71 protein-coding genes and 5 tRNA genes (1 of these 76 cut by a window edge) are annotated in these 48,742 nt (G+C 65.8%); 60 read left to right on the top strand and 16 right to left on the bottom strand.

Features of this window, described 5'->3' with window-relative positions; genetic code table 11:
* The 24 genes from ACRWK7_RS32100 to ACRWK7_RS31985 form a co-directional block, all read left to right on the top strand.
* Positions 1 to 329, top strand: partial view of an MmcB family DNA repair protein gene (locus ACRWK7_RS32100; protein ID WP_431861419.1) — the 3' portion only. The gene continues 109 nt to the left of window position 1, outside the view; only the last 329 of its 438 coding nucleotides appear in the window; its start codon lies beyond the left edge, outside the window; it ends in the stop codon at positions 327 to 329.
* Between the two features lie 196 nt (positions 330 to 525).
* The gene (locus ACRWK7_RS32095) at positions 526 to 816 is read left to right on the top strand and encodes a hypothetical protein (RefSeq protein WP_431861417.1); all 291 of its coding nucleotides are present in this window, start codon (positions 526 to 528) and stop codon (positions 814 to 816) included.
* 3 nt (positions 817 to 819) lie between these two features.
* On the top strand, positions 820 to 1,026 hold the full coding sequence (locus ACRWK7_RS32090; RefSeq protein WP_431861415.1) for a hypothetical protein: 207 nt from the start codon (positions 820 to 822) through the stop codon (positions 1,024 to 1,026).
* Positions 1,027 to 1,267: 241 nt separating this feature from the next.
* Positions 1,268 to 1,837: a hypothetical protein gene (locus ACRWK7_RS32085; protein WP_431861413.1), complete on the top strand. Its 570-nt coding sequence runs from the start codon at positions 1,268 to 1,270 to the stop codon at positions 1,835 to 1,837.
* A gap of 275 nt (positions 1,838 to 2,112) precedes the next feature.
* Positions 2,113 to 3,162 carry a metallophosphoesterase gene (locus ACRWK7_RS32080; protein ID WP_431861412.1) on the top strand — a complete coding sequence of 350 codons (1,050 nt, stop codon included), beginning with the start codon at positions 2,113 to 2,115 and terminating at the stop codon, positions 3,160 to 3,162.
* Entirely contained in the window at positions 3,159 to 3,494 is a 336-nt protein-coding gene (locus ACRWK7_RS32075) for a hypothetical protein (RefSeq protein WP_431861410.1), read from the top strand. The genes ACRWK7_RS32080 and ACRWK7_RS32075 overlap by 4 nt, the downstream gene beginning before the upstream one ends.
* Positions 3,494 to 3,715 (top strand): hypothetical protein, encoded by a 222-nt coding sequence (locus ACRWK7_RS32070; RefSeq protein ID WP_431861408.1) that lies wholly within the window; start codon positions 3,494 to 3,496, stop codon positions 3,713 to 3,715. Before ACRWK7_RS32075 ends, ACRWK7_RS32070 begins: the two co-directional genes overlap by 1 nt.
* Before the next feature lie 815 nt (positions 3,716 to 4,530).
* Positions 4,531 to 4,728, top strand: coding sequence for a hypothetical protein (locus ACRWK7_RS32065; RefSeq protein ID WP_431861406.1), 198 nt, complete (start codon positions 4,531 to 4,533; stop codon positions 4,726 to 4,728).
* Positions 4,725 to 4,904: a hypothetical protein gene (locus ACRWK7_RS32060; RefSeq protein WP_431861404.1), complete on the top strand. Its 180-nt coding sequence runs from the start codon at positions 4,725 to 4,727 to the stop codon at positions 4,902 to 4,904. The genes ACRWK7_RS32065 and ACRWK7_RS32060 overlap by 4 nt, the downstream gene beginning before the upstream one ends.
* 123 nt (positions 4,905 to 5,027) lie before the next feature.
* Positions 5,028 to 5,360, top strand: coding sequence for a DUF7681 family protein (locus ACRWK7_RS32055; protein ID WP_431861402.1), 333 nt, complete (start codon positions 5,028 to 5,030; stop codon positions 5,358 to 5,360).
* A 10-nt stretch (positions 5,361 to 5,370) separates the two neighbouring features.
* Entirely contained in the window at positions 5,371 to 5,670 is a 300-nt protein-coding gene (locus tag ACRWK7_RS32050) for a hypothetical protein (RefSeq protein WP_431861401.1), read from the top strand.
* On the top strand, positions 5,667 to 5,888 hold the full coding sequence (locus ACRWK7_RS32045; RefSeq protein ID WP_431861399.1) for a hypothetical protein: 222 nt from the start codon (positions 5,667 to 5,669) through the stop codon (positions 5,886 to 5,888). Before ACRWK7_RS32050 ends, ACRWK7_RS32045 begins: the two co-directional genes overlap by 4 nt.
* A gap of 687 nt (positions 5,889 to 6,575) precedes the next feature.
* Entirely contained in the window at positions 6,576 to 6,962 is a 387-nt protein-coding gene (locus tag ACRWK7_RS32040; protein WP_431861398.1) for a hypothetical protein, read from the top strand.
* A complete protein-coding gene (locus ACRWK7_RS32035; protein WP_431861397.1) occupies positions 6,913 to 8,781 on the top strand; it encodes a terminase large subunit in 1,869 nt (622 codons plus the stop codon). The genes ACRWK7_RS32040 and ACRWK7_RS32035 overlap by 50 nt, the downstream gene beginning before the upstream one ends.
* 14 nt (positions 8,782 to 8,795) lie before the next feature.
* Complete coding sequence (locus ACRWK7_RS32030; RefSeq protein WP_431861395.1) at positions 8,796 to 8,984, top strand: hypothetical protein; 189 nt, start codon at positions 8,796 to 8,798, stop codon at positions 8,982 to 8,984.
* The gene (locus tag ACRWK7_RS32025) at positions 8,984 to 10,348 is read left to right on the top strand and encodes a phage portal protein (protein WP_431861393.1); all 1,365 of its coding nucleotides are present in this window, start codon (positions 8,984 to 8,986) and stop codon (positions 10,346 to 10,348) included. The genes ACRWK7_RS32030 and ACRWK7_RS32025 overlap by 1 nt, the downstream gene beginning before the upstream one ends.
* Positions 10,345 to 11,037 (top strand): HK97 family phage prohead protease, encoded by a 693-nt coding sequence (locus ACRWK7_RS32020; RefSeq protein WP_431861391.1) that lies wholly within the window; start codon positions 10,345 to 10,347, stop codon positions 11,035 to 11,037. Before ACRWK7_RS32025 ends, ACRWK7_RS32020 begins: the two co-directional genes overlap by 4 nt.
* A gap of 16 nt (positions 11,038 to 11,053) precedes the next feature.
* The gene (locus ACRWK7_RS32015) at positions 11,054 to 12,430 is read left to right on the top strand and encodes a phage major capsid protein (protein ID WP_431861389.1); all 1,377 of its coding nucleotides are present in this window, start codon (positions 11,054 to 11,056) and stop codon (positions 12,428 to 12,430) included.
* A gap of 75 nt (positions 12,431 to 12,505) precedes the next feature.
* Positions 12,506 to 12,931 carry a hypothetical protein gene (locus ACRWK7_RS32010; protein WP_431861387.1) on the top strand — a complete coding sequence of 142 codons (426 nt, stop codon included), beginning with the start codon at positions 12,506 to 12,508 and terminating at the stop codon, positions 12,929 to 12,931.
* Positions 12,932 to 12,997: 66 nt separating this feature from the next.
* Complete coding sequence (locus ACRWK7_RS32005) at positions 12,998 to 13,303, top strand: hypothetical protein (RefSeq protein WP_431861385.1); 306 nt, start codon at positions 12,998 to 13,000, stop codon at positions 13,301 to 13,303.
* Between the two features lie 2 nt (positions 13,304 to 13,305).
* Positions 13,306 to 13,548 (top strand): hypothetical protein, encoded by a 243-nt coding sequence (locus ACRWK7_RS32000; protein WP_431861383.1) that lies wholly within the window; start codon positions 13,306 to 13,308, stop codon positions 13,546 to 13,548.
* Positions 13,549 to 13,551: 3 nt separating this feature from the next.
* The gene (locus ACRWK7_RS31995) at positions 13,552 to 14,214 is read left to right on the top strand and encodes a hypothetical protein (RefSeq protein WP_431861381.1); all 663 of its coding nucleotides are present in this window, start codon (positions 13,552 to 13,554) and stop codon (positions 14,212 to 14,214) included.
* 42 nt (positions 14,215 to 14,256) lie between these two features.
* The gene (locus ACRWK7_RS31990; protein WP_431861379.1) at positions 14,257 to 14,556 is read left to right on the top strand and encodes a hypothetical protein; all 300 of its coding nucleotides are present in this window, start codon (positions 14,257 to 14,259) and stop codon (positions 14,554 to 14,556) included.
* A gap of 4 nt (positions 14,557 to 14,560) precedes the next feature.
* Positions 14,561 to 15,283 carry a hypothetical protein gene (locus ACRWK7_RS31985; protein WP_431861377.1) on the top strand — a complete coding sequence of 241 codons (723 nt, stop codon included), beginning with the start codon at positions 14,561 to 14,563 and terminating at the stop codon, positions 15,281 to 15,283.
* A 35-nt stretch (positions 15,284 to 15,318) separates the two neighbouring features.
* Here ACRWK7_RS31985 and ACRWK7_RS31980 read toward each other — a convergent pair whose 3' ends face one another.
* A complete protein-coding gene (locus ACRWK7_RS31980) occupies positions 15,319 to 15,636 on the bottom strand; it encodes a helix-turn-helix domain-containing protein (RefSeq protein ID WP_431861376.1) in 318 nt (105 codons plus the stop codon).
* 121 nt (positions 15,637 to 15,757) lie between these two features.
* Between ACRWK7_RS31980 and ACRWK7_RS31975 the strand changes: the two genes are divergently transcribed.
* From ACRWK7_RS31975 to ACRWK7_RS31940, 8 genes are all read left to right on the top strand, one after another.
* The gene (locus tag ACRWK7_RS31975; RefSeq protein ID WP_431861374.1) at positions 15,758 to 16,363 is read left to right on the top strand and encodes a hypothetical protein; all 606 of its coding nucleotides are present in this window, start codon (positions 15,758 to 15,760) and stop codon (positions 16,361 to 16,363) included.
* A 180-nt stretch (positions 16,364 to 16,543) separates the two neighbouring features.
* Positions 16,544 to 16,975: a hypothetical protein gene (locus ACRWK7_RS31970; RefSeq protein WP_431861373.1), complete on the top strand. Its 432-nt coding sequence runs from the start codon at positions 16,544 to 16,546 to the stop codon at positions 16,973 to 16,975.
* Between the two features lie 91 nt (positions 16,976 to 17,066).
* Positions 17,067 to 17,570 carry a hypothetical protein gene (locus ACRWK7_RS31965; RefSeq protein ID WP_431861371.1) on the top strand — a complete coding sequence of 168 codons (504 nt, stop codon included), beginning with the start codon at positions 17,067 to 17,069 and terminating at the stop codon, positions 17,568 to 17,570.
* A 108-nt stretch (positions 17,571 to 17,678) separates the two neighbouring features.
* The gene (locus tag ACRWK7_RS31960) at positions 17,679 to 18,458 is read left to right on the top strand and encodes an NUMOD3 domain-containing DNA-binding protein (RefSeq protein ID WP_431861369.1); all 780 of its coding nucleotides are present in this window, start codon (positions 17,679 to 17,681) and stop codon (positions 18,456 to 18,458) included.
* Between the two features lie 93 nt (positions 18,459 to 18,551).
* On the top strand, positions 18,552 to 19,001 hold the full coding sequence (locus ACRWK7_RS31955) for a hypothetical protein (RefSeq protein ID WP_431861367.1): 450 nt from the start codon (positions 18,552 to 18,554) through the stop codon (positions 18,999 to 19,001).
* A 108-nt stretch (positions 19,002 to 19,109) separates the two neighbouring features.
* Positions 19,110 to 19,610 (top strand): hypothetical protein, encoded by a 501-nt coding sequence (locus ACRWK7_RS31950; RefSeq protein ID WP_431861365.1) that lies wholly within the window; start codon positions 19,110 to 19,112, stop codon positions 19,608 to 19,610.
* Positions 19,538 to 20,050 carry a phage tail assembly chaperone gene (locus tag ACRWK7_RS31945; protein WP_431861799.1) on the top strand — a complete coding sequence of 171 codons (513 nt, stop codon included), beginning with the start codon at positions 19,538 to 19,540 and terminating at the stop codon, positions 20,048 to 20,050. The genes ACRWK7_RS31950 and ACRWK7_RS31945 overlap by 73 nt, the downstream gene beginning before the upstream one ends.
* Positions 20,051 to 20,476: 426 nt before the next feature.
* Positions 20,477 to 20,677 (top strand): hypothetical protein, encoded by a 201-nt coding sequence (locus ACRWK7_RS31940; RefSeq protein ID WP_431861363.1) that lies wholly within the window; start codon positions 20,477 to 20,479, stop codon positions 20,675 to 20,677.
* Here the strand turns inward: ACRWK7_RS31940 and ACRWK7_RS31935 are convergent.
* Both ACRWK7_RS31935 and ACRWK7_RS31930 read right to left on the bottom strand, forming a co-directional pair.
* Entirely contained in the window at positions 20,643 to 20,990 is a 348-nt protein-coding gene (locus ACRWK7_RS31935) for a hypothetical protein (protein WP_431861361.1), read from the bottom strand. The genes ACRWK7_RS31940 and ACRWK7_RS31935 overlap by 35 nt on opposite strands.
* Positions 20,991 to 21,093: 103 nt before the next feature.
* Complete coding sequence (locus ACRWK7_RS31930; protein WP_431861359.1) at positions 21,094 to 21,618, bottom strand: hypothetical protein; 525 nt, start codon at positions 21,616 to 21,618, stop codon at positions 21,094 to 21,096.
* A gap of 121 nt (positions 21,619 to 21,739) precedes the next feature.
* On the opposite strand from ACRWK7_RS31930, the gene ACRWK7_RS31925 reads away from it, so the two are divergent.
* The 5 genes from ACRWK7_RS31925 (at position 21,740) to ACRWK7_RS31905 (ending at position 24,610) form a co-directional block, all read left to right on the top strand.
* On the top strand, positions 21,740 to 21,940 hold the full coding sequence (locus ACRWK7_RS31925) for a hypothetical protein (protein ID WP_431861357.1): 201 nt from the start codon (positions 21,740 to 21,742) through the stop codon (positions 21,938 to 21,940).
* A 121-nt stretch (positions 21,941 to 22,061) separates the two neighbouring features.
* The gene (locus ACRWK7_RS31920) at positions 22,062 to 23,024 is read left to right on the top strand and encodes a hypothetical protein (RefSeq protein WP_431861355.1); all 963 of its coding nucleotides are present in this window, start codon (positions 22,062 to 22,064) and stop codon (positions 23,022 to 23,024) included.
* Positions 23,024 to 23,779: a ParB/RepB/Spo0J family partition protein gene (locus tag ACRWK7_RS31915; protein ID WP_431861353.1), complete on the top strand. Its 756-nt coding sequence runs from the start codon at positions 23,024 to 23,026 to the stop codon at positions 23,777 to 23,779. The genes ACRWK7_RS31920 and ACRWK7_RS31915 overlap by 1 nt, the downstream gene beginning before the upstream one ends.
* 145 nt (positions 23,780 to 23,924) lie before the next feature.
* Entirely contained in the window at positions 23,925 to 24,191 is a 267-nt protein-coding gene (locus ACRWK7_RS31910) for a hypothetical protein (RefSeq protein WP_431861351.1), read from the top strand.
* A gap of 5 nt (positions 24,192 to 24,196) precedes the next feature.
* Positions 24,197 to 24,610, top strand: coding sequence for a hypothetical protein (locus ACRWK7_RS31905; protein ID WP_431861349.1), 414 nt, complete (start codon positions 24,197 to 24,199; stop codon positions 24,608 to 24,610).
* Between the two features lie 29 nt (positions 24,611 to 24,639).
* Here the strand turns inward: ACRWK7_RS31905 and ACRWK7_RS31900 are convergent, their stop codons facing one another.
* Positions 24,640 to 25,026 carry a hypothetical protein gene (locus ACRWK7_RS31900; protein WP_431861348.1) on the bottom strand — a complete coding sequence of 129 codons (387 nt, stop codon included), beginning with the start codon at positions 25,024 to 25,026 and terminating at the stop codon, positions 24,640 to 24,642.
* 118 nt (positions 25,027 to 25,144) lie between these two features.
* On the opposite strand from ACRWK7_RS31900, the gene ACRWK7_RS31895 reads away from it, so the two are divergent.
* The 11 genes from ACRWK7_RS31895 (at position 25,145) to ACRWK7_RS31845 (ending at position 37,652) form a co-directional block, all read left to right on the top strand.
* Positions 25,145 to 30,976 carry a phage tail length tape measure family protein gene (locus ACRWK7_RS31895; RefSeq protein ID WP_431861346.1) on the top strand — a complete coding sequence of 1,944 codons (5,832 nt, stop codon included), beginning with the start codon at positions 25,145 to 25,147 and terminating at the stop codon, positions 30,974 to 30,976.
* Entirely contained in the window at positions 30,973 to 32,610 is a 1,638-nt protein-coding gene (locus tag ACRWK7_RS31890; protein ID WP_431861344.1) for a hypothetical protein, read from the top strand. Before ACRWK7_RS31895 ends, ACRWK7_RS31890 begins: the two co-directional genes overlap by 4 nt.
* A gap of 3 nt (positions 32,611 to 32,613) precedes the next feature.
* The gene (locus tag ACRWK7_RS31885; RefSeq protein WP_431861342.1) at positions 32,614 to 33,510 is read left to right on the top strand and encodes a hypothetical protein; all 897 of its coding nucleotides are present in this window, start codon (positions 32,614 to 32,616) and stop codon (positions 33,508 to 33,510) included.
* On the top strand, positions 33,507 to 34,529 hold the full coding sequence (locus ACRWK7_RS31880; RefSeq protein ID WP_431861340.1) for a hypothetical protein: 1,023 nt from the start codon (positions 33,507 to 33,509) through the stop codon (positions 34,527 to 34,529). The genes ACRWK7_RS31885 and ACRWK7_RS31880 overlap by 4 nt, the downstream gene beginning before the upstream one ends.
* Position 34,530: 1 nt before the next feature.
* Positions 34,531 to 35,175, top strand: coding sequence for a hypothetical protein (locus ACRWK7_RS31875; RefSeq protein ID WP_431861339.1), 645 nt, complete (start codon positions 34,531 to 34,533; stop codon positions 35,173 to 35,175).
* Positions 35,176 to 35,180: 5 nt separating this feature from the next.
* On the top strand, positions 35,181 to 35,843 hold the full coding sequence (locus ACRWK7_RS31870) for an SPRY domain-containing protein (protein WP_431861337.1): 663 nt from the start codon (positions 35,181 to 35,183) through the stop codon (positions 35,841 to 35,843).
* A 65-nt stretch (positions 35,844 to 35,908) separates the two neighbouring features.
* Positions 35,909 to 36,397 (top strand): hypothetical protein, encoded by a 489-nt coding sequence (locus ACRWK7_RS31865; protein WP_431861335.1) that lies wholly within the window; start codon positions 35,909 to 35,911, stop codon positions 36,395 to 36,397.
* A gap of 25 nt (positions 36,398 to 36,422) precedes the next feature.
* Entirely contained in the window at positions 36,423 to 36,872 is a 450-nt protein-coding gene (locus tag ACRWK7_RS31860; RefSeq protein WP_431861333.1) for a lysozyme, read from the top strand.
* 12 nt (positions 36,873 to 36,884) lie between these two features.
* The gene (locus ACRWK7_RS31855; protein WP_431861332.1) at positions 36,885 to 37,118 is read left to right on the top strand and encodes a hypothetical protein; all 234 of its coding nucleotides are present in this window, start codon (positions 36,885 to 36,887) and stop codon (positions 37,116 to 37,118) included.
* Entirely contained in the window at positions 37,102 to 37,407 is a 306-nt protein-coding gene (locus tag ACRWK7_RS31850) for a hypothetical protein (RefSeq protein ID WP_431861330.1), read from the top strand. The genes ACRWK7_RS31855 and ACRWK7_RS31850 overlap by 17 nt, the downstream gene beginning before the upstream one ends.
* 62 nt (positions 37,408 to 37,469) lie before the next feature.
* On the top strand, positions 37,470 to 37,652 hold the full coding sequence (locus ACRWK7_RS31845; RefSeq protein ID WP_431861328.1) for a hypothetical protein: 183 nt from the start codon (positions 37,470 to 37,472) through the stop codon (positions 37,650 to 37,652).
* Positions 37,653 to 37,772: 120 nt separating this feature from the next.
* Here the strand turns inward: ACRWK7_RS31845 and ACRWK7_RS31840 are convergent, their stop codons facing one another.
* The 5 genes from ACRWK7_RS31840 to ACRWK7_RS31820 are packed head-to-tail and all read right to left on the bottom strand — an operon-like array spanning position 37,773 to position 39,216.
* Entirely contained in the window at positions 37,773 to 38,024 is a 252-nt protein-coding gene (locus tag ACRWK7_RS31840; RefSeq protein WP_431861326.1) for a hypothetical protein, read from the bottom strand.
* Between the two features lie 55 nt (positions 38,025 to 38,079).
* Positions 38,080 to 38,259 (bottom strand): hypothetical protein, encoded by a 180-nt coding sequence (locus ACRWK7_RS31835; RefSeq protein ID WP_431861325.1) that lies wholly within the window; start codon positions 38,257 to 38,259, stop codon positions 38,080 to 38,082.
* Between the two features lie 41 nt (positions 38,260 to 38,300).
* Complete coding sequence (locus ACRWK7_RS31830) at positions 38,301 to 38,558, bottom strand: hypothetical protein (protein ID WP_431861323.1); 258 nt, start codon at positions 38,556 to 38,558, stop codon at positions 38,301 to 38,303.
* Between the two features lie 30 nt (positions 38,559 to 38,588).
* A complete protein-coding gene (locus ACRWK7_RS31825; protein ID WP_431861321.1) occupies positions 38,589 to 38,930 on the bottom strand; it encodes a hypothetical protein in 342 nt (113 codons plus the stop codon).
* Between the two features lie 34 nt (positions 38,931 to 38,964).
* Complete coding sequence (locus tag ACRWK7_RS31820; protein WP_431861319.1) at positions 38,965 to 39,216, bottom strand: hypothetical protein; 252 nt, start codon at positions 39,214 to 39,216, stop codon at positions 38,965 to 38,967.
* A 115-nt stretch (positions 39,217 to 39,331) separates the two neighbouring features.
* Here ACRWK7_RS31820 and ACRWK7_RS31815 point away from each other — a divergent pair, with 115 nt between their 5' ends.
* Positions 39,332 to 39,541, top strand: coding sequence for a hypothetical protein (locus tag ACRWK7_RS31815; RefSeq protein WP_431861317.1), 210 nt, complete (start codon positions 39,332 to 39,334; stop codon positions 39,539 to 39,541).
* A gap of 11 nt (positions 39,542 to 39,552) precedes the next feature.
* On the opposite strand, the gene ACRWK7_RS31810 is transcribed toward ACRWK7_RS31815, so the two are convergent.
* The 4 genes from ACRWK7_RS31810 to ACRWK7_RS31795 all read right to left on the bottom strand — a co-directional run bounded on the left by ACRWK7_RS31810 (position 39,553) and on the right by ACRWK7_RS31795 (position 41,117).
* Positions 39,553 to 39,879: a hypothetical protein gene (locus ACRWK7_RS31810; RefSeq protein WP_431861315.1), complete on the bottom strand. Its 327-nt coding sequence runs from the start codon at positions 39,877 to 39,879 to the stop codon at positions 39,553 to 39,555.
* A 41-nt stretch (positions 39,880 to 39,920) separates the two neighbouring features.
* On the bottom strand, positions 39,921 to 40,139 hold the full coding sequence (locus tag ACRWK7_RS31805) for a hypothetical protein (RefSeq protein ID WP_431861314.1): 219 nt from the start codon (positions 40,137 to 40,139) through the stop codon (positions 39,921 to 39,923).
* A gap of 32 nt (positions 40,140 to 40,171) precedes the next feature.
* Positions 40,172 to 40,555, bottom strand: coding sequence for a hypothetical protein (locus ACRWK7_RS31800; protein ID WP_431861312.1), 384 nt, complete (start codon positions 40,553 to 40,555; stop codon positions 40,172 to 40,174).
* A gap of 82 nt (positions 40,556 to 40,637) precedes the next feature.
* Positions 40,638 to 41,117, bottom strand: coding sequence for an HAD domain-containing protein (locus ACRWK7_RS31795; RefSeq protein WP_431861310.1), 480 nt, complete (start codon positions 41,115 to 41,117; stop codon positions 40,638 to 40,640).
* A gap of 96 nt (positions 41,118 to 41,213) precedes the next feature.
* On the opposite strand from ACRWK7_RS31795, the gene ACRWK7_RS31790 reads away from it, so the two are divergent.
* From ACRWK7_RS31790 to ACRWK7_RS31775, 4 genes are all read left to right on the top strand, one after another.
* Positions 41,214 to 41,435 carry a ribbon-helix-helix protein, CopG family gene (locus tag ACRWK7_RS31790; protein ID WP_431861309.1) on the top strand — a complete coding sequence of 74 codons (222 nt, stop codon included), beginning with the start codon at positions 41,214 to 41,216 and terminating at the stop codon, positions 41,433 to 41,435.
* On the top strand, positions 41,428 to 41,670 hold the full coding sequence (locus tag ACRWK7_RS31785) for a hypothetical protein (protein ID WP_431861308.1): 243 nt from the start codon (positions 41,428 to 41,430) through the stop codon (positions 41,668 to 41,670). Before ACRWK7_RS31790 ends, ACRWK7_RS31785 begins: the two co-directional genes overlap by 8 nt.
* 258 nt (positions 41,671 to 41,928) lie before the next feature.
* A complete protein-coding gene (locus ACRWK7_RS31780; RefSeq protein ID WP_431861306.1) occupies positions 41,929 to 42,132 on the top strand; it encodes a hypothetical protein in 204 nt (67 codons plus the stop codon).
* A gap of 202 nt (positions 42,133 to 42,334) precedes the next feature.
* A complete protein-coding gene (locus tag ACRWK7_RS31775) occupies positions 42,335 to 42,574 on the top strand; it encodes a hypothetical protein (RefSeq protein WP_431861304.1) in 240 nt (79 codons plus the stop codon).
* Positions 42,575 to 43,160: 586 nt separating this feature from the next.
* Here ACRWK7_RS31775 and ACRWK7_RS31770 read toward each other — a convergent pair.
* Complete coding sequence (locus tag ACRWK7_RS31770) at positions 43,161 to 43,523, bottom strand: hypothetical protein (protein WP_431861303.1); 363 nt, start codon at positions 43,521 to 43,523, stop codon at positions 43,161 to 43,163.
* Between the two features lie 138 nt (positions 43,524 to 43,661).
* On the opposite strand from ACRWK7_RS31770, the gene ACRWK7_RS31765 reads away from it, so the two are divergent.
* Both ACRWK7_RS31765 and ACRWK7_RS31760 read left to right on the top strand, forming a co-directional pair.
* Positions 43,662 to 44,273 carry a DUF4337 domain-containing protein gene (locus tag ACRWK7_RS31765; RefSeq protein ID WP_431861301.1) on the top strand — a complete coding sequence of 204 codons (612 nt, stop codon included), beginning with the start codon at positions 43,662 to 43,664 and terminating at the stop codon, positions 44,271 to 44,273.
* A 49-nt stretch (positions 44,274 to 44,322) separates the two neighbouring features.
* A complete protein-coding gene (locus ACRWK7_RS31760; RefSeq protein WP_431861299.1) occupies positions 44,323 to 44,661 on the top strand; it encodes a heavy metal-binding domain-containing protein in 339 nt (112 codons plus the stop codon).
* Positions 44,662 to 44,665: 4 nt separating this feature from the next.
* Here the strand turns inward: ACRWK7_RS31760 and ACRWK7_RS31755 are convergent, their stop codons facing one another.
* Positions 44,666 to 46,879 carry a family 1 glycosylhydrolase gene (locus tag ACRWK7_RS31755; protein ID WP_431861297.1) on the bottom strand — a complete coding sequence of 738 codons (2,214 nt, stop codon included), beginning with the start codon at positions 46,877 to 46,879 and terminating at the stop codon, positions 44,666 to 44,668.
* A 180-nt stretch (positions 46,880 to 47,059) separates the two neighbouring features.
* Between ACRWK7_RS31755 and ACRWK7_RS31750 the strand changes: the two genes are divergently transcribed.
* Positions 47,060 to 47,998, top strand: coding sequence for a lipid kinase (locus tag ACRWK7_RS31750; protein WP_431861295.1), 939 nt, complete (start codon positions 47,060 to 47,062; stop codon positions 47,996 to 47,998).
* Positions 47,999 to 48,000: 2 nt separating this feature from the next.
* On the opposite strand, the gene ACRWK7_RS31745 is transcribed toward ACRWK7_RS31750, so the two are convergent.
* A tRNA-Gly gene (locus ACRWK7_RS31745) sits at positions 48,001 to 48,074 on the bottom strand.
* A gap of 166 nt (positions 48,075 to 48,240) precedes the next feature.
* On the opposite strand from ACRWK7_RS31745, the gene ACRWK7_RS31740 reads away from it, so the two are divergent.
* The 4 genes from ACRWK7_RS31740 (at position 48,241) to ACRWK7_RS31725 (ending at position 48,685) form a co-directional block, all read left to right on the top strand.
* Positions 48,241 to 48,327: transfer RNA gene (locus tag ACRWK7_RS31740), tRNA-Leu, on the top strand.
* A gap of 19 nt (positions 48,328 to 48,346) precedes the next feature.
* Positions 48,347 to 48,422: transfer RNA gene (locus ACRWK7_RS31735), tRNA-Ala, on the top strand.
* 110 nt (positions 48,423 to 48,532) lie between these two features.
* A tRNA-Gly gene (locus ACRWK7_RS31730) sits at positions 48,533 to 48,607 on the top strand.
* Positions 48,608 to 48,611: 4 nt separating this feature from the next.
* Positions 48,612 to 48,685: transfer RNA gene (locus ACRWK7_RS31725), tRNA-Gln, on the top strand.
* The last annotated feature ends 57 nt before the right edge of the window (positions 48,686 to 48,742 follow it).

Here is a 48,742-nt window from a genome sequence, read left to right as displayed (position 1 = left end):
ACGTGTTCTCGCTGGTCAAGACGCTGAACCCGCTCCGGTTCGACCCGATCACCGACGAGGTGAAGGTGAGCCGGGGAGACTTCCTAGCGGACCTTCGAGCGTCGAAGTGGCTGGTCTACGCCCCGTTCTCGGCCCGGATCTTTTTTGCCTGCCCAGCGGGCCTGATTAAGCCGCACGAGGTGCCATCCAGCTGCGGACTGATCGTGCGCGGCGCCGTTGCTTGGGAGGTGGTGAAGCGCCCCATGGTCAACAAGGACGCCCGGCTGACAGAGCGCGAGTGGATGAAGCTCGTTCTCGGTCGGTGGGCAGACCGGGCGGTTGCGGCATGACGCCCATCCCCACCTCACTCCAACACCGGGTAGGCCGCTCTCCCGCTGGAGAGGATCAGCTAAAGGCCATGGGCGCCGCCGCCTGGAGACAAGGCCGCGGTCTCTGGATACCGGAGGAGGCGCTACAGCGCATGGACGAGATAAGCAGAACCTTTGCCGAAAGGATCGGCGACAAGCTTTACGGAAGGAGGGGAGCATGAGAGTCAGCAGCACCGATGAACCAAGCCCAGACACCCCGGAGCGCAACCGCCTAATTGCCTATCTGCGCGAGACGAACAAGCCGGGGCGCAGCTTCATCTCGACATCATCGCGCGCCCCAGGGGCGACGGATGAGCAGGTCAGCGCCGAAATCATGCGCGTCCTGAAGGGAATGGAAGATGGGTCAATCGCCTACACGGTCCATGATCGCTTTGAAGACGAGCCGGCGCGACAGAGCAATATGCTGATCGACGCCGCCCTATCAGAAACCAAGACGACGGAGACCTAAAGCATGCCGAGCCTAGCCGAGATCGCCGCCGACCCGGCGAAGAAGGAAGCCTCCATCCGTCGCATGCTGGCGATGGGTGATGGGTGGTACGCCGCCTATCGCCGCGAGGTGGAGGAGGCATGGGTGGCGGGGCGCGCTGACCGGGAAGTAGCCGAGTGGATGGAGATGTTCGGCATCATCAGTCCGCTGGAGGCGCGGGAGTTCATCTGACCGCGCAAAAAATGCATCTTGACGCATTCGGATAGTTGGATACCCTTTCGCGCGCGCGCGAGCCGGTGTATGGTGTATTCGGATAGGCTGTTACACCAAATACGGAGGCAGGCGTGGACCAGACGCCGACTCGGCACCTTCGCAAGATGTCCGCCCACTTAGCGATGGAGGCGTGACGATGTCGCGACGTGGGCGTAAGCGCAAAGACGGTCCGCGGGAGCCGAACGGCCGCCGCAGCCGCGTGGAGATCAAGAAGCACGAGCCGGTGGTCAGTCCGGAACTCCTCCAGCGCCGGGCTGATGCCGCAGGGCGTGGGAACGAGCAAGACCAGCTTGCCGGCTCGGTCCTCGGGTGCCTCCTGCTTCGCGGGCACATCACGCCTGAGCAGCACGAGGGCGGATCCCTGCTGACCGAGCTATGGTCCGTGTGGTCGCGCATGGCCGCCGCCCCGGCCCGCCACGCTCGCGCCGCTGGCGGGACGATGGTCCCAAGCGGCGTTTCTGAGGAGGCGATGCCGGTGGACGAGATCGAGCGCCGCGCTCGCTGCGACGCCGACCCTGAGAACCCATCTCCGGGCGCCATCGCTGCGTGGGAGCGGGTGTGCGAGAACATGCAGGCGTTCCGCGTCGCTATCCGGGACTGCCGCAACCACGCCCTCGTGCTGGCGATCCTCGAAAGCGTCTGCATGGACGAGATCATGCCGCCCCGCCTGCAGGACCGGGCATGGTCCATCGGCTGGGATGCTCTCAAGGATGGACTGGACGTGGCGGCTGAGTTCTTCGGCGTGCATGGAAAGCGACAGGCGGCGTAAAAAAGCTGTTGACACAAGGTATGCCCAAGCGTCATTAATAGAACATCAGATTTTGCGCCCGCCCGGTTGATGCCGCGGCGGGCGTTTCGCTTTGCAGGCCGCGCCAGCGCTCAGCCTATCCGCTAAGTGCCGACCGCGCTCCATCGCGCCGGCCTGCAATCCCCTGAGGTATCCGCCCATGTCCGACGCAGCTTTTGGCGCCGCGCTTTGCGTTGTGGTTGCGCTTACCGCTTCTGGTCTGGTGGCTGCCATGTACGTGCTGGGGCGCTGACCGCATGCCGACGCCGCCTCTTTCGGATGCCGAGTGCATAGCCGCTCACGAGGCGATGCAGCGGCACCGGACGCAGGGTGAAGCTGCGGCGGAACTGGGTATCGCGCGGGAGTCGTTGCAGCGCCGATTGCGTCAGCACGAGGCGCGCGGGCTCGGCCGGTCTCCCAGCCCAGCTGAACTGGCGGAAGCCTACAAGCCCGCCGCTCCCGACATCTCCCCGCGCGAGATGCCGAAGTACCGGGTGATCGCGCCGGCCAGTGACAAGCTTCTCCGTGTGCTGGTGATCGGTGATGCGCACGACCACCCCGGCATACCGGACAAGTCGCGCTTCCGGTTGATTGGCAAGCTGGCGGCGGCCGAGCGGCATGACGTGATCCTGTCCATCGGTGACTTCCTCGACCTGCACTCCCTGTGCACGCACACCCGAGAGGACACCTACAAGGGCAAGGCGAAGCCATCGTTCGCCCAGGACATCGACAGCGCGGCGCTGGCCATGGCGGCGCTGGAGGCCGAGTTGCCGGCCGACTACAAGCCGCGCAAGCACATCACGTTCGGCAACCACGAGGGCCGCGCCTGGCGCTATGAGGACGCCAACCCGGCGACCATCGGCCAGATGACCGGGCAGGTTGAGAACGTGTTCGAGTCCCACGGCTGGAGCCATCAGGCGTTCGGCCACTGGACCATGATCGGCGGCGTCGGCTTCACCCATGTGCCGCGGAACATCATGGGCCGCCCGGTCGGTGGGAAGAACGTTGAGAACACGGTGGCGAATGAAGCCACATGGGATATCGTCTTCGGGCACTCCCACCGCCACAACGTCGTGCACCGCGCCAAGCACGGGTACAACAACTCGGTCACGGTGGTGAACGCCGGAACTGCCATGCCGCCCGGCTACGTGGCTGATTACGCGGAAGGGCTCCCGACAGGATATCACTACGGCGTGGTTGAGTTGGTCATCTTCGACGGGCGCATTCAGTCCGCAGTGTTCCGCTCGTTCCGCGAGTTGGGCATTCGGTTCCTTGCCCAGGCGCTAGGCCGGACGCTCGTGGCATGAGGCGCGACTTCAGCTATTTCAGCGGCCCCGTGGCGGAGATCGTCCACCACGGGCACGGCAAGCCGCTTCCCGAAGGGTATGAGTACCTTCCGCAGCGCGCCTCGCACCACACGCAGCACAGCGCGATGATCGGCCCCAAGGCCCGCCGCCTGCACACCTACGTGACCAGCGGAGACGACGGCGCCCCGGTTCTGGTGGTGTGGCGGGACGGCTCCCGCCGCTGCATTGAGATCCCGCTGGCTGACCCTCTCGGCCTCGCCCAAGAGTTGGTCGCCCGCTACCGCGAACACCGACAGGGCCAGCCCCGGCCCGATAAGCTGGGAGACCCCTGATGGCCGAAGACACGATGAACCGCTTACACCACGACCTTGGTGTGATCTCAGGAAAGCTGGACAGCGTGTTAGCGGCCATAAACTCCCATGGGGATCGTTTAGCCTCTTTAGAGGACCGTGTCGGCAAGCTGGAGCAGGCCAAGGCCTGGGTGCTTGGTGCGGCTGCCGCCTTGGGTGGCGCGGCCGGCAAGCTGGCGTCGCTGCTGAGCGCAGGTGGATGACCGACCTCCGCCCCGTCCGTCTCATCCACCGCCCATCGGAGCATCCGATACCGTGGCAGGTAGAGGCGATGGACGGATTGTACCTCGCCGGCTTCCGCACCGCCGAACTGGCGCGAGAGTACATGCGACGGCAAGGGATGCGCGAGGAAGCTTGAGCGGGGCCGCGAGTTGCGGTAGACTCAGCTTCGCTGCGGCGGCGTGGGAGTACACGCTAAGCCGACGCTAGGAACCGATTGACTTAGACGGGGATGTCTCTTCGGAGGTCCGGGCAAAGCCGAGGCGATGCCGAACATCCCGGCCGGTGGTTCAAATCCGGCCCGCCTTCGGGCGATCTATCGGGGGTCACAGTCGGACGGACACCGCTATGCGGTGCGAGGTAAACGGGTTCCTTGCCGGTATCCAATCCGGCCCGCAGCGCATCATTCCGGCAGATGGCGCCCCACCGAAGCCGGGCATCTAGCGGGGCCGCCTCACGCGAGGCGTTTACGGTTTCGCCGTCCCTGTGGCGGCAACGAGTTGCGGTGGTGAGGCTGAGTACCGCCAAGCTGGGAGGTGGAGCCCGCGAGGGCCGATCCGTAAGGCAAGGGCGCGAACAGGCCCCGCCGCAAATCACGCCTACCGTCTGCGAAGCCCCACGTCTCACGCGGGGTGAACGCCGGCACCAAGGTATGTGTGTCATGCCCATTCCTTCAGCCGGTGGCTAGCAGCGGCGGGCAACAGCGCAGCAAAGGCTAGGCCAGAGCCGACAGTGTTGCTGCTTCGCGAGGGCGCCACTCCACACGGGGCGGCGCCCTTTCTCATGTCTGGAGGCCGGCATGTTCTTCGTGCTTCTCCTGGCCTGCTCCACCCAACAGCCTGTGTGCATTCCCGTCCGAGCGGAGCGCATGCAGACCTACCCCACGGAAGCATCCTGCATGTCACGCATGGACGCTGTGGTGAGTGGTTGGCAGATGTCGAACCCGACGTTCACCGTTGAGTTGGCCGGCTGCATGCTGGTGGAGCGGCCGGCATGAAGGACGAACCTCCCATCATGGGCTTCTGTGACCCGTACGAAGACACGCCGACGCAGGCCTTCATCACGGTGGAGGACTGCGCTCGTGAGTGCCGCTGCCGGGCGTGGTTCCTGATCGGCGTTGGCCTGATCGCTGGCGTCATCGTCACTGCCATCGTTCACCGCATCATCACCTAACCCCATCCGCCCACAGCCACGGGCGTAACCATCGCAGCACACGGCATCTCCTCAGGCTGGTAGCCGGTAACCCCGGCTGCCCAGCGATGGGGGCGTGGCTGCGCCAGCTTGAGGAGATGCAGCATGGCACACGTCTACGAAGGCGCCCCGGACGACCGTCAGGCCGGCGACATCAAGCCGAGCCGCTTCCGGCCGAAGTACCGCGCGCTGACCGACGCCGAGAAGGCGCTGCACGACGCGATCAAGGGCAAGGCCGCGGAACTGGAAGCGCTGTTCGAGCGCGCCCGCGATCTGCGCATCCCCGCCGTGGAGATCCAGCCGGTGAACGTCGGCGACGGCGCTGAGTCCATCATGGTTGAAGGCGTCTCGGTCGGCCCAGAGTGGGAGTATTTCCACGACGGCATGAAGTCGCTGGAACTGGCCGTCATGTGGACGGTCAAGGGCCTGACGGCGTGAGGGCCGCACGATGGCTGGCCGCGACCAAGTGATCGTGATCGAGCGCCCGGTGCACGAGTGGTTCGCCCTGACCCGCTCGGCCTATCTGGTTCTGCCCCGCCTCGCGCTGGAGGCTATGCCCGTCGAGTGGCAACACCGCTTTGTCGCCCTGATGGACGAGGCTGAGGCGATGGGCCTCACCACGCCGAGCGACTACGAGGTGCGCCGCCGTGACGATACCGGCCGCTACATCGAAGACCCGTGGGCGAACTACCGTCGTGGTGACTTCGGGGCTGTGCACGGCAAGCCGCTGAGCGAGGTGTCACCATGAGCCTCCGCGACTGCCAATCCGGCCCTGATCGCCTGGACAAGATCGAGGTGCAGGCCAAGGAACTCTCCCGCATCCACGGCACCTATGACGAGCTGGTGAAGGACGAGCAAGGCCGCATCACCCTGAAGCGGGCCACGGCATCGCTGCGTGAGGTATCGGCCATGGCACGATGGCCGGGTGGGGTGGGTGAGGAGCCGGTCTTTGGGGAGCAGGGCTAGGCGCCGGCTTTAGCTGCTGCCCGTCGCTTCCTCATGTACTCCCGCTGATAGGCGGTGCGGTCGAAGGTTCCGCGAGGCGCGCGCTCCTTCGGTGGATCTGCCGACTGGACGGCAGGCGCTGGCGCTTCTACAGGCTTTGGAACTGGGGCTGGCTTCGGTAACGGCCGGGCATTGGCGCAGATGCCGTAATGCCGCTGGCCGCAGATCTTGCACTTCGGGGCGTCCATCCCGTTAGTCTAACATTGGCCAAGCGTGAGCGCCACCGATGCCGTCCAATCCCTTCTACCAATCGGCAGCGTGGAAGGCCCTTCGCTCCGCCGCTCTGAAGCGCGACCGCTACCGCTGTACCGTCCCTGGCTGCTCCAGCACGCACCGCCTCACCGTTGACCACATCGTCAGCCGGCCGAAGGGCGCGACGGGGCTGACCGCTCAGGACGTACTCTCGAACCTCCGGGTGCTATGTGCCGACCACGACAACCAAGCCAAGGAAGGCGCGGACGGACAGCGCCGGGGCGACGGTCGGATGGTGGTGCGAGGGTGCGACGCGGACGGATGGCCTTTGGATCCCCGGCACCGGGCGTGACCGGCGTGGGGAGGGGGGGGGATCAGATCTTCGGGCCGAATGGGGGCCACAACCGGTCAGGGCCTCTTTGCGCGCGTCCACAGTTCAAATGTTGAGGTAGAGCTATGGCGATGCCCCGCACGCCAAAGGCGAAGGCGGCGGTTTCCGGGCAGGCTGGGAAGAACCCTCAGCGCTTCAAAGGCCGCAAGGACCCAACCGCTGCTTCGCTCGGCAACCCGCCGGCATGGATGACCAAGGAGCAGTGCGCCGTCTGGTCTCAGTTCGCGCACGAACTGCCATGGCTGAACGGCTCCCACCGGGCGCTGCTGGAAATCGCCGTCAACGTCCGCACGCGGCTGATAGCCGGACAGGACGTTGGCGTCCAGGCGCTCAACCTGCTTCGCCAGTGCCTTGGGCAGATGGGCGCCACGCCGGCCGATGCGACCAAGATCACGGTGCCTGATGGCGACGAAGAAGACCCAGACGAAGCGTTCTTCCGCCGCCCCAACTGACCGCGCCACGGCCTACGCGCAAGCAGTCGTTGCTGGGGAGATCGTAGCCGGTCCGCATGTTCGGAACGCCTGCCGGCGGCACTTGGACGACTTAGTGTGTGGGCATGAGCGCGGGCTGACCTACGACGTAGCAGCGGCCGAGCACGTGTGGAACTTCTTCGAGGGGGTGTTCCGGCTGTCGGAAGGCCAGTTCGAAGACAAGCCGTTCAAGCTTCACCCGTCACAGGCGTTCGTGCTGGGCTCGCTGTTCGGGTGGAAGCGGGTGGATGGCACCAGGCGGTTCCGCCGGGCCTACATCGAGCAAGGGAAGGGCAACGGAAAAAGCCCGCTGGCCGGCGGCATCGGCCTGTACGGGATGACGGCCGACGACGAAGCGGGCGCGCAGATCTACGCCGCCGCGGCGAAGAAGGAACAGGCCGCCATCCTGTTTCAGGACGCCTGCAAGATGGTGCGGAAGTCGCCGCCCTTGCTGAAGAAACTGGCGTTCAGCGGTGGCATCGGGCGCGAGTTCAACATCGCGCACCACCCGTCGCAGAGCTTCTTCCGGCCCATCTCCAAGGACGCAGGCAAGACGGGCTCCGGTCCGCGACCGCACTTTGCGCTGTGCGATGAGGTGCACGAGCACCCTGACCGCAGCATCATGGAGATGCTGGAGCGCGGCTTTAAGTTCCGCCGGCAACCGCTCCTGCTGATGATTACCAACTCCGGCTCCGACCGGAACTCGGTCTGCTGGGAGGAGCACGAACACGCTGTTCGAGTGGCCGCCGGGACGCGGACCCCGGACGAGACGTTCACCTACGTCGGCGAGCCGCTGGACGATACGACGTTCTCGTTCGTGTGCGCTCTCGACAAGGACGACGATCCGCTGAACGACCCGTCGTGCTGGGAAAAAGCCAACCCTCTTCTCGGGGTGACGATCACCCGCGAGTATCTGGCGGACGTGGTAAAGCAGGCGAAGGCACTGCCGGGAAAACTGAACGGCATCCTCCGGCTTCACTTCTGTCGCTGGACGGATGCCGACATGGCTTGGATGAGCCGAGAGGCGCTGGAAGCGGTTCTGGACGACTTCGACCCCATTGAGCACAGCGGGGCGGAGGTGGCGGCCGGCGCAGACCTCTCGGCGACGCAGGATCTTACCGCGCTCGGGTTCGTGGTTGAGACCGGAACGGTGGAGATGCCGGGGCCGGACGGTACGACGGTGGTCAAGCCTACCTACGACGCCTGGGTTGAGGCATGGACGCCGGGCGATACGGTTGATGAGCGGGCGCTACGCGACAAGGTTCCGTACGACGTGTGGGTGCGCGAGGGGTGGTTGAACGCCCCGCCGGGAAAGGTGGTCCGCATGGACTTCCTGGCCGCACGCGTCGCGGAAGTCAGTCTGGAGTACCTGCTGAAGGTGCTGGCCTACGACGCCTACGCGTTCCGCAAGAACTTCGAGCCGGAGCTTGATGCTGCGGGCGTCACGGTGCCGCTGGTCGAGCACCCACAAGGCGGAAAGCGCAGGGCGCAGCCGGCCGACGAACAGAAACGGGCGGCCGAGGCGGAAGGCAAAGAGGCTGATGGGCTGTGGATGCCAGGCTCGTTGACCGAGCTGGAAACGCTGATCCTGGAGAAGCGCATCCGCATCCGCCGAAGCCCGGTCATCATCTCGGCAATCATGGGCGCATCCATCGAACGCGACCCGTTCGATAACCGATGGTTCAGCAAGCGCAAGGCTACCACCAGGATTGACCCGCTGGTGGCGTTGGCGATGGCGGTTGGAGCGGCGACATCCGCATCGTCCGTCGCGTCCTCCGGTCCCGAAATCATCGTCCTCTAACCCAAGGCTTCAGCATGGCACAGAACGACGCGCCGAAGGCTACCGGCGGCCGGTTGGCCGTGCTCTCCGACCTGTGCGGCCTGATCGGCGCCGGGCTCGTGTCCTATGGGGCGTGGCTCGTCTACGAGCCGGCTGGGTACATCGTCGGCGGGGCCATGCTGCTGACGGTCGGTGTCGTGTCCGCGCTGCGTCGGGGTGCCTGATGGCGGGATTTCTGCAAGCGCTGTTGGGCGGTCCCTCTGAGCGGCGCTCATCGTCGCTGGAGATGGACCTGTGGTCGTTGCTGCTGGGTGGCGGCGGTTCGTCGAAATCCGGCATCAACGTGACCTATGACGAGGCGTTGAGGTGCAGCACGGCGCTCGCCGCGGTGCGTGCCCTGTCGCAGGGCATCGCACAGTCGTCTTTCGGGCTGTTCCTGCCGACCAAGGACGGGCGCGGGATGGAGCCGGCCGTCAAGCACTCGCTGAACCGGCTGCTCTATCGCCAACCGAACGAGTGGCAGACTTCCTACGAGTTCCGCGAAACCCTGATGATCCATGCCGTGCTGACCGGCAACGGCTTCGCCTTCATCAACCGGGTTGGTGGCCGAGTGGTCGAACTGATCCCGCTCCTTCCGGGGCAGGTGGCGATTGAGCAGAAGGCCGACTACTCGCTGGTCTACCGGGTCACGTTCGCTGACGGGAAGTATGCTGAACTGAAGCGCTCCGACGTGCTGCACCTCCGCGGCATGAGCTGGAACACCTACGCGGGAATGGATGCGCTGCGGCTGGCGCGCGAGGCCATCGGGCTCGCCTCCGCCACCGAAGAGACCCACGCCCGCCTGCACTCCAACGGTGCGCGGCCCGGCGGCATCCTGACCAGCGATGGCACGCTGAACAAGGAGCAGGTGGAGCAGATCCGCGCCGCGTGGCAGCAGGTTCAGGGCGGCGTGCACAACGCCATGAAGACGGCGATCTTGTCCGGCGGGCTGAAGTGGACGCAGCTTTCCATGACGGGCGTGGACAGCCAGCACCTCGAAACCCGGCGCTTCCAGATTGAGGAAATCTGCCGAGGCATCGGCGTGTTTCCGCAAATCGTCGGGCACTCGGACAAGACGGCCACCTACGCCAGCGCGGAAGCCTTCTTCCAGGCGCATGTGACGCACTCGCTGGCGCCATGGGCGGAGCGGCTGGAGCAGGTCTGCGACCGCGACCTTCTGACCGAGCAGGAAAAGGCGGCCGGCTACGCGACCAAGCTGGACCTGCGCAATCTGGAGCGCGGCGACACCAAGGCCCGCACTGAATACTACGCATCCGGCATCAACGCTGGCTGGCTGGTGCGGAACGAGGCGCGTGTGAAGGAGGGATTGAACCCGCTTCCCGGACTGGATGAGCCGCTGCAACCGCTGAACATGGGGAACGGCAACCCATCCCCAAACCCCGCCGCTGAGCCAACCAAGGGCGGAGCGCCGGACGAGACGAAGGCCGGGCGCGTCCTGTCGGCTGCGAACGAGTCCCGCATCATCAACGCACGCGACGAACTGAACACGGTGCTGGCGCAGGTCCAGAGCCAGACGGAGGCCCCATGAACCGATTTCTTGAGTTGAAGTCGGCCGGCGCTGGAAAGCACCTGGCCGCGGTTGGCCGCGAACTGAAGGCGGTCGATGACAAGCCCGGCATGGTGACCGGCTACGGCTCCGTGTTCGGCGTGAAGGACAGCTACGGCGACATCGTGGCGCCGGGCGCGTTCACGGCGAGCCTCGCCGACTGGACCGCGAAGGGGCGTATGCCGGCGATGCTCTGGCAGCACGATCCGTCCGAGCCCGTGGGCGTGTGGACGGAGATGGTCGAAGACAGCATCGGCCTGCGCTGTACGGGCCAGCTTCTTCTCACCGTCGAGAAGGGACAGGAAGCTTATGAGCACCTGAAGGCCGGCACTGTCGGCGGCTTGTCCATCGGGTTCCAGACCGTTGAGCGGACGTGGAACTACGAGGAAGAGACCCGCACGCTCAACAAGGTCAACCTGTGGGAAGTGTCGCTCGTCACCTTCCCGGCCAACGACATGGCCCGCGTGAACGGCGTCAAAGGCGCCGAGCGCTTCAAGAGCATTCGTGAATTCGAGGACTTCCTTCGGGATGAAGCGGGGTTCTCCAATGCCCAGGCGAAGGCCATCGCCTCGCGTGGGTTCAAAGCCGCCTCGGACGCTCGGGACGAGCCTGAGGGACTGGCTTCCGTGTTGGCCGCGCTTCGCTCGGTCAACGCTCGCACCACTCCCTGAACAGAGGATCAATCCGATGCCCGATGGCATGTTCATTCCGGCCGACCTGGAAAAGAAGGACGGCAACAACGTCACCGCTGAAATCGAGCGCGAGATCCGCTCCATCGGCGGCAACATCAAGACCCTGCAGGAGAGCGTGAACCGCGATCTGGAGGCCGTCCGCAAGGTCGCCGAGGAAGCAAAGGGCGCCATCGGCCCCGAGGTGAAGTCGCAGATCGACGCGCTGACCGAGTCCGTGCTGGCGAAGATGGACGCGGCCACCAAGCCCGTCTCCGAGCGCCTGGACGGCATCGAGGCCCGCATGAACCGTCCGGGGGCCGGAGGCTTCGGCGGCAACGGCGACGATGGGCTGGAGAAGCGCGCGGCCGAGTTCGCCCGCACCGCCCTGGCCGTGCGTGGCAACCTCAAGGCCGGTACGGTTCTGGACGCCAAGACCATCGACGTGGAGGGCTACAAGGCCTGGGAGCAGTCCTTCGGCCTGTACCTGCGCTCGAAGGACGACCGCGCCATTGAGGAGAAGGCCCTGTCGGTCGGTTCCGATCCGGACGGCGGCCAGCTCGTCCCGACGGCGGTCAGCAACCGCATCGTCATGCAGGTCTACGAGACCTCGCCGCTGCGCCAGCTCGCCACCGTCGAGACCATCGGCACCGACAGCCTGGAGATCCCGAACGATCTGGGCGAGTTCGATGCCGGCTGGGTCGGCGAGACCGAGGGCCGTACGGAGACCAATACCTCCACGCTGGGCGTGCTGCGCATCCCGGTCCACGAGATCTATGCGAAGCCGAAGGCGACGCAGAAGATGCTGGAGGACGCCTCGGTCAACATCGAGACGTGGATCGCCACCAAGATTGCCGACAAGTTCTCGCGCACGGAAGCGTCGGCGTTCATCTCGGGCAACGGCGTGAAGAAGCCCCGCGGCATCCTGACCTACCCGTCGGGGACCAGCGGCGCGAAGATCGAACAGATCGCCAGCGGCGGCGCCACCACCGTCACCGCTGACGGCCTGATCAACGTGATGATCGCGCTGAAGGACTGGTATGCGTCCGGCGCCTCGTGGCTGATGCGCCGCGCGTCGGTCGGCGCCGTCATGCTCCTGAAGGACGGCGACGGCCAGTATATCTGGCGGCCTGGTCTGGAGGCGGGCAAGCCGTCCACGCTGTTGGGCTCCCCGGTCTATCAGGCGGCGGACATGCCGGCCATCGGCGCGGGCACCCTGCCCATCGCTTTCGGCAACTTCCGCGCCGGCTACACCGTCGTGGATCGCCTGGGGATCACCGTCCTGCGCGACCCGTACTCGGCGAAGCCCTTCGTGGAGTTCTACAGCCGCAAGCGCGTCGGCGGCGATGTGGTGAACTTCGAAGCCTTTAAGCTCATGGTCGTCTCGGCCTCCTAAGGCCAGTCGCCATCGTCATCCATCGGGAAGGGCGGCTTCGGGCCGCCTTTCCCGTTTCAATAGGAGTTCCGCGCGATGCGCGACATGATGAACTGCTGCACGCCCAAGCGTGCCATCTCCCCGGCGGCAGCCACGACCGACAACACCGCCTTCGTCTCCCAGATCATTGACGTGCAGGGCTACGACAGCCTGACGTTCCTGATCCAGACCGGTTCGCTGGCCGATGCCGACGCCACCTTCACGACCCTCGTGGAGCACGGAGACGACTCCAGCCTGACCGACGCCGCCGCGGTGGCGGATGCCGAACTGCTGGGCACCGAGGCGCTGGCGAGCTTCACGTTCGCCGACGACAACAAGTGCTTCAAGATCGGCTACGTGGGCAGCAAGCGCTACGTGCGCCTGACCGTGACCCCGGCCAACAACAGCGGCAACGCTTTCGTGTCGGCCATCGCTCTGCTGGGCCACCCGGCGCAGCGTCCGACGGCCAACCCGCCGGCCTGATCGGCTGTGACCTGACCAGGGAGGCGGAGACCCCGCCTCCCGTTCTTCCCAGAGGAGGTTTCGGCCATGGCCGATGGCACCTATCAGACCAAGGTCTACGACAAGCTTGGTGGCGATCAGATGGTGGTCGCGTCCGGCGGTTCGATCAACATCGAGACCGGCGGGAAGATCCTTGCCAACGGCACGCAGGCATCTGCCATCGTCAGCCTGACGGACAGCACGGGCGGCACAGCGAACGACACCCTCGCGGCGGTCGGCGCGACCAACGGCGGCGATGTGAGCGGCGTGATCAACAGCAACTTCGCCGACCTGGGGGCGAAGGTGAACGCCATCCTCGCCGCACTGCGCGGCGCTGGCATCGTCGCGAGCTGACCATGCGCGCGCTAGTCCTGAAGGATCTCCCGTACTCGGCTGATGGCGTCCGCATCGTGACGCTGCCGGCCGGGCAGGAAGCCGACATTCGCGATGATCTGGCGCCGGGCCTGATCGCCGCCGGATACATCGCAGACGCCTCTCAGCCGCTCCAGGATAAGCCCGACAGCGCGTCGGCTACGGACGTGGCCGACGACCACCCGGAGCCCGCCAAGCGCGGCCCTGGCCGTCCGCGCAAGGGGTAAGAAATGCCCGTCCTCATCGTCGCCTCCGCCGTCGCTGATCGGTCCTTGGTGTCGCTCGCCACGCTCAAGACCGAACTCGGCATCTCCGGGACCGACTACGACGCCAAGCTTACGGCTTGGGGGAAAGCGGCGTCGGACATCGTGTGCTCGGTCTGCGGCATCGCGGCGGACCAGCAGGGCCGGCGGACGCTCATCACGGAGGCGTTCACCGTCTCCTACCGGGCGTCGGAGGTGCCGCAGCGGTGCGGTGATCCTGCGCCCCTCCTGCTGCCGTGGCGCTTGCCCCTGACCATCTCTGCGGTCACGGCGGACGGGACCGCCCTGACCGTCGTTGATGATGTCGAATGCGAGCCCATGGCGGGCCTGCTGTGGCGCCTGGACGAGGACGGCGAGCGCACCCACTGGACGCGCGGGCGGATCACCATCACCGCCTCAGCCGGATGGGCGCAGGACGACGTTCCCGAAGCCGCCCGGCAAGCCGTCATCCGCTACGTGCGGGAACGGTACGATGGGGACGGAAGGAACTCTCTGCTGAAGGCGGAGGAGTCCGACGGCGTGGGGCGTGACGAATACTGGATTGGCCCAACCAGCAAGGGCGATGCGTTGCCGGCCGATATGGTCGATGCGCTGCGCGCGTCCGGGCTGGTCAACGTGGCTATCGGGTGACGCATGCCGAGTGCTGCGCAGGATATCGCCAAGCTGGACCGCATGCTCAGCAGACGGGGCGCCGACGTAGCGGTGTTCCGCAGCACGTCCCGTGTGGACTGCAAGGCCAAGGTGCGCGGCCTGTCGGCGAATGAGATCCGCTCCGGCTCCATCTCCACGCAGGGGCAGTACCGCGCCATCCTGTCGCCTACGGCCTTCACGGCATCGGGGGCGGCGGTGACACTTCCGCTCCGCACCACGGACAAGATCCTGTTCAACGGCGCTCAGCGCACCATCACGTTCGCATGGCCCGTCCTGATGGGAGGAACGGTCGTGCGGATCGAAGTGGACTTCCAGGGGTAGCGCCGTGGGATCGAACATCACCCAGGTCCGTCAGCAGTTCATCCAACTGAAGCGCGATCTGACCGACCCGGCCGCCTTCGTGAAGATGCACGCCGAGACGGCGAAGAAGGCAATCGCCGACCTGGAGGCCAAGCAGGGGGCCTATCCGAAGCAGACCATCGTTGACGGCCGGCGCGGCGCCGCAGAGGAACAGGTCAAGCCGGGTGGTGTGATCGAGTACCACATCAACCCAGTGGCCGAGGCCATCGACGCAATTTACGAGGAGCTGGTGAAGCGCTCTCCCGTCGGACCTGCCAAGGGCGGCCACTACCGAGACGATCACCAGATGTTCGTGAACGGCATCCCCTTCAACGCTGAGGAGGCCGGGCGCAAGATCGAGGTGTTCCCATCCGGGACGGAGGTGGTGTTCATCAACACCCGGCCGTACGCTCGCAAAATCGAAGGTGGCTTCCGGCTGATCGGCAGCTTTGGGCGGACGGCAGACGACCGTACGCCGGGCCTGTCAGTGCAGGCCCCGAACGGCGTTTACGAAGTCACGGCGCGTGAGATGAAGCGGCGCTTTGCGAACTATCCGATGGAAATCACTTTCGAGTACCGCGCTGTGATGAATGAGTCATTCAACGTCGCGAAGGGCGAGCGTGTGCGCGGCGCGAAAGGGCGCTTCGTTGGCTGGAACGGCGGTGCGACCCGCTACCGCTTCCCCTGCATCGCGATCAAGGTGCTGTGATGATCGGACCCGTCGAAACCGCGCTGAAGGCCGCCCTATTGGTTGAGAAGGCGAACGCCATGCCCCCCGCTCATGCTGTGCTGACCGGGGTCGAGAAACTGAACGCCGGCCGCCTCAAAAGCGGATTGGAGTTTGGCAAGGGTGCTGCCGCGCGGGTCTGAAGCTCCGCGTTCGATGTTCTTCACGCTCATCTCTGACACGCCAGAGCGTTCGGCTAGATCGGTCTGCTTCCAGCCAAGAATGGCGCGGGCGGCGCGGATTTGAGCGGCGGTAATCATGGCCGCAAGGTAACGGTGAGCATCCTTCTGGGCAACCATTCTGACCGCCTCGGTTATTTTCACATTGACGGTCATAAGGATAACCGTTAGGTTTAGTTTTGTAAACGCAGCGCGTACCTGCCATACGGAAGATCTCTGTTCGGATTGGCGGGGTTAAGCAGCGCGGGGCGTGGACAGGCAAACCAAGGCGAGGCACATGAAGATCATCGTCCAGATTACGGGCATCGCGCCCTTGCTGATGAACCGCTTCACCGAAGCGAATGAGGTGCAGGTTTCCGGCGGCACTACGGTGTCGTTCAAGGGTGACAAGGGGACGCCGCGGCAGCAGGCGGAGCCGAAGCGCTATGCCGACGATCAAGGTCGGCTCTACATCCCCGGTCCGAACATTTTCGCCGCGATCATCGCGGCCGGCACCTTCCACAAGGCAGGGAAGTCGAAGCTGACCACCATGAAAACGTCGCTGATCCCCGCCGGGGTGATGGTGGACGATGTGGTGTGCCTTCTGACGGATGCGGCGGAGAACCCGCTGACGGAATGGGAGGTGGACAGCCGTTCCGTGGTCATCCCATCCACCGGAGGCCGCATCATGGCGCACCGTCCGCGTGTCGATGCGTGGTGCGCGACGTTTTCGCTTGACGTGGACACTACGATGTTTTCGCCGAACCTCATCCGCGCCGTTGTGGATGATGCCGGCAAGAAGATTGGGCTGGGCGATTACCGCCCGGCCCGCAAGGGTCCATTTGGACGCTTCGTCGTGACCAAATGGGAAGTTGCCGAGAGCGACGTGCTCAAGGCAGCGTAGCAGGCTGGGTTCTGCTTGGTGGCGTCAGGCCGGGTATAGCGGCGTCAGGCTCACCGTGGCACAGCGCAGCAATGCAGCGAAATGCAAGGGTAACAGGGCGGCTTTCGGGCCGCCTTGTTCGTGTCGGAGGCGAGCATGATTGGCCCTGTTGAGGATGCGTTCCGGAGCGCGCTTGCTAACGTGGCTGCGCCCTGGCCCGTCCGCTGGCCGAACTCCGAATGGGACCAGATGCCGGCCGGCTATACCCTGTCGGACGGCAACATGCCGCTGACCGCCGACGGATTGCCCGCCCCGACTATCGAGGTGGAGGTGATCGGCGGGCGGGATGATCTTCTCGCCGTCGGAGCCTCCGAGGACGGCAAGCGCACCTCCGATCTGTCCGGCCTGCTGCGCGTCTACCTGAGCGTCGCGCAGGGGGTCGGTCTAGACGACATCACCGCCAAGGCCGACGCCATCAAGCTGGCGCTGAAGCGGAAGACGCTGATCAGCGAGGATGGCAACCGGCTGGTCACGGAAGACCCGCGCGCCGATGACGGCGTGGCCGCCTACGAAGACGGTTCGCGCTTCTGTCGCATGCTCTCGGTCCCGTTCACCTACCTCTACCGCACCTGATCCCACACCCCACAGCAACCCTGACCGGGCCGTCCTTCTGGGCGGCCTTTTTTCGTGGCCGGTGTCCCCGGCCGTTTGCAGGAGGCACCACATGACCGTCTCGAACACGGCCACCGTCAAGGTCGCCGTCAAGTCCACGATGGTGAACAGCGGCACGCTGTCCACCGCGACGGCGCCGCTGGACTTCTCCGCGAGCTACACCCTCGCCAACGGCACCGCCGCCGATCAGGCAAACCACTTCTTCGCCGCGACCTACACCGGGGTAGACAGCACCGGCAATTCGCATGACCTGGCTGGCGGCTTGACCGATGCGTTCGGCTCGACCACCACGTTCACCGCCATCAAGACGCTGGTGGTCAAGGCCGCGTCCACGAACAGCGGCAACGTCATCGTCGGCGGCGCCGCTTCCAACGCCTTCGCCAGCATGTTCGGTGACGCCACCGACAAGGTCGCCCTGAAGCCGGGCGGCATCCTCGTTCTGCACGACCCGAGCGCGGCCGGCTACGCCGTCACCGCTGGCACGGGCGACCTGCTGAAGATCGCCGCCTCCAGCGGCACGGTCGATTACGACCTCGTGCTGATCGGCGAGGCGTAAGCTTGGCTGGCGGCTAACGCCGGGCTGTGGTACAAAAGCAGAACGGCCGAGGTGCTTGCGACACCGCCGGCCGTTCCTAACCACAACCCGCGCTGGAGGCGCGAGTCCATGGCTGAGAACACCCTACCGCTCTTCGAGGGGGCGGGCAAATTCTACGTCTACATCTACCGCGACCCGAGGCCGGGCAAGCGAGGTGTCCCGATCTACGTCGGGAAGGGTTCGCAAGCTTATGGCCGTGCGGACGACCACTGGGGCGGTAAAGCAACAAACCGAATGCTCAGAGGCATTCTCGCTAAGGTGAGATCTGCCGGCTTGGAGCCAATCATTGAGATCGTCGCTTGGTTTGATGACGAGGCCGCCGCGTTCTGTTTAGAGCGCTCTTTGATTGCAAAGTTCGGCCGTCGGGACCTGGGTTCCGGGACGCTTTGCAACATGACGTCCGGCGGTGAGGGTGCCGCTGGCGCCGTTCGTTCGAAAGAGACAAAGGCGAAAATCGGCGCGGGAAATCGAGGAAAGACCATCCCGCGCGATGTCGTTGAACGGATCGCCGCGCAATTGCGCGGCAGGAAACTTTCCGAAGAGCACCGCAGAAAGCTAAGCATAGCTCATACCGGGCGCAAGATACCGCCTGATGTGGCGGAGAAGGCCGCGGCCACCCATCGGGGTAAGAAGCGCCCCCCTGAGACTGGGCGCAAGATCAGCGAGATAAAGCGCGGAAAGCCTTGGTCAGAGGCTCGGCGCGCGGCTCACGAAGCATCCAAGGCGAAGCCGCCTAGCGCAGCGCAACGAGCTGCTTGGGAAGCGCGCAAGGGTATGATCGTCTCCGGTGAGACGCGCGCCAAGCAGAGTATTGCGCAAAGGAAAAGGTTCGCAGATGCAGCGCAATAACGGCGCTGCGTAATCATACTGATCGGCAATCGCCGGTCATCACCCGAGGCGCCGCTATGCGGCGCCTTTTTTCATGCAAAGCAGGAGTGAAAGATGACCGCACAAACGTCTGCCGGTTACGTCTTGTCTATCGGCACCACGGCGTCCAATGCGACGACTGACGTGTACGTCAACATCGGCGAGATCACCAACATCCCGGCCTTTGGCAAGCAGTTCCAGGAGGTCACGCATAACCCGGTCAGCAACCGCGAGACCCAGAAGTTCAAGGGCGCGTACAACTCGGGTTCCGTGACCATCGACCTCGCGATGGACGTGAACGACGCCGGCCAGGACGACGTGCTGACCGCGCTGGACAGCGACGACCTGTACAACTTCCGTCTGGAGTACAACGACGCCGCGACCGGCGGCGGCCATGGATCCTACCGGTACTTCAAGGCTCGCGTCATGAGCTACACCGAGAACCCCGGCAACGTGAACTCGGTGGTCACGGCGCAGATCAGCCTCGGCATCCAGGGCGCCATCACTCGCGTGGCGGCGACCTAACCGGCTCTCCCGGCCGGGAGCGGGCCGGCGGCGTGCGTGGGGTGCGTCGCCGGCCCTTCACCTTTCAAGCCCCACGCATCCCCACAACCCCACTGAGGATTTCACCCCATGAGCACCAAGAAGACTGCCGTCGTCACGGCCCCCGCGACCGAATTCGAAGAGATCGACGACCTCGCCAACCTGTCGTACGCCGACACGCTGGAATACCGCATCATCAATCCCGCGTCGGGCAAGCCGACGACCTGGGTGTGGACGCTCGCCGGCCCGGCGCACGCTGTCACGCTGGCGCTGGAAGAGAAGATCATGCGCCAGGAGCAGGAAGAAGAGTCCAAGCACGTCCAGGCGCGCATTGCCGCAGCCAAGGCGAACAAGCCGGAGCCGAAGCGGCCGAACTCGTCGCCGGCCGAGAACCGCGCCAGGAACGCCGAAAACCTCGCGGGCCGAGTGCTCGGCTTCACCCCCGTGAAGCTCGACGGCGTGACTTACGAGTACAGCCACGAGAACGCAGTCAAGCTGCTGGCTGACCCGTCGAAGGACTGGATCTGGACGCAGATCTTCAACGCTGCTACGTCGAAGCTGGGTTTTATGCGGAGCTTCGCGGAGACCTAATCAGGCACGCGGAGCACCAGTTCCGACTGTCGCATACCAGCGACAAGAAGAAGACCAGCGAACGGGAGCTCCTCCGCCGAAGGTGGAATAGGGCGGGGCCGGACGAGCGGCTGAACATCGAGCGCCGGCTTGAAGGTCCGCCCCTCCCGTCCCCGCTGCGCCATATCTGGCAGTGGTTCTTTGAGCTTTCTGACGCTCGGCCTTCTGGCGGCATGGGGCCTGCTTGCATCGGCTACCAAGACATAGCCGCATGGTCCCGGCTCACGGGACACCGCCCGTCGCCGTGGGAGGTCGCAGTCATCCGCGACCTTGATCGCTTGTGGCTGTCTATCATCCCAGATCCGAAGGCCGCCCCAGCCCCGGCGTTTGAAGATGATGGCGAGGTGGGAGGCGACGCGCTGCGGAAGCGTCTGGACCGCTTCGTGGATGCATTCAGTTGACCATCCGAGCCGAGGCGAGAGGGAAGGACTGAGGCGGTCAGGCCGCTAACCTGACAGACACCTGTCATTCGCCGACTGATTGCCCGCGCCCTCGAAACGCACTATCTTCGAGCCTAGGAGGGGCAAGATGGCCCTCTCGCCCCTCCAGGCCCGATCTTAGCCGTTCAGGAGGTCAAGCAGCCGCTTGACCACTTCCAGTGCTAGGATCAGGAGGTTGAGGATCTTTTCCATCCTCGGCCCTCCGATCAGCGGCGCGGGTGGTGGCCAGTCCGCCACCCGGTCCGCGCTTCCGATTTAGACTCACCTAAGACCGTACGGGCAACACTGAAGGTGCCGGTTAGACCATAACCGCACCCTCTCGGCGAGCCTTCCCCTACCTGACGTTCAGGCGGCATCGGGATGATGATCCGCCACATGGAGACAGCCATGATGACCAGAAGCGCCGATGAGCGCGTCCTGTGGGACAATGACGATATGCACGCGGCCATCTTCAGCGCCGTCTGCGGTCTGGCGGAGCGCCTGACCGGGCAGCGGATGGAAGTCACTGTCCAGCGTGAAGACGGCCGCGTGCTCCGCCTGTGCGGCGACGGCGTTACTTGGCTTCCGGCCGATCCGGCGGCGTCTTAAGGTAGCCCCGCTCGGACTCCGGAATGTTCGTCCATGCCGTACGCATTTCGGTGAAGGTGTCCACCAGCGCTTGGAAGGTCGTGTTCACCATACTCGCGTCCGGCCACCCATTCATGTTGTAGGCGTGCTCCCTGGCTTCATGAATGCTGATGTTCCTGGCTTGGAAGCCGTAGTTAGCGGCGAGAAACTCTCCAAGGCTGTAACTGGCGGAACTGGTTACCTTGGAGATCTCGCTGACCATGGCCCCGGCCGCGCTCCGGGCGCGCTCGTAGGCAGCAACGGCATCTCGGTAGCGGGTAACGTTTTCGTCCACTCTAACCTCCCTGAGCTATATGAGCGTTGGAGGATGACTCCGAAGCGAACCTGAGTCGAGTCAGTGCAACCGCACAGCTTCACTCGTGAAGGCAGTCAGTCAGTCATTTCAGCTTCTTGGGTGGCCGCTTCGGGTAGGTGGGGGCGGGCTTCTCGTCCCTGACGCTGCGCACGAAGGGGCCTTCGTCCTTCGGTTCGGCCTCAAAGGGGCGCTCTAGGGCTTCCCTGGAAATGCCGGCGATCCGCTCCCCAGCCTTGCGGAGTTCTTCGGCCGTCACCTTGCGCTCTAGGGTCGCTGGGTTGATGGATGCCTCGTCCGTGTCGCCTCCGCTCACATCGGCTGCAACGCGGAGCGCCTGGGCCATGCAGCTATCGCTGATCGACTGGGCCGCACCCCATTCCTCATCGGTCAGCCGCCCATCCCGGTGCAGCTTCTCCAGCATGGCGAGGAGGTGGTCGCCGCGGTGGCGCAGGTAGTGAGAGGCGACGCCTTCCCCGACAAGGCGGCGGATAGCTTCAGATCGCGGCGGGATATCCGGCGCCATCCGTCGCCATTCATCAACGGCGGAAATCATCCGGCCGGTGACTGAGAGGGCGATGCGGAGATCCATGATTTTCGGTCTGCTCATGCCTAGGCATCGTGCATGGGGCGTCACGTGAGTCAATGCGCATTCGGATGTCACAAACACTATTGACATGATCTAAAGCGTCACTGATGATCGTGACATCACAATCACGGGAGCATCAGTGATGGAGGCCAAGCTCGACCGTGTCGGCCGGAACACCAAGGCCCTTCAGGTCACCTTGGATGAGGACGACATCGCCGCAATCGACAACTGGCGGAAGGAGCAGCCGGGGATACCGCCGCGCGGATCGGTGATCCGCCACTTTTTCCGAAAGGGTCTGGGCTCCGTTGGCCTTGGCCCGAGCGCCGCACAGAGCGGCAGTTAACCGGCCTGCAAGCCGGAGAGCGCGACCACGGAATTCCCCGCTTCTCGGGGGCCGGTGGGTCGCATCAGTGACCACCCTACCGCGCTGGGGCCTTGCAGCTCCGGCCCCCGAGGAGACAACCATGCACACGTTCGTAGAGCAATCGCATCCGGAGTTTGTGCGGGCGCTGGCAGTGCAGACAGCGGACCGTATCAGCCCGAATGCTGCGGACTTTGCCGCAGACGCCGACCCCGGTCTTGTTGCCGCTCGCGTCTATCTGAACGAGATGATCGCGGACCCGCAGCATCGCGCCGTGGTTCTGACGGTTGAGCCTGCCATGGCTCGCGCGCTGTTGGAACTGAACACCAGCAATAGGCCAGCAAGCGGCCCTACACTCAAGAAGTACGAGGCGCGCATGCGCCGCGGGTGGAAGCTGACGGGCGAGACTATCATTGTCAGCCGCAAGGGCGTTCTGCTCAACGGGCAGCATCGCCTTCGCGCGTGCATTTCGTCCGGCAGGTCGTTCGAGGTCTTCCTGGCCTTCGGCATCGACGACGACGCCTTCGCCTACATGGACATCGGCAAGACGCGGGGCGCGGCCGACATCTTCTCAATCTACGGCGTCCCGAATGCCGCCGCCATGTCGGCGGCCAGCCTGTGGGTGTGGAAGTACCAGAACACCGGCATGATGGAGCCGGCTTCCTGGCTCAAGCCGACGCACGACCAGCTTTACGAGTTTTTCAAGGAGCACCATGGGCTCCAGAAGTCGTACACGGCCGGGCACCGCTTCGCTGACAACAAGGTGGCGCCCCAAGCCATCATGACCGCGCTGCACTATCTGTGTTCGAAGGTGAGCCGCACCATCGCGGATGACTTCTTCGAGAAGGTGGCGACCGGCATCGGGCTCAAGAAAGCGGCTGAACCGGCGGCCAAGCTCCGCAAGCGCCTGCTGGACGACAAGATCGGCGGGCGCCGCCTCGGTGATCTCTACGTCGGCGCCTACACCGTCATGGTCTGGAACGCTATGCGCCAGAACAACCCGGTGCCGCTGATGCGCTGGCGCGGCGAACAGAACCCGGATCAACCGTTCCCGAGGATCGTCTGATGGAACTCGGCAAGGTCTACACCGATAGCCTGACCATCCCGGAGCGGATGCGGGCGCTGGACGAGAGCAAGGTGGCAGACCTCGCCAAGTCCATGGAGGCTATCGGCCTTCAGCAGCCCATCAGCGTATGGTCGCCCGACGAAAAGACGGCTGTGCTGGTCGCCGGGCATCATCGCTTCGCCGCCGCTGTCCGGCTCGGATGGGACGAAATCGACTGCATCTTCGTCAACATGGACGAGACGGATCGGCGGCTGTGGGAGATTTCAGAGAACCTGCACCGCTCGGAACTGACTGTGCAGGAGCGCGCAGAGCACATTGCCGAGTGGGTGCGGCTCACCGAAGCCAAGCACGTTTTGCGTCAACTTGACGCAAAACCTCAGGTCGGGCGCCCGGAAGGTGGCGTGCGTGCTGCAGCGCGCGAACTCGGATTGACCGAGCCAGAGGCCCGCCGCGCAGTCCAGATTGCCGGCATCAGCGATGACGCCAAGGAGGCTGTGCGCGAGGCGGGACTGGGCGACAATCAGTCTGCCTTGCTGGAGGTAGCTCGGACGCCCGCCAACCAGCAGGTGACGAAGGTTGCTGAGATCCAAAAGCGGCGCCAACAAGGATCGGTGTCGAGCACGCTTTCCATACCGCGTGACCCGGTGAAGGCGGCAGAGAAGCTAAGCAGCACCCTGTCGCTGTCGGAGTTGACGAGCCTTCTTGAGGTGCTGCTGCGCTCCTTGAAGGAGCGCCAGGAGAAGGAGGCGGCCTAAAACGAAACGGCGGCTTGGTCTTGCCGGACCAGCCGCCGCTCAGAAGACCGGCCTTTGCCGAGGACGGTCAGTGTCAACCGGATGAAGGAAGCATCAGATGACGGGATTGAATATGGCACGGGTCCCAGGAGATGGCAACCGGGCCTTGGTTATCGCATACAAGACGACGCGCTACCGCTGCCCCTACTGCGACAAGAGCGGGGCGAACAAGAAGCGGATGCAGGAGCACGCGAACGACTGCATCAAGGACGAGAACACGAAGGCGTGCGCCACGTGCTCCGCCGACCAGTCGTTCTGGCTGCGCTCCGACAGCGGCTCGCTGACGCGAGAGAACGGTTGCGCCAAGGGCGCCCGTGAGTACGGGAAGACGCTGGTCAAGCGCTGCCCGCACTGGCAGGCCAAGGGGGAGTAACCGCCATGCGCACCATTCAGACGAGCCGCCGGGCGCTTCTCAGCGGTGGAGGCGCGGTAGTGCTGGCATCGGCGGCGGTAGCGGCTCCGGTCGCCATCATGCAGAAGGTTAACCCAGACGCCGAACTGTTGGCGCTAGACCGGGAGCTTTCCTCCATCCGCCAGCGCCTCCACGAGATGCCGTCTGAGGACGATCCGGATTTCGCGCATCCCATGTGGGCTGAAAAGGACGCGTTGGAAGACCGCATGTTGAGGATCCAGCCGCAGACCGGCGCAGGCATCGCAGCCTTCCTCCGCATCGTCTACGACCACAGCGCGGACCTCATGAGATCTGCAGATGGGCCGCCCGCGGATTGCGATTGGAGCACGAAGATGCTGTGGACGGCCATACAGGCGGCAGAGCGCATGGCTTCGGCCTGACGGGTAGGGCGGCTCTGGAAGGGGCCGCTCTACGCCTTGTTCCGCCGTTCCAGCGCCTCCCGGACCAGTTGTCCGGCGGTGGGTGCGTCGCCGTCCATGATAGAGTCTGAACTGATAGGCGGCGCTTCTGGAGGCGGTTTCCCAGGGCGCCGCTCAGGTGCAGCAAATACGGCGGGCTCGAGTCCGGCACCTTCGTGCTTCCCGATGATGGGAATGCGGTCGGCGATGGTGTTCAGCAAGCGAGTGGATGCGTCGGAGTTTTTCAGCATCTCAGCCATCCATCCGAAGGCGGTAAGGCTGCCGACCCCGGATGCGAAGAAGATGATGAACGCTGAGAAGTCTCGCATGGAGAGCAGTGCGGCGAGCGAGCATATCGCGAAGCTGATAATTCCCAACACCCATAGCCAGACAACCATGTGCGGTCTCCCTCCCGTTCTCGCGTGATGATGCGCGGTAGCGGGGCATCTGTCCAATTCAAGATTTCCAACGAAGGCGCCCGGCTAGGCCGTGGCGCCTTTTCTCATGGGCGGGCCAATGGCAACTGAGCGGAATGAAATTGTAACCGTCCTCACGGTTTCCGCTGACCCGGCTATCGCTAAGGCCAGGGAATTCGCGGCGGCGCTGGACGAGAACCTTCGCGCTGTTGAGCGGAATGTTGCTGGCAATGCCAAGCTCGGAACCGCCCTCGATAACTCCGTGAAGGTATCGGCGCGGCAAAAGCGCGCCCTTGACGACGTTCTTACCAGCATGGATCCGACCTATGCGGCGCACCAGAAGCTTGCCGCAGAGACGGAAAAGCTGGCGCTCGCCTCACGTGGGCTCGTATCCCAAAGCACGGCGGTCGGAAAGTCCAATGAGTATCTGACCAGCGCGTCCGCGGTGCTCGCCGAACGGCAGAAGCAGCTCAACCAGATCCAGTCCGAGCTTTCGCGCGGCATGATCACCGGGAACCAAGCCCTTGAGCGCATCTCGGCTGGTATGGGGAACGCGGCCGGCTCCACGAAACTGACCGCGCAGCAAATGGCTGCGCTGGCTCCCCAGGTCAATGACGTCATCACGCAGCTGGCTAGCGGAACTCCGGTCTTTCAGGTGGTCGCCCAGCAGGGTGGGCAGATCACGCAGGCCATTGGCGGCATGGGGAATGCCTTCCGCTTGGTGGCGTCCCCGGCTGGGGCTGCGGCGGTTGCAATCGGGGCGGTTGGGGCTGCGGCAGCGCTGGTTGGCGCTCGGATGCTCCAGATGAACGACGAAACCCGTCGTCTGACGGCCCTGACGCAGTCTCTTAACCCGCAACTCGGTGCAACGGCCGAGCAGCTTCGACAGATCTCCTTTGCGGTGGCGGAGCGTGGCGTTTCCCGGTCTGAAGGCATGGCGGCTGTCGAGGCCGTCATCAGGAATACCCGCATTCAGTCTGCGGCCCTCGCTGAAACCATTGCGAAGCTTTCTGTTGACCTCAGCGCTATCCAGGGCGGGAAGCCGGAAGAATGGGCTGTAAAACTTGCCGACGCGGCAGCAGGCGGCGCGCAGGGCTTCAGCCGCCTTCTTGACGTGCTCCCCGGCATCCGCTCCGAGACCTTGGCCGCCGCTCGCGCCGCTGAAATGCAGGGGGACCGACTTGGCGCGGTCAATCTTGCCCTTGCCGATCTGGAGAAGCGATACGGCGGCTCGGCCAAGGCGATGAAGTCGGAGTTCGGCTCCGCCGTCGATGACATGATGAAGAAGTTTGACCAGTTGGTCGAGCACATGGCGATGGCTACCAAGCCATTTGCCCAGGCGGGGGCCGCCGCGCTTGGCCAAGTCTTTCAGGGGGTTGATTGGTGGGTCAACGGTAAGCCGCAGAACGTTCAGAATGCGGACGCCATGGCCGACGTTGAGCGCCGGCTTAAGACGAGCATGACTGTCTTGGGGCAGCTCACGGAGGAAGGCGCCCCAGCCGAGCGCTTGGCGCAACTGCGCAAGCAGGTCGCCGACCTGCAGACGCAGTATTATGGCCTAGCTGCTGCCGCTAACGATGCCGGGAAGGCGACGGCTGCGGTCGGGGGAAGTGGCGGCGGTGCTGGCGCAGGCGCGGCGAATGGCGCCCCTGGAGGGACGCCCCCGTCCGGCTCCATCGTCGGCCTGAACGATCAGGACAAGGACAAGCTGAACCTCGCCACGGAGGCGATGACCCGTCAGGCGCAGGGGGCGCGGCTGCTGGCCGACAACCTATCGGTCACGGCCCGTGCGTCCGCCGAGAACCGGGTTGCCCTCGCCGAGATGGCGATGCAGTACCCCGGCCTTGGGGCGAAGACGGCCGAAGCCATCCTGACCAGCAAGGACTTCGGCGCCACGCTGAAGACGCTGCCGCCCGAGCTGCAGAATGTCTTCCGGTCGATGGAGCAGAATTCCGCCAACAAGCTGGCCGGTGATCTGGCGATGGCGACGGTCGGTCTCACGTCTGAGGCGAACGCTGCCCGTCTTGCCGCGGAAGCCGCTGGATTAGGCGAAGCCGCCATGCGCCAAGCCTCCATCGAAGCGGAGGTGTACGCGCACCGGATGGACGGGACCGCCGAGGCCGTGCGCGCTGCCCGAGAGCAGCAAGAGCAGTTTGTCCGCCAGCAGATCCGCAACGACTTCTCCCGCGGCATTGACCTCCAGGTGGCGGCGAACGACCGGCTTGTTGTCGCCATGCGCCAGGGCGTCGCCGAGACCCGCAACGCGGAGATCTACAACAAGGCCGTCGCGCAGGCCATGCGCGAGACGGTGCCGCAGTACGACGCTGCCGGCAACGCGACTGGCAAGTTCAGTCAAGCCATCGCTGAGAACGTCGTTAAGCTGAAGGAGCAGCAGCAGTCCGCCGACAAGGTGGATTTGTCCAACTACTCGAAGCAGTTGGACAATGCCCGCCGGGCGCTGGTGTTCCAGCAAAAGACGGTCGGCATGTCGGCGGAAGCGAAGGCCGTCGCCAAAGCCGAATTTGACACGCTGGAGTACGCCCGCCAGCGCTATGGCGAGTACGAGAAGCTGACCGACGCGCAGCGCCAGGAGGTGGATGCGCTCGTAAATGCCGCCCGCCAAAATGCCGTGCTTGAGCAGTCCGTGCAGCGTCAGCAGTCGGCTTGGACGGAACTGACCGGCACTCTGGAAAAGGCGTTCGACCGCCTGGGCGATGCTCTCGTGCAGGCGTTCGTTGCGGGTAAGGGCGAGGCGGTAAACTGGGGCAATGTTACCCGCGCGATTATTTCCAGCATCGCCGCTGACCTCATCAAGATGGCGGCCATCCGGCCTTTCACGAACATGGTGTTCGGCCAGTCCCAGCCGACGTTCTGGGATGCGTTCAGCGGGAATGGCGTCGCGGCCAACCAGAACGGCGCGGCTGGCGGCGGGATGGGCGGCACCAGCAACCTCCTGTCGGCGGGCAGCAACCTTTACAGTTCGGCCACCGGCACGAACACGCTGGGGACCTTCGCCACGTCGCCCATGGGTTACAGCCTCGGCCTGTCGTCCAACGCGGTGGCGCCAGGGACAGGCATCGCCGCCGGCTATGTGGACACCATCGGGGCAAGCCAGATCACCAACGGCATGACGCTGTCCTCCAGCGGGCAGGCGTTGAGCGCGATTGGCAGCGCCGCGCCGTACGGCATGATCGGCGGTATCGGTGGCGCCTACATCGCCAACAACTTCGCCAACGGCAACCGCGTGGTTGGCGGCCTATCCGGCGCCGCGCTCGGCGTCGGCACGATGGCGGCCGGCACTGCGGCCATGGGCGCTATGGGCATGGGCGCGGCGGCGGCCGGCATGTCCGGCATGGCCGGCGCGTCAGCCGCCTTGATGGCGATCCCGGTCTATGGCTGGATCGCCGCCGCCGTGCTGGCCGCCGTGACCGCCATCATGGGCTCCCGTGGCAAGGCGCCGATCCCGTACGGCGGCGCCTGGGTGAACACCGATAGCACCGGCGTCGTGACCGACCGCGCCGCCGGGGCGGAAAACGGCGTCGATCAGAAGGCGCTCGAGCAGCGCGTCGATGCGATCAACTCGGTGATGAGCGGGTTGGCGCAGGCCGGCGGCTTCACCTACGGCGGCATCAATCTCGCCTCCGAGTACCAGGGCGGCAAGAACGGCAAGGGCAACCGGACGCTGATCGGCGGCTGGGGCGGCACGCTGGTCTCGACCAGCGACGACCCGGCACGCATCGGCCTCGACGCGCTGCGCTACCTGCGCGACAACGGGCAACTCACCGGCGGCAGCGACCTGTCCAAGCGCGTGCTCGACAAGGCCATCGCCGACGGGAAGTCGGATACCATCGGCGACGCCATCAAGGCGGTTGGTCTCGCCAAGTCGATCACCGAGAGCACCACCGCGCTCTCCGAGTTTGACAAGAGCCTGCAGGGCGTCGCTCTGCGCGCGAAGAAGGCTCAGGCCGACGCGCTGAAGCCGTTCCTTGAAGAATTGGAGATTGCCGGGAAGTACGACATCAAGCCGGAATACGCTGCGATGGCAAAGCAGCAGTTCACGTCGATGATCGAGGACTTGCGCGACCCGAAGCAGTACACGCAGGTCGAAATCGACATGGCTACGCTGCGCGGCACCTTCGGCGAACTGCACGAGGCGGCGGCTCGCCTGGATCCCGCGCTGGCTTCGCTAGTCGATACGATGGGTGCCGAGGCCATCGCCGTTCGTGCGGCCAACCAGAACAAGGCGTTGAACGTTCAGCTTGCCGAGGCGCTCGGTCACGGCTTCATCAACCAGATCAACGATGTTCTGGAAAACGAGCAGATCAGCGCCCGCAACCTGACGGCGCTCGGCCAGCCGATCACCCGCGCCCAAGAGATCCGCGCGGCCCAACTGGACAACATCCTGAAGGGATTGACGGGCGACCAACTCGATTTCGTCACGGCCACCTACGGCGCCACCTCCGACATCGGCAAGCTGGCGCAGACGATCAAGGCGCTCGGATCGGCCGGCGGCGACGTGACGAAGATCGAGCAGTCCATCGCTCAGATCCGCATCGACAACGCCAACGAGACGATCAAGCTTCTCCAGGAGCAGCAGCAGACCGCCCAGCAGGCGAAAAGCACCTGGGAGGGTCTGGTCCGCTCCGTCTCCGCCACCCGCCTCGGCCTGCTGACGGACAGCAACCTCTCTCCGCTCTCGCCCGAAGCGCGGATGAACGAAGCGCTGCGGCAGTACCGCGAGACGCTGGCGAAGGCGCAGGGCGGCGACGCCACCGCAGCCGGCGACGTGCAGAACCTTGCCAAGACGGCGTTGGAAGCGGCGAAGGCATTCTACGCCAGCAGCCCGGATTACGCCAAGATCTTCACCGAGGTACAGGACGGGCTCGGTGGGGTGGAAAGCGTGGCTGCGCGCCAACTCACGGCGGCGAACGCCACTCTGTCCACCCTGCAACAGTCGCTCAACACGCAGCAGGGCATTCTCAACGCCTTGAACAAGCCGACGGCGACGGGCGATGTAAACTCGATCCTGTCGGGCCTGAACGCCGGAAACCTGTCGGACATCTTCCAGTGGGCGCAGCGCTCTGGGGATGCTGGCCTTGTCCAGCGCGTCCTTGAGACCGCCGACAGCCGGTTGGGCTGGCAGGCCAACCCATACCGCTACAAGGCGTCCGATGCCGTCAGCGCCCTCGCCAGCGGCTTCGGCGAGTCTGATTACATGCAGATCGGGCAATCCATCGGCTTCGGAGGCACCTACGCCCAGCTGAACCCGTGGATCGCGGCCTTTGGCAAGCAAAGCGCCTTCGAAGATGCGGTGCGAGCCTATGCGGCCAATCGACCGACCCGTGTGGTGGACACCAACCCCGCACCAGAGCCCAAGCCGATCATCGACCTGACGCCGCAGGAGCGGGAACGTCGCTACCTTGCTGCCAACCCGGATGTGGCCGCAGCGGTGGCGGCCGGCGCCTTCGCTTCGGGCCAGGAGCATTGGGAGCGGTACGGCCAAGCGGAGGGCCGCGCGTACCAGAACGGCGGCATCGTCGGGAACGGCGTGTGGGGCATGGACTCGGTGCTTGCTCGCTACGCGGGCGGCGGAGAGATCGCCCTGGCCGGCGGGGAAGGCGTGCTGACGGCGGCGGCAACCGCGGCCATCGGCGGCGCTGGAGCCATCGACTACATCAACCGAACCGGACGCTTGCCGGCCAATGACCGGTGGGGCGGGAACGTCATGGAGTATCGCCGGCCGGCACAGGCTGGCGGTGGAGGTGATGCGGCTGGTGAAGTGCGCCAGCTCCGCACTGAGGTGGAGAGGTTGCACAAGACCATAGACCGCATGGCCGCGATGCTGGGCGACCAGGGGGCGGAGCAGATCGACCAACTGGCCGGCATCCGCACCAACACCAAATCCGACACTGGCCGGAGGTTCGTGGCATGACCGCGCTCGTCTGGCTCATGGAAAGGGATGTGGTGCACCTTGCCTCCGGGCATGTGCACCGCTTCTACTTCGCGACCGCTCCCGGCTACCAGTGCAAGCGGACGGACAGCACGCCTGATCTGGTCTATGTGCCGCTTGTGGATCAAGCCGCCAACCTGTCCGTCACGGTCGCCAGCTATGGCGAGGTTGCCGGGGATACGCGGATTGAGGTTGGTGAAAGCCGCCTCATGAACACGCATGACTGGCAGAACGGCATCCCTATTCGGTACTACGACGTGACCGCCGGAACCTGGGGGGTTCTGCCGACCGGGGCGCGCCCCCTCAACCACCTCTGGACCGACTATGCGCGGGCGGCATCTCGCCTTGCCGTGCTGGTTGGTCCGGAGACCGGATCGCGGGACGCGGACTTTCAGACGCGGTTCGTGGTCGGCGAGGAAATGGCCGCGCTTGAACGCACCGCCATTGTCCTCCGCCCCCGCGACAAGGCGTTGGACTTCGACACGCCGTTGCAGGTGGAGACCTACGGCGGGACGGGAGGGGTGGACGGCACAGCCGACCTTGGCGGGAAGACCAAGGAGCGGTGCTTTGGGCACGTCCTGTCCATGGAGCCGACGTACCTTGGCATCGTCGATCTTGGCGACGGGCCACTGCACACCTACGGCACCAACGGCGGCCATCCCATCGAAGGCGTGGTGAGGTTCCGTGATGGCTATGTCGATCTGACGGAGGTCACCAGCGGCGTTCCGACCTCCGGCCAGTGGAAGCAACGCAAGACCACAGGCATGGTGCAGTTGGGCGGTTCGTCTGGTCAAAACCCGGTCGCATACGGCGCATCCTGTGAGGTGAAAGGAGACAAGACCGGGGGCGTGTGGCGCGTCACCATCGCCGACCTAATCCGCTTCTGGGCAACCACGCACAGCGGCATCCTGTCGGACCCGTCGCAGATCGACACGGCAGCTTTCTCCGCGCTCAACGCGGCGGCCCCATACACCATCGGCAAATGGCTACCCGCCGGCAGCACGGACACGCTGCGAACCCTCTTTGATGAGGCCGTGCAGTCGGCGCGGGCCTACTGGCTCATGGACGAGACGCAGAAGCTTTCGGTTGGGCAGATCCTCCCCGCGTCGGGAACGCCTGTTCGTACGTTGCGGCGCGGTTCCGATCACATGGGCCTGATCCCGCGCGACCCGAGTGAGCGGAAGGTTCCAGCGAAAGCGGCGCTGATCCGAACCGGCAGAAACTACGCCGTCGCTGATACAGCCACCCTGGACCGCAACCTAACCGGAGATGCTCGCAACATCGCGACATCGGAATGGCGCGAGTCCAGATCGACCGACGATGCCGGCGTGGTGGCTGCCTATGGCTCCAACATCGCCCGGCTGATCGAGCGCGACACCTTGCTCCGCTACGCCGCAGATGGGGCGACTGAGGCGGCGGCGCTCCGGGACGACACCAAGATGCCGCGGTACGTCTACGAACTGCCCTGCGCGCAGTACTTCACCGACGTGCGGCGCGGCGACGTGGTGCAGGTGGTCGATGATCTGGCCGGCTACGAGTCCGGCGGACTTCTCCGCGTCATCGGCGTCCAAGTCAACCAGCGCGCCAAGCTCTCCACCTTCATCCTCCGCGAGTAGCCCATGGCAAATGGCATCATCGCCGACCGCAACCGCGTCCTCACGGCGGTTGTGGACGAGTCCGGCTGGTCTACGGCCGCCCCGGCATCCAACGCGCAAGTGCTCCCGCTGAAACTGACGGCGCGGTCTACCGTGGCCGGCACGGACGGGTCCCCCACTGTGTTGCGCGGGTACTTCGACGCTCGATACCCGATCACCTATGCCGGTCTTTTCAAGACAAACCTGAAGCAGTCTGGCCGCTACCGCCTCCGGCTGTTCTCGGACGCAGCGTTCAGCGACGTGCTGTTCGACACGCGGGACGCGGTGACGGGCGTTGACAGGCGCGTCATGCCGTCGCTGTACGACTGGCGGCAGCTCCGCTACGCCGCGCCGAACCTGCTGCGGGGCGACTTGCCGCCGGAGGATTACGCGCTCTATCCGAGCAACGTGCACGTGGTGGTGCCGTTGGTCCGCGCTGCCTCGTTCCAGTGGGACATCGTAGGCTCCGGCTTCGACCCAGCGACCGGCGATGATGTTGATTTTAATGAAGTCGGATATGCCTGGGCGTCTGACAGCGTCCAGTTTGAAATCAACTACGCCTACGGCGGGAATGACGGCTGGAACCCGACGGACGAGATCAAGCGGACGCCAGGCGGTGGCGTCTACGTAGAGCCCGGCGTCGGATACAGGTCATCGGAGATCCCGCTCGACTACATCACGAAGCTTGATGGTGACAGCCTCTTTGACCTTTCCAAGCGCGTGAGTTGGAACCAGCCGGTCGTCTGGCTCCCCAACGTGGATAGCGCACAAGACCTGTTCCGCTATGGCTTCATCGGGCAAAGGCGGGACAGCTTCAAGAAGACTTGGAAGACCTACCAGCTTGACGGCGCCACAATTCAAATCGAGGAGATCACGACGTGACGACGGCGACTGAGCGCCTGCGGGCGTACAATGGAAACGCCTACGACGCCGCAACGAACCCGTACGGCCTCGATGGTATCGGTGGTATGGACGCCAACTTGGTTCAGGCGTTCAACGACATGGGAGAGGTTGGGGCGTCTGCGACATCCCAGACGGCGGCGCTGTCCGTGGCCCTGTTCACCTGGGACACCGGAACCGCCTCAGCCGATCCCGGCAGCGGGAAGATCCGTGCGACCTCCGTCACCATCACCACCGGGTCATTCACGCTGTGCGCCAGCGATACCGACAGCGGCGGGAACGTCATCGGCGCGTTACTTGATACGCTTTTCGCCTCAACCAGCGCCGTCAAGTCGCGCGCCCGGCTCGTCAACACTGCGGACGCTACCAAGTATATCGACGTGCAGGTGACCGGCGGGGCTGATGCTGGAGCTTACCACACGCTCTCGGTGACTGTCCTTGCCGGACCTGGGGGGTTCGCTTCGGGTGACGCTTTGGCGCTTGGCTGGGTGCGGACCGGTGATAAGGGGGACACCGGCCCCACGGGCGGCGTCTCCACCGTGTTCGGCCGCTCCGGCGCTGTGACGGCACAGTCGGGCGACTACACCGCATCCCAGGTCGGCGCACTGCCGACCTCAGGCGGCACGCTGTCCGGGGCGGTCAACTTCTCCGGCTACGCCGCGCAATCCGCCACCCTCTACGACACGCGATACACCCGCGTGGACAAAGGCACGGTATCGAGCGGGACCGTCACCTTCGACGTGTCTGCGTCCAACTGGCAGCGGCTCCAGGTCGGCGGCTCGCTGACCATTGCGCTGTCCAACTGGCCATCCAGCGTTGGGGCCTCTCTCCTTCTGGAGATCGTCAACGGCGGAGCCGGCACTATCACATGGCCGACCATCAGCTTCGTGAAGTCGGATGGCACCACGCAGGCCAGCCCCACGCGCTCCCTCCAGTCCAGCGGCACGGACTTCATTCAGTTGTGGCGCAACGGAACTACCGTCTACGGCAAGGTGATCTGACATGACCGAGCAATGGGTGATCAAGAGCGGCGATGCGGTCGTGTTCGGCCCCGCGCCGTGGAATGGGGCGGCGTTCAGCCATCAGCTTGGCCTTCTGGGCTGGTCTGTGTCGCTCGGCGGCGAGCCGGGCGCGTGGCGCTCTCCGACCGTCGAAGCATTCACGGTTGAGGAGGGCGCGGAGGCACCGGAGCTTCCCAACGAGCCGGCCGCCGTGCTGCCCTGCTCCGTCGTCAGCGAGCCCTACGACCCGCGCTATCAGGACCGCTCCGGCCCGGCGTTCTCCGGCGCCGACGATGCTCTGGTGGCGACCTACGCCGTGTCGCCGCGGCCGGCGGAAGACCTTCGCCACCTCCGTATCAGCGAGGTGAAGGAAGAGGCATCCCGGCGCATCCTCGCCGTTGCCCCCGACTGGAAGCAGCGCAACCTCACAGCCCGCGCTGCGGAACTCGCTCTGCTATACCCCGGCGTGAAGGGCGTTGATCTGCCGGAGCCGGAGCGCGCGGAATACCTTGCCGGACAAGCCGTCTGGGACCGCATCAAGGAGTTGCGCTCCGTCTCCAACGACATCGAGGCGTGGATTTCGGACCCGTCCCGTACCGCTGATGACCTCGTGACGATGGCCGGCGCCCCCGGCTGGCCGGAGTAACGCCCATGGCCGATTTCATCCGCCGCCGGTCTGGGCTGGCCGTCCCGACCGAGTATGGCGATGGCTACCGCCCGCGCTCCGACTGCTTCCTTGATCCGCTGTTTTTCGGGATGATGGCGGCGATCGGTGGCGCGCTTGACCCATCATGGAACCCCGCCGATTGCGCGGCCGGGATCACGTTGAGCGGCGGAAATCTTGTCGCATCTGACGGCGCATCGAGCGCGCGCTCTGTGCGCGGCCAGCCTGCACTTCCATCGCGCAAGCTGTATTGGGAGATCGCTCTGTCGTCTCCCGGAGCGTGGAATATCGGTGTGGCAACGGCAAGTATGCCTCTGACGATTGCTCCTGGACAGGACGTGAACAGTTGGGGTTTGGCCTCAAACGGATACGCCTATTACAACAATTCAGGCGTTCCAGTCGTTGCGGTTCCAGGCGCTAACGATGTAATCCGCGTTGCTGTGGATGTTCCGAATGGGAAGATTTGGTACGGCCTGAACGGTACTTGGGCTGGAGACCCGTCGGCGGGGACAAGCCCGGCCAATACAGGACTGTCCGGCACCCTATACGCTTGCCTTGGATACCAAACTTCTGGCGGCTATACGACGGCCAGGTTTCTTTCCTCTTCGTGGGGATACGCTGCGCCAACAGGATTTACGGCCATCTCGTAGCCTCGCCACTGCATCCAGTAACTACCGGCGCCCGCGAGGCGCCTTTCGCATATCTGGAGGGCGTGATGCTCACCATCGTGTTGGCCGCCATCGCTGGCGGCGTGCTTCGCCGTGCCTCGGGCGGTTGGGATATCGGCGGATGGACCCCGCCCTGGGGCTCCATGTACCGCAAGCTCTGGTGCCTGCTGATGGGCGGGATCGCCGCGTCGGCGACTGTGTGGTGGCTGGTGTTCCCGCTCGGTCTCCTGGCTTGGTACTCCCGCATGGAGCAGACCAAGGCGTACGAGACCAGCTACACGATCCGGGGCGCCTCCATCATGGGCCTGATCGGCTGCGTCCAATGGGCCGTGCCGCTGGCCGCTGTCGCGTGGTGGCGCCTCGACCCCGATCTGTTGCTGTGGCTCCCGGCCGGCATGGCGTGCGGGGCGATCTATTGGGCGTCCTGGCGGTTGCCGGCGAACGGCGCTCCCAAAACCCTTCTCGATTTCCACACCGCGTGGGCCGAACTCGGCTGGGGAGCCTTGCTCGCCGGCATGGCCGCTGCGCTGATCTGACCCCATCACCTCCCGGAGATCCCCCATGCCCACCACGCCCCCCGGCGCGGCGCTGGAACGCGCCTGCGACCTCATCAAACAGTTCGAGGGATGCAAGCTGACGGCCTATCTGTGCCCGGCGGGGGTCCCGACCATCGGTTGGGGCTCGACCGGCCCCGACATCAAGCTCGGCATGACCTGGACGCAGGCCCAGGCGGACGAGCGGCTGTCGCGCGACGTGAAGCGCTTCTACGACGGTGTGGTGCAGCTGGTCACCGGGAAGGCCACGCCGAACCAAGTCGCCGGGTGCACGAGCCTCGCCTACAACATCGGCTTGGGGAATTTCCGCGCCTCGACGGTGCTGCGGAAACTGAACGAAGGCGACATCGCCGCGGCGGCCGACGCCTTCCGTATGTGGAACAAGGGCGGCGGGAAGGTGCTGCCGGGCCTTGTCCTCCGCCGTGAAGCAGAACGCTCGCTGTTCCTCACCCCCTGAAGGAAACCACCCATGCGCATCGACTGGCGCGCGGCGGCCACCTACAGCCGTGAACGGCTGAGCGAGGATACCAGCAAGGTCGGCATCGGCCTTGTCGTCGCCTCGCTCGCCAAGACGCTCCCGCCCGACGTGATCGGGGCGTACCTGAGCGTCGTCGTCTTCGTCCTGGGGCTGCTGCTGGCGGCGGTTCCCGACAAGCACCTGCACAAGGGGAAGCCTCGTGAACCTAATGGCACTGATCGCTAGCCGGTTCGGCCTTGCCGGCATCGTGGCGGTGGCTCTCGGCATCTGGATCGGCGCGCTGAAGATCGAGGCCCATTCCCTGCGCTCCGACCTTGCCGACGCCGCCCGCCGCGGTGACGTGCTGGAAGCCGCCGTGAAGGAGCAGAACGCCGCCGTGGTGGCGATGCAGGAGAAGGCGGCTACCGATGCTGCGGAACGCTCCGCACGCGCCCTGCGGGCTCTGGCGCCCCGGCAGAAGGCCAACCCGAAAGACGCCGTGGAGATGAATGCATGGATCGCGCAATCACCCTGATCTTTTCCGCCCTGCTGGCTGGCTGCGCGTCATCCAATCCGCTGCGGGTGGAGGTGCCTGTGATGCAGAGAGCGGAGCCGCCGGCCGAGCTGCTGGAGCCCATCACCGCGCCAGCTGGCGTGTTCGTCCCGCCCGGAACTGCTGGCGCTCTCGCCTGCGTCACCCCGTCCGGTAAGAACGGCTTGGTGGTCTACGTCGATGCGCTGCGGCAGAGGGTGGCGGCGTGGGAGGCTTGGGCGAAGTAACCCCTCGCTCTCCCCGGCAACCTGGGCCGCCGTCCTGCCTTCGGGTGGGGCGGCGGCCTTTTTGCGTTTCCGGACAGCGCGGCTTGGGAAAGGGAAGCGGCGTTGCGTTAACTGCCGCTCCTATTCGTCGCGGTCGGCGTCGGGCTCGTCGGCCATAATCAGCCGCTCGAATACCAGGGTCACGACCTCGCTGCCGTCCTCTGCCACCACCTCGGCCATCCGGCGCACGTGGTCGGCCTTCAGCACCAGCCCATAGGGCCAGCGCCGCTCCTGCGGCACGTCGGCGCCGCGGTCCCACAAGACGCGGCTGCCGGTCTGCGGCCAGCGGGACGCCTCGACCAAGGCGCGGATCAGGTCGTGCGGATCGGACATCGGACACTCCTTCGGTGTTGCCTTCATCATCGGCTTCCTCTCGTTGTCGATCCGGTTACGGGAAGGGCTTGGCGCCGGGCACCGGGCGGCCAAGCACGGCCTCGGCGATCTCCCACATCCGGTCGGCGCGCTTCGCCAGGGTGCCCTCGGCGGGGGCGTCCGCGGGCAGCACGGCGCCCGGCAGCGCCAGAATGGCGGCGGGGTCGCCGTCGTAGGTGGTCAGGTCCAGGGCCATGTCTCGGAACTCCGTACGTTGGGGTGCAGATAGCGGGCGGGTCAGGCGGCGACCTGCATGGTGTTGCGCGCCCGCTGCCGCTTCCGCAGCAGCGTCATGGGAACGCCCTGACCGGCGTCGAACAGGTCGCACATCTGCTTGGTCAGGCGGTCGTACTCGGTCGGCAGGTCAGCCCGGTACTTGTGGCCGGCGCCCTGCTCCCACTTCGCCTTGTGGGCGCGCGTCGCCTCGGCCTCTTCCTCGGTGCCGTGGAAGTCGAAGGTGCCGTAGCCGGCGATGCGGATCTTCCAGTCGTGCATGGTGGTCTCCGGTGGATGGTTGGGGTCTGCCTAAGCGGCTTTGGCGTCGAGGTAGACGCTTGCGTTGAAGTACGGCATGTGCCGCGCCATTACCTTGCACATCCACTGCCGCCGCTCTGGCGTAAGCTCTTGCTCCAGCCGTTCGATTGCCTGGAGAACATCACTCTCCGTCATGCAGACAGGAAGTCCGGCTTCGGGGCAATCGGGAGCGGCGGCGCGGCGTTTTGGCAAGTCCTCAATGACCTTGCGGAAGCGGCCTAGTTCGCCACACTTCGCCATGATCTCGTATGCCTCTTGATACTCAGCGGCGAGCGCCCGGCGCTCCTCTTCCGACAAAACGGGGCGTGGTGGTGTCTTCTTCCTGGGCGCCATGGCTATGTCTCTTGCTTGCGGTAGGTGGGGCCGATTACTCGGCCCCCTGCGGGTAGTAGGTGTTGAAGAGGTCGAGGTCATCGCCATCGACGAAGTGATGGGTGGTGATGGTGGTGTGGCGATTGTAAGAGCGCCGGAGCACCCGGCCCCACAGGCGGAAGAAATCCACCCGGATTTCGTCCTCCGCACCTTCGCGGAAGCAGGCGTTGCGCACCTTCACGGCCCACTCGCCATCCAGGTCGTTGACCAGGTTGAAGAGGAGGTGGGTGGGGACCGTGATGAGCATGGGGCGCTCCGTTGGTTGGTGCCGTCTTGATAGGGAGAATATGCACCGTGCATATTCCGCTGTCAACGGAGAAATGCGCATTGTGCATATTTTTCTTCGGCGCTATCATTGAGGCATGACCAAGGGAACCGACATTCAGGCCCGGCTTCGTGCCGCCGGCCTGACGCAAGCCGACCTCGCCGCGATGCTGCGCGTGGCCGTCTCGACCATTCACCGCCAATGCACCGGAGTTGTGCCGCTGGCTGGCTATCTCGTCGCCTTCGTGGAGGCGTGGGAGATGATGACCGAGGAGCAACGCGCGGCACTCCGAAACCGTCTCATTTAAGGGGGCAGCCGTTAAGCCGCCTTCTTGGCCAGCAGGGCGTTGCCCTCGGCCGTCAGGTCCCACACGGTGTCGCCGGTCTCCAGGTCGAGGTCCTCCGCCTCCTCGGCGGTCGCCGGTCGCGGATAGATCAGGCCGGCGCGCGCCAGCGTCGGGCCGCACATGCTCCCTTCGCTGTCGAGCCACGCGTCGATCAGGTCGGCCGGCTCGGTTATCGGCACCACGGAGGACGGCGAGCAGCCCTCGCCGCCGCATTCGCCCTCGTGGCCCAGCTCGACGGCATCGCCGATCCAGCCGCACTCGCGGCAGCGGACGGGGTTCTCTTCCTGCTTCTCGGTCATGGTGTCAGTCCTTCTGGTTGGAGGTGCGTTTACCGGGCGGGTCAGGCGGCCAAGGCTTCGCGGAGATCGGCGGCGGCGCGTTTGGCAAGGGCCGGCGTAGCGGCGTCGTTGTGCTCAGCCAGGAAGTCGAACCGTTCCGCCGCCGTCGTCAGTTCGCGGCGCAGTCGCTCGACCTCGTCGCACAGGTCGGCAACGTCTTGCGACGAGCAACTGCCTTTGTAGATCGACGCCACTTTGCGGATCTGCTGAAGGTCAAGCATGGGTGCTCTCCGGTGTCTCGTTGAACGGGCAGCTACGCCTTGGCCTTGGCGCGGCGGTTGAAGCCGACCGTGTACCGGCGTTCCAGGCGCTCGCCCTCTCCGCTGTCGTCGGCATCATCCTTGCGGGCGGCGGCGCAGCACGCCTCGCAGATCAGGTGCTCGGAGCGACCGCGCTCGTAGGCGGCCAAGTCCTCGGCGGTCAGGACATCCCGCCCGTAAGCCGGCATGTCCTCCAGGTCGGCCGTGGTCTCTACGATCCGGCGAACCTTGGTGCCCGGCTTGATCGGACCAGCGCAGATGTTGCAGCGCACCGGATCCGGAGCGTCCACGATCTCGTTGATGATGCGCGTCTCGCCGTCGCCGTAGTCACCCTCGAACGGGTCGAACTCAAGGGCGGCATCTCGTTCGGTTGTCATGGTGCGAAATCCCATACGTGGAGGTGCGTTTACGGGGCGCCGCCGTGCTGGCGGCAGGGGAGGGGCTAGGAGGACACGGGGGCTAGGCGGCCAACCGCTCGCCAGAGAGCCGCATCCAGTCGATGTCCAGTAGATCGCCGGCCAGTTTGAAGTGGCCCATCTGCATGCCGTCGTGGAACGTGGTGCGGACCTCGCCGGGAAGCTCCAGCCGCTCGTCGTCAATGGCGGCGTAGTGCGTCACCTCCGGGTGCCGATCCATCCACCCCATGATCTCCTTGGCGCGGCCAAGCGGCTCGTCCCTGTGCTCTCCGGTGCTCCAGTCATCGTGAAGGTGAGACGGGCAGATGCCGTTCACCGTCAGGTCGGCGGCCATGCGCTCGCGCCCATGCTTCCGCCATGTGCTGGAGATGACCAGTTTCGCCGGAGCCAGATGGAGCAGGCGGAGGACCATCCACACGGCGACGGGGTCGAACCGCGTCACCAGCTTCCCATGGTTCTCCGGGAGGTAGTAGGCCCGCTGCGGGATCATCGGCCCGTCGATATCAAGAAAGACCACCTTCACGCACGCCTCCATCGTTCACGCTTGCCATTCTACAGCGACTTACACAACTTCGTCAACTTGACAATGTTGCGGCACTCGCTCATAGTAGGCGGGTTGATGGAGTTGCGCGCCTTCCCGGCCTCGGGTAAGGCTTCCTGCATGGAGAAGAAAGACGTGCGCATCCAACTGGTCATGTCCCCGTCCGAGCTGGAGAAGCTGGACGAGTGGCGGGCGAAGCGCCGCATCTGGTCGCGGTCGGAGGCTATCCGGCGACTGGTCAGCGAGGGGATTGACAAGGACGCAGGCGCTGCCGCGAAGGACGGTGGCGGCAATGACTGACCCTCGCCCCATCTCCGAATGGCCTGAGAACTTCGCCGGCATGAAGCTGCCGCGCCGCGCGCTCCTTCTCGACCGCAAGCACGGTTGGGTGGTTGGCGACTTCCGCACGGCGTGGAATGACTTCTCCAGCGTGCCGGGCTCCTACACGCTGCACCCGACGCACTTCATGGAGTTGCCGCCCCTTCCCCCCGGCGGCCCCGGCGTACGCATGAAGAAGGAGACCGGCAATGGGTGACAAGCGCTGCGGAACCTGCGTTCACTGGAACGCCCGCCTGAACTCGCGCGGCGCTCGCATCGTTGCGCATGACCCGGCGCACGCCTGCAAATCCCCTATCCCCGATCTCCCGGTGCTTCCGGTGTCGGTGGACCGTAGCGTGCACGGGCTGAGGTGGCCCCCGACCCGGAACTTCATGACGAAGGCCGAAGGCGAAGGATGCCCTATGTGGGAGGACTGGAAAGCCGACCGCCTCCGCCAGCCCAAGGGAGAGTGAGCATGGACACCATAGCCCTGTGCACCGGGTACGCCGTGATGGCGGTCGGCGCGACTGCCGCGCTCATCGGCATCGGATGGGTGCTCATTGAATTCTCCGTGAAGCGCCTAGGTTGGACGGCCGAAGTCATCCGGTTCGCGGCTGATCGTGCTCGCAAGCGCATGGCCCGCTCCCCCGTCTCTCCGAACACAGGTGGAGGGGAGTGATGGAGCGGTCACAGATTGCGGTCGGCCAGACCTACCATCGCTTGGACTTCCAAGGCGCGATGACGCGAGTAGACGCGATCCGAGACGGGCGCGTGATCGGCCATACCTACGGGCGCGCCTTGTCTACGGCCTGCGTAATTCCGCTGGAGCGGTTTGCTGCGGTCGCGTCCTCCCGCCCCTCCTCCCAGGGAGACCAGAACACATGACGACGATCACCTACACGATGGCAGATGTTGATGCGGCGCTTCGGGAAATCATCGGGGACAAGGTCTACGATGCGATGCGCGAATGCAGCGGGTGGAGCCGGACGCGCGCGATGGATCAGGCGGCGGTTCGGTGCTTCCTCGATCAGCGCGAGGACAGGCATACGCGGGTGCTGCGCGCAGCGCTGGCGCACCTGAACAGGACCGGCGTCATCATGCCAGACTCAAAGGGAGAGTAACCCAATGTCCTCTGAGCGATCCGAGGTGCCGAGCCTCACTGAGGCGCAGGCGGAAGCGCTGAGCCTGATGCCCGGCGTACTGTACCGCGCTGAGCGTACGTGGGGCATCCAGTCTGAGCCAGATGCCAAGGGCATGATGACGTGGCGGCTGCACGACCGCTGGCCAACGGTGATCCGCCGCCTCCTGAAGAGACGGTTGGTGGAGCGCTGTGATATCCCAGACTACGAAGGCGGAGAGTGCTATCGCCTCACGCCCGGAGGCCGTTCCGCCCTCTCCGCACACAAGATGGGGGATGGGAACCGCTCATAGCGGTGTTGGCGTGAGTTCAGGTTGGGTGGCCTGACAACATATTGACCAACACGCAACTTGGCCGTTCCTGATTTCCCAACCCGATCAATCGCTAACGATCTCAGTCCGTCCAGTCCATCATGGGGGCGACGCTGACGGGGATGGGGTTCATGCGCTCACGACACGTCTATCCGGACTCCAGGGGCCTCATCTGGCCGATTGCGGCGCTGAAGGCAAGGCGTCTTACGGTGACGGCCGCTGCGGCGGGCCCAATGGAGCTTGTGGCCGGGCGGGCGCTCAGTGGGTCTTGGTGCCGTTGCGGGCGCCCTGCGGCCGGTCCTTGCCGGTGGTCACGAGGTCGCGCGCCGTCTCCGATACCTTACCGACCGCGGCTTCCGCCATGTCGCGCATCAGGCCGGCGGCGCCGCTGCCCGCCTGCGCGGCCGTGTGCCCGGCGCCAGTGGCGACGTCCGCTGCGGCTTTGCGCACCGGGCGGTTGGTCCCGGCCAGCACGCCGGCCATTGCGGTGAGGGCGGCGGCGGCCATCTCGCGGCCCGTCGGCGTCTCCAGGAACGCCGCCAGCGACCGCCCCGACTTGCGCACCGCCTTGGGGATCTTCACCCCGGCGATCTTCTTGGGGATCTTGAAGGATTTGGCCATGGTTCTCCACTCCGCACGCTGTTGTTCCTGCCAACAGCCCACGGAGGCCAGCGTTGCGGCCACGCTTCCCTGGTGCCGGCGCCGATTGCCTGGATATGCTGCCCTTCGCAGCGAGACGGATCGACAGGGAAGACGCCGATGGGTGCCGAGGACATACACGAGAAGATCCACGAGGTGGCCGGCGAGGACGCCGAGGCCAAGGCGCCGAGCCGCAAGGGAATGGCCGTCTACATCTCCTTCCTCGCCGCCGTCCTCGCCATCGCCAGCCTCGGCGGCTCCAACGCCGCCAAGCAGATGGTCAATTCCAACATCCAGGCCAGCGACACCTTCGCCTTCTACCAGGGCAAGGCGGTGCGCCAGACCGAGTACCAGCTCGCCGCCCGCACTCTGGAGCTGTCGGTGCTGTCACGCGCCGACCTGACGCCGGAACAGCGCGCCGACGTCGAGCGCGAGGTCGCCAACTATCGCGCCACCGCGACGCGCTACGAGAGCGACCCGCAGACCGGTGAGGGCAAGAAGGAGCTGCTGTCCAAGGCCCGTGCCTTCGAGACCGACCGCGACCTCGCCGCCCGGCAGGATCCTTACTTCGACGCCGCCGAGGCGCTGCTGCAGCTCGCCATCGTGCTCGCCTCGGTGGCGACGGTGATCGAGGTCGGCGGGCTGGTGTGGCTGAGCGCGGCGTGCGCGATCACCGGGGTTCTCGCCACCATCAACGGGTTCACGCTGCTGGTCGACCTGCCGTTCCTGTGAGGCCGGCGCCTCCCCATATGCAGGCGGACCCACAACCGGAGCCCCCGCCATGGCCATCACGCCCGACCGCATCACCACCATCGACCACGTCCCCGGCACGCAGACGGTCCAATCGCTGGGCGTCGTCGTCGGCGAGGCGGTGATCGGCAGCAACATCGTCCGCGACTTCCTGTCCGGCATCACCGACGTGCTCGGTGGCCGCTCCGGCGCGGTGCAGAAGAGCTTCCGTGCCGCCCGCACCGCCGCCATGGACGACATGATCGAAGCGGCCGAGGCGCTGGGCGCCAATGCCGTGGTTGGCGTCGACCTGGACTACGAGGTGCTCGGCGAGAAGAACGGCATGGTGCTCGTCAGCATCTCCGGCACCGCGGTGCGGGTCGCCGGCTGAGGCCTTACTCCGCGGCGTCCGGCAGCGGCGTCGGCGCGTGCCGGACCATCTCCTCGTGCCACAGCGCGAAGTGGGCGCCCAGCGCGTCGTCCAGCGTCGGCATGATCCGACCGCGCTCGCTGGCCAGCACGCTGCGGGCCGGCCGCCGGGCGGTCCAGCCGAGCTCCGCCGCCGGCACGCCTTCGACCAGCGCCGGGTCGAGGCCGGCCCGGCGCGCCGCCTCGCGGGCCAGCCCGGCCCAGGTGACCGCTCCGGCGTTGGCGAGGTGCCAGACGCCGCGCTCGCCGTCGATCAGCAGGTCCAGCGCCGCGTTCACCAGATCCGGCACGTAGGTCGGGGAGACGGTCACGTCCTCCGCCGCCCGGAACGGCCGTCCCTGGCCGAGACTGCGCAGCGCCACGGCGATGAAGTTGTGCTCGTCCCATGGGCCAAAGAAGGCGCTGGTGCGGATCGCCAGCCCGTGCTCCAGGCCGGCGATGGCGCGCTCCGCGGCGAGCTTGCTTTCGCCGTAGACGTTGAGCGGGGCCGGTGGGTCGCTCTCCACGTAGGGCGCACCCTTCACCCCGTCGAACACCAGGTCGGAGGAGAAGCCGACCAGCGGGACGCTATGCTCCGCGCAGGCCGCCGCCAGCACGGCCGGTCCGTCGGCGTTCTCGCGCCGGCAGCGGTCGGCGTCCGTCTCGGCGTCGTCGACGCGGACGTAGCCGGCCGCGTTGATCACCGCCCAGGGGCGGTGCCGCTCCAGCGCCGCGCGCACCGACGCGGCGTCGGCGATGTCCATCTCGCCGCGGCCGACCAGCCGGTAGGCGAGGGCGCGCCGGGTGCAAACGCGGGCGAAGGCGCGGCCCAGCGTGCCGGTGGATCCCACGATCAGCAGCCGCCGCGCCTTGCTCGGCGGCTTGCACCAGGCGGGGGCGCGGTCGGCGGGCGTGAAGGGGCAGGCGCGCACCGGCCGCCACAGGAAGCGGTCGGCGCGGTGCCAGGCGCCCGGGGCGTCGAGCACCGGGTGGTCGACCGCGGCCCCGCTGGCCATGGCGCGCAGCAACCCGGCCAGCGCCGTCGCGCGCGGCGTGGGTGAGCGCACGTCGAACGGCCCAGGCTCGTAGTAGCCGACGCAGTGCGTCAGCAACCGGTGCCAGTCGTAGCTGCCGAGCAGCGCCCACGCTGTCACCGCCCGCACGTCGATGCCGTCGGCGGCCAGCCGGCGCGCCGCCTGCCAAGTCTCGTACAGCCAGCGCAGCTGCTCGTCGCGGGTGGAGCCGTTGTGCACCTCGGTCACCGCCAGCGGCAGGCGGTAGCGCTCCCAGGCCTCGCGCAGCAGCGACTCGATGCCGGCCGGCCCCTCGGCCAGCACCGACACCGCCTCGGTGTCGACATGCCGCTCGCTGCCGTCGTGCGTCCAGGGCAGGGGGTGGTAGCGCTCAACCCGGTGGTCGAGGAAGCGCTCGCTCGACAGGTAATGGTTGAAGCCCAGGATGTCCGGCATGCAGGGCGCGGCGGCGAATCGCTCCGCCGCCTCCGCCAGCCCGGCGTCGCGCAGGCGCGGCCAGAAATAGTGCTGATGGTCCACGCGCCCGGTCAGCAGATCGAGGCCGAGCCAGCGCCGGTGGTTCTGGAACGCCGCCGCGGCGGCGACCGGCGGGGTGGCGTGGACGCGGGTGAGGTCCTCGGTGTGGATGAAGCGCGCTGTGGGGACGACCCGGCGGATCGCCGCCATCGCCAGCCGCATCGCCTCCACCTCGTGGACCAGCATGCGCAGGAAGCTGGCTTCGTCGCGGGCGTGCGGGTACCAGTGGCCGTACAGGCCGCTGAAGCGGGCGGTGGTCAGCGGCTCGTTGATCGGCGTCCAGTCCTCGACCCAGGGGTAGCGGTCGGCTGCCCGCGCCGCGAACTCGGCCAGCCCGGCGGGAAAGCCGGGATCCAGGAGGCCGGTGTGCCGGGGCCCGCTGCCGTGGTGCAGCAGGGTGACGATGGGCTTGAGGCCCAGGTCGCGCAGCCGCGCCATCCGCGCGTCGGTCCACGCCCAGTCGCACGCGCCGTCGGGCGCCACCCGCTCCCACAGCACGGGGTAACGGATGCGCCGGATCCCCAGTGTGGCGAAGCGGTCCAGGTCGTCCAGCCGGTGCTCGTGTCCGTTGAGCAAGGTCTGGTCGACGTACGAGTCCCGGATGCGGGCCACGGTGCATTCCAGCCCGCCCCAGATTTCGATCTCCGGCATCGGCGCCTCTTGGTGGATGGCGAAGGAGCGGCGTATGTCCCGGAACGGCGGGCCGCCTGGAAACCGTGCTGCGGTGCGGCCGTTGCGGAGCGCCGACGGACGTACCGCTTTCGAAGGCGGCCGTGGGAGGACCGGCCCGGCGTGCCCATGTAGGGATGTCCCAGCCCCGGAGATCGTCCCGTGTCCCCCGAAACCGACTCGCAGCCGGACCTCGCCACGCCCGATTCCCCGCGCCGCCGCGCGCTTCTGGTGGTCAACACCAAGGCCCGCCAGGGCCGCCGCGCGCTCGACGACGTGACGGAGGAGTGCGCGCGGGCCGGCGTGACCTTGCAGACGGTGGACTGCCCCGACCGCGACGCCCTCGCCGACCTTGTCCGCGCCCGCGCGCCGGAGGTGGACATGCTGATCCTCGGCGGCGGAGACGGCACGCTGAACGCGGCGGCGCCGGGGCTGGCCGACACCGGGCTGCCGCTGGCGATCCTGCCGCTCGGCACCGCCAACGACCTCGCCCGCACGCTGGGCATCCCGCTGGACGTGCGCGCGGCGGCGCGGCTGGCGGTCAGCGGGCGGGTGCGGCGCATCGACCTGGGCGAGGTGAACGGCGTGCCGTACTTCAACGTCGCCAGCATCGGGCTGAGCGTGGAACTGGCGCGTGAGCTGACCCGCGAGATGAAGCGGCGCTGGGGCACGCTGGGCTACGCCGTGGCGGCGTTCCGCGTGGCGAAGCGGATGGCGCCGTTCCACGCCGACATCCGGATCGGTGGCGAGACGCACCGCGTGAAGTCGGTGCAGATCGGCGTCGGCAACGGCCGGCACTACGGCGGCGGCATGACGGTGGAGGAGACGGCGGCGGTGGACGACGGCCGGCTCGACGTCTACAGCATCGACCTGCGCGGCTGGTGGGAATGGCCGTTGCTCTACCCGGCGTTCCGCAAGGGGCGTCAGGGCGCGTGGGAGAACGTCCATACCTGGGACTGCACGGAGGTGGAGATCGTCACCCGTCGTCCCAGGCCGGTGAACACCGACGGCGAGATCACCACGCACACCCCGGCCCGCTTCCGTGTGCGGCCGGGCGCTGTCGCCGTGGTGTGTCCGGATGGAGGCCCGAAGAGAGAGTGAGGTGGAGCGGGCTGTTGGACTCGCACCAACCTGGCCAGCCTGGAAAGCCGGTGCCCATCCTCTGGACCAAGCCCGCCTCACGGGCCCGACTGTGCCGCACCCGCACGGTCCCGCCAACGTTGGCATCGGGGGTAGCCCCTTGCCACCGGATTTCTTTGCGAATCCCTGTTCTTTTTCGCTTGAGCTTGAGGGCGGGGCCGGCTATATCCACGGCCCCGCCGCCGGAAACGGCGACCGGGGATGCGCTCGTGGCGGAACTGGTAGACGCGCTAGGTTCAGGTCCTAGTGGCTGAAAGGCCGTGGGGGTTCGACTCCCTCCGAGCGCACCAACATATCGGGACTCTCTGGGGGGCCATAGCTCAGCTGGGAGAGCGCTACAATGGCATTGTAGAGGTCAGGAGTTCGATCCTCCTTGGCTCCACCATCGTCCCGATGGGTTTTTGTTTGGGTTTGTCTTTAGGTACTTGCATCGGCGGCCAAGCTTCCGTATAAGGCCGCCTCCCATACATGGGTGCGACGCACGGGTACCACGGTGCGGGCGTAGCTCAGGGGTAGAGCACAACCTTGCCAAGGTTGGGGTCGAGGGTTCGAATCCCTTCGCCCGCTCCATGTTTGGGGGATCGTCTAGCGGTAGGACAGCGGACTCTGACTCCGCCAGCCTAGGTTCGAATCCTAGTCCCCCAACCACCTTTTCCTTCCCGGCACCTTCCCCTTTCCGGTCGTGCGTGTACGATGGGTCCATGC

This window comes from Azospirillum sp. (assembly GCF_050789165.1).
This window is presented reverse-complemented; position numbering and strand designations above follow the sequence as displayed.

Bases quoted from the DNA above. Each gene is read 5' to 3' on its own strand.
- ACRWK7_RS32095 (WP_431861417.1), top strand. From the start codon at position 526: ATGAGAGTCAGCAGCACCGATGAACCAAGCCCAGACACCCCGGAGCGC.
- ACRWK7_RS32090 (WP_431861415.1), top strand. From the start codon at position 820: ATGCCGAGCCTAGCCGAGATCGCCGCCGACCCGGCGAAGAAGGAAGCC.
- ACRWK7_RS32080 (WP_431861412.1), top strand. From the start codon at position 2,113: ATGCCGACGCCGCCTCTTTCGGATGCCGAGTGCATAGCCGCTCACGAG.
- ACRWK7_RS32075 (WP_431861410.1), top strand. From the start codon at position 3,159: ATGAGGCGCGACTTCAGCTATTTCAGCGGCCCCGTGGCGGAGATCGTC.
- ACRWK7_RS32070 (WP_431861408.1), top strand. From the start codon at position 3,494: ATGGCCGAAGACACGATGAACCGCTTACACCACGACCTTGGTGTGATC.
- ACRWK7_RS32065 (WP_431861406.1), top strand. From the start codon at position 4,531: ATGTTCTTCGTGCTTCTCCTGGCCTGCTCCACCCAACAGCCTGTGTGC.
- ACRWK7_RS32060 (WP_431861404.1), top strand. From the start codon at position 4,725: ATGAAGGACGAACCTCCCATCATGGGCTTCTGTGACCCGTACGAAGAC.
- ACRWK7_RS32055 (WP_431861402.1), top strand. From the start codon at position 5,028: ATGGCACACGTCTACGAAGGCGCCCCGGACGACCGTCAGGCCGGCGAC.
- ACRWK7_RS32050 (WP_431861401.1), top strand. From the start codon at position 5,371: ATGGCTGGCCGCGACCAAGTGATCGTGATCGAGCGCCCGGTGCACGAG.
- ACRWK7_RS32045 (WP_431861399.1), top strand. From the start codon at position 5,667: ATGAGCCTCCGCGACTGCCAATCCGGCCCTGATCGCCTGGACAAGATC.
- ACRWK7_RS32040 (WP_431861398.1), top strand. From the start codon at position 6,576: ATGGCGATGCCCCGCACGCCAAAGGCGAAGGCGGCGGTTTCCGGGCAG.
- ACRWK7_RS32035 (WP_431861397.1), top strand. From the start codon at position 6,913: ATGGCGACGAAGAAGACCCAGACGAAGCGTTCTTCCGCCGCCCCAACT.
- ACRWK7_RS32030 (WP_431861395.1), top strand. From the start codon at position 8,796: ATGGCACAGAACGACGCGCCGAAGGCTACCGGCGGCCGGTTGGCCGTG.
- ACRWK7_RS32025 (WP_431861393.1), top strand. From the start codon at position 8,984: ATGGCGGGATTTCTGCAAGCGCTGTTGGGCGGTCCCTCTGAGCGGCGC.
- ACRWK7_RS32020 (WP_431861391.1), top strand. From the start codon at position 10,345: ATGAACCGATTTCTTGAGTTGAAGTCGGCCGGCGCTGGAAAGCACCTG.
- ACRWK7_RS32015 (WP_431861389.1), top strand. From the start codon at position 11,054: ATGCCCGATGGCATGTTCATTCCGGCCGACCTGGAAAAGAAGGACGGC.
- ACRWK7_RS32010 (WP_431861387.1), top strand. From the start codon at position 12,506: ATGCGCGACATGATGAACTGCTGCACGCCCAAGCGTGCCATCTCCCCG.
- ACRWK7_RS32005 (WP_431861385.1), top strand. From the start codon at position 12,998: ATGGCCGATGGCACCTATCAGACCAAGGTCTACGACAAGCTTGGTGGC.
- ACRWK7_RS32000 (WP_431861383.1), top strand. From the start codon at position 13,306: ATGCGCGCGCTAGTCCTGAAGGATCTCCCGTACTCGGCTGATGGCGTC.
- ACRWK7_RS31995 (WP_431861381.1), top strand. From the start codon at position 13,552: ATGCCCGTCCTCATCGTCGCCTCCGCCGTCGCTGATCGGTCCTTGGTG.
- ACRWK7_RS31990 (WP_431861379.1), top strand. From the start codon at position 14,257: ATGCTCAGCAGACGGGGCGCCGACGTAGCGGTGTTCCGCAGCACGTCC.
- ACRWK7_RS31980 (WP_431861376.1), bottom strand. From the start codon at position 15,636: ATGACCGTCAATGTGAAAATAACCGAGGCGGTCAGAATGGTTGCCCAG.
- ACRWK7_RS31975 (WP_431861374.1), top strand. From the start codon at position 15,758: ATGAAGATCATCGTCCAGATTACGGGCATCGCGCCCTTGCTGATGAAC.
- ACRWK7_RS31965 (WP_431861371.1), top strand. From the start codon at position 17,067: ATGACCGTCTCGAACACGGCCACCGTCAAGGTCGCCGTCAAGTCCACG.
- ACRWK7_RS31960 (WP_431861369.1), top strand. From the start codon at position 17,679: ATGGCTGAGAACACCCTACCGCTCTTCGAGGGGGCGGGCAAATTCTAC.
- ACRWK7_RS31955 (WP_431861367.1), top strand. From the start codon at position 18,552: ATGACCGCACAAACGTCTGCCGGTTACGTCTTGTCTATCGGCACCACG.
- ACRWK7_RS31950 (WP_431861365.1), top strand. From the start codon at position 19,110: ATGAGCACCAAGAAGACTGCCGTCGTCACGGCCCCCGCGACCGAATTC.
- ACRWK7_RS31940 (WP_431861363.1), top strand. From the start codon at position 20,477: ATGATGACCAGAAGCGCCGATGAGCGCGTCCTGTGGGACAATGACGAT.
- ACRWK7_RS31930 (WP_431861359.1), bottom strand. From the start codon at position 21,618: ATGAGCAGACCGAAAATCATGGATCTCCGCATCGCCCTCTCAGTCACC.
- ACRWK7_RS31925 (WP_431861357.1), top strand. From the start codon at position 21,740: ATGGAGGCCAAGCTCGACCGTGTCGGCCGGAACACCAAGGCCCTTCAG.
- ACRWK7_RS31920 (WP_431861355.1), top strand. From the start codon at position 22,062: ATGCACACGTTCGTAGAGCAATCGCATCCGGAGTTTGTGCGGGCGCTG.
- ACRWK7_RS31915 (WP_431861353.1), top strand. From the start codon at position 23,024: ATGGAACTCGGCAAGGTCTACACCGATAGCCTGACCATCCCGGAGCGG.
- ACRWK7_RS31905 (WP_431861349.1), top strand. From the start codon at position 24,197: ATGCGCACCATTCAGACGAGCCGCCGGGCGCTTCTCAGCGGTGGAGGC.
- ACRWK7_RS31900 (WP_431861348.1), bottom strand. From the start codon at position 25,026: ATGGTTGTCTGGCTATGGGTGTTGGGAATTATCAGCTTCGCGATATGC.
- ACRWK7_RS31895 (WP_431861346.1), top strand. From the start codon at position 25,145: ATGGCAACTGAGCGGAATGAAATTGTAACCGTCCTCACGGTTTCCGCT.
- ACRWK7_RS31890 (WP_431861344.1), top strand. From the start codon at position 30,973: ATGACCGCGCTCGTCTGGCTCATGGAAAGGGATGTGGTGCACCTTGCC.
- ACRWK7_RS31885 (WP_431861342.1), top strand. From the start codon at position 32,614: ATGGCAAATGGCATCATCGCCGACCGCAACCGCGTCCTCACGGCGGTT.
- ACRWK7_RS31875 (WP_431861339.1), top strand. From the start codon at position 34,531: ATGACCGAGCAATGGGTGATCAAGAGCGGCGATGCGGTCGTGTTCGGC.
- ACRWK7_RS31870 (WP_431861337.1), top strand. From the start codon at position 35,181: ATGGCCGATTTCATCCGCCGCCGGTCTGGGCTGGCCGTCCCGACCGAG.
- ACRWK7_RS31865 (WP_431861335.1), top strand. From the start codon at position 35,909: ATGCTCACCATCGTGTTGGCCGCCATCGCTGGCGGCGTGCTTCGCCGT.
- ACRWK7_RS31860 (WP_431861333.1), top strand. From the start codon at position 36,423: ATGCCCACCACGCCCCCCGGCGCGGCGCTGGAACGCGCCTGCGACCTC.
- ACRWK7_RS31855 (WP_431861332.1), top strand. From the start codon at position 36,885: ATGCGCATCGACTGGCGCGCGGCGGCCACCTACAGCCGTGAACGGCTG.
- ACRWK7_RS31850 (WP_431861330.1), top strand. From the start codon at position 37,102: ATGGCACTGATCGCTAGCCGGTTCGGCCTTGCCGGCATCGTGGCGGTG.
- ACRWK7_RS31845 (WP_431861328.1), top strand. From the start codon at position 37,470: ATGCAGAGAGCGGAGCCGCCGGCCGAGCTGCTGGAGCCCATCACCGCG.
- ACRWK7_RS31840 (WP_431861326.1), bottom strand. From the start codon at position 38,024: ATGTCCGATCCGCACGACCTGATCCGCGCCTTGGTCGAGGCGTCCCGC.
- ACRWK7_RS31835 (WP_431861325.1), bottom strand. From the start codon at position 38,259: ATGGCCCTGGACCTGACCACCTACGACGGCGACCCCGCCGCCATTCTG.
- ACRWK7_RS31830 (WP_431861323.1), bottom strand. From the start codon at position 38,558: ATGCACGACTGGAAGATCCGCATCGCCGGCTACGGCACCTTCGACTTC.
- ACRWK7_RS31825 (WP_431861321.1), bottom strand. From the start codon at position 38,930: ATGGCGCCCAGGAAGAAGACACCACCACGCCCCGTTTTGTCGGAAGAG.
- ACRWK7_RS31820 (WP_431861319.1), bottom strand. From the start codon at position 39,216: ATGCTCATCACGGTCCCCACCCACCTCCTCTTCAACCTGGTCAACGAC.
- ACRWK7_RS31815 (WP_431861317.1), top strand. From the start codon at position 39,332: ATGACCAAGGGAACCGACATTCAGGCCCGGCTTCGTGCCGCCGGCCTG.
- ACRWK7_RS31810 (WP_431861315.1), bottom strand. From the start codon at position 39,879: ATGACCGAGAAGCAGGAAGAGAACCCCGTCCGCTGCCGCGAGTGCGGC.
- ACRWK7_RS31805 (WP_431861314.1), bottom strand. From the start codon at position 40,139: ATGCTTGACCTTCAGCAGATCCGCAAAGTGGCGTCGATCTACAAAGGC.
- ACRWK7_RS31800 (WP_431861312.1), bottom strand. From the start codon at position 40,555: ATGACAACCGAACGAGATGCCGCCCTTGAGTTCGACCCGTTCGAGGGT.
- ACRWK7_RS31790 (WP_431861309.1), top strand. From the start codon at position 41,214: ATGGAGTTGCGCGCCTTCCCGGCCTCGGGTAAGGCTTCCTGCATGGAG.
- ACRWK7_RS31785 (WP_431861308.1), top strand. From the start codon at position 41,428: ATGACTGACCCTCGCCCCATCTCCGAATGGCCTGAGAACTTCGCCGGC.
- ACRWK7_RS31780 (WP_431861306.1), top strand. From the start codon at position 41,929: ATGGACACCATAGCCCTGTGCACCGGGTACGCCGTGATGGCGGTCGGC.
- ACRWK7_RS31775 (WP_431861304.1), top strand. From the start codon at position 42,335: ATGACGACGATCACCTACACGATGGCAGATGTTGATGCGGCGCTTCGG.
- ACRWK7_RS31770 (WP_431861303.1), bottom strand. From the start codon at position 43,523: ATGGCCAAATCCTTCAAGATCCCCAAGAAGATCGCCGGGGTGAAGATC.
- ACRWK7_RS31765 (WP_431861301.1), top strand. From the start codon at position 43,662: ATGGGTGCCGAGGACATACACGAGAAGATCCACGAGGTGGCCGGCGAG.
- ACRWK7_RS31760 (WP_431861299.1), top strand. From the start codon at position 44,323: ATGGCCATCACGCCCGACCGCATCACCACCATCGACCACGTCCCCGGC.
- ACRWK7_RS31755 (WP_431861297.1), bottom strand. From the start codon at position 46,879: ATGCCGGAGATCGAAATCTGGGGCGGGCTGGAATGCACCGTGGCCCGC.